At 67.1% G+C, this 43,950-nt stretch carries 48 protein-coding genes and 4 pseudogenes; 16 read left to right on the forward strand and 36 right to left on the reverse strand.

Annotated elements, in window-relative coordinates; translation table 11 throughout:
• The 8 genes and pseudogenes from SYNGFB01_RS14175 to SYNGFB01_RS06220 form a co-directional block, all read right to left on the reverse strand.
• Nucleotides 1-502, reverse strand: a 502-nt coding sequence (locus SYNGFB01_RS14175) for a glycosyltransferase (protein WP_235299964.1), incomplete at its 3' end; no start/stop codon positions are given.
• Nucleotides 418-1,029, reverse strand: coding sequence for a glycosyltransferase (locus SYNGFB01_RS15320; RefSeq protein WP_072061574.1), 612 nt, complete (start codon nucleotides 1,027-1,029; stop codon nucleotides 418-420). The genes SYNGFB01_RS15320 and SYNGFB01_RS14175, both read right to left, overlap by 85 nt.
• Nucleotides 1,026-1,811, reverse strand: coding sequence for a glycosyltransferase (locus tag SYNGFB01_RS06205; protein WP_053068365.1), 786 nt, complete (start codon nucleotides 1,809-1,811; stop codon nucleotides 1,026-1,028). The genes SYNGFB01_RS15320 and SYNGFB01_RS06205 overlap by 4 nt, the downstream gene beginning before the upstream one ends.
• A 354-nt stretch (nucleotides 1,812-2,165) precedes the next feature.
• Complete coding sequence (locus SYNGFB01_RS06210; RefSeq protein ID WP_082325904.1) at nucleotides 2,166-3,254, reverse strand: glycosyltransferase; 1,089 nt, start codon at nucleotides 3,252-3,254, stop codon at nucleotides 2,166-2,168.
• Nucleotides 3,254-3,568, reverse strand: a complete 315-nt coding sequence (locus SYNGFB01_RS16300) for a glycosyltransferase (protein ID WP_369795498.1) — start codon at nucleotides 3,566-3,568, stop codon at nucleotides 3,254-3,256. Before SYNGFB01_RS16300 ends, SYNGFB01_RS06210 begins: the two co-directional genes overlap by 1 nt.
• A gap of 278 nt (nucleotides 3,569-3,846) precedes the next feature.
• Nucleotides 3,847-4,113, reverse strand: a pseudogene (locus tag SYNGFB01_RS16305) (glycosyltransferase); the annotation flags it as partial.
• Nucleotides 4,114-4,249: 136 nt separating this feature from the next.
• A complete protein-coding gene (locus SYNGFB01_RS13150; protein ID WP_072061575.1) occupies nucleotides 4,250-5,329 on the reverse strand; it encodes a glycosyltransferase in 1,080 nt (359 codons plus the stop codon).
• A 12-nt stretch (nucleotides 5,330-5,341) separates the two neighbouring features.
• Nucleotides 5,342-6,160, reverse strand: coding sequence for a glycosyltransferase (locus tag SYNGFB01_RS06220; RefSeq protein ID WP_048017368.1), 819 nt, complete (start codon nucleotides 6,158-6,160; stop codon nucleotides 5,342-5,344).
• Nucleotides 6,161-6,302: 142 nt separating this feature from the next.
• Here SYNGFB01_RS06220 and SYNGFB01_RS06225 point away from each other — a divergent pair, with 142 nt between their 5' ends.
• Complete coding sequence (locus SYNGFB01_RS06225; RefSeq protein ID WP_048017369.1) at nucleotides 6,303-7,196, forward strand: N-acetylmuramoyl-L-alanine amidase; 894 nt, start codon at nucleotides 6,303-6,305, stop codon at nucleotides 7,194-7,196.
• Between the two features lie 1,191 nt (nucleotides 7,197-8,387).
• On the opposite strand, the gene SYNGFB01_RS06235 is transcribed toward SYNGFB01_RS06225, so the two are convergent.
• Nucleotides 8,388-9,560 carry a glycosyltransferase gene (locus tag SYNGFB01_RS06235; protein ID WP_235299959.1) on the reverse strand — a complete coding sequence of 391 codons (1,173 nt, stop codon included), beginning with the start codon at nucleotides 9,558-9,560 and terminating at the stop codon, nucleotides 8,388-8,390.
• Between the two features lie 45 nt (nucleotides 9,561-9,605).
• Here SYNGFB01_RS06235 and SYNGFB01_RS14870 point away from each other — a divergent pair, with 45 nt between their 5' ends.
• Nucleotides 9,606-9,902: a hypothetical protein gene (locus tag SYNGFB01_RS14870; RefSeq protein ID WP_200900070.1), complete on the forward strand. Its 297-nt coding sequence runs from the start codon at nucleotides 9,606-9,608 to the stop codon at nucleotides 9,900-9,902.
• Between the two features lie 47 nt (nucleotides 9,903-9,949).
• On the opposite strand, the gene SYNGFB01_RS13725 is transcribed toward SYNGFB01_RS14870, so the two are convergent.
• Nucleotides 9,950-11,116 (reverse strand): glycosyltransferase family 4 protein, encoded by a 1,167-nt coding sequence (locus SYNGFB01_RS13725; protein ID WP_152669558.1) that lies wholly within the window; start codon nucleotides 11,114-11,116, stop codon nucleotides 9,950-9,952.
• Nucleotides 11,117-12,388: 1,272 nt separating this feature from the next.
• Between SYNGFB01_RS13725 and SYNGFB01_RS14550 the strand changes: the two genes are divergently transcribed.
• The gene (locus tag SYNGFB01_RS14550; RefSeq protein ID WP_235299960.1) at nucleotides 12,389-12,547 is read left to right on the forward strand and encodes a hypothetical protein; all 159 of its coding nucleotides are present in this window, start codon (nucleotides 12,389-12,391) and stop codon (nucleotides 12,545-12,547) included.
• Between the two features lie 415 nt (nucleotides 12,548-12,962).
• On the opposite strand, the gene SYNGFB01_RS06250 is transcribed toward SYNGFB01_RS14550, so the two are convergent.
• From SYNGFB01_RS06250 to SYNGFB01_RS06265, 4 genes and pseudogenes are all read right to left on the reverse strand, one after another.
• Entirely contained in the window at nucleotides 12,963-13,286 is a 324-nt protein-coding gene (locus SYNGFB01_RS06250) for a glycosyltransferase 61 family protein (RefSeq protein ID WP_255347533.1), read from the reverse strand.
• 871 nt (nucleotides 13,287-14,157) lie between these two features.
• A complete protein-coding gene (locus SYNGFB01_RS16310) occupies nucleotides 14,158-14,529 on the reverse strand; it encodes an NDP-hexose 2,3-dehydratase family protein (RefSeq protein WP_369795499.1) in 372 nt (123 codons plus the stop codon).
• 28 nt (nucleotides 14,530-14,557) lie between these two features.
• Nucleotides 14,558-15,694: pseudogene (locus SYNGFB01_RS06260) on the reverse strand (IS5 family transposase).
• A gap of 56 nt (nucleotides 15,695-15,750) precedes the next feature.
• On the reverse strand, nucleotides 15,751-16,842 hold the full coding sequence (locus SYNGFB01_RS06265; protein ID WP_048017374.1) for an IS630 family transposase: 1,092 nt from the start codon (nucleotides 16,840-16,842) through the stop codon (nucleotides 15,751-15,753).
• Nucleotides 16,843-17,002: 160 nt separating this feature from the next.
• Here SYNGFB01_RS06265 and SYNGFB01_RS06270 point away from each other — a divergent pair, with 160 nt between their 5' ends.
• The 4 genes and pseudogenes from SYNGFB01_RS06270 to SYNGFB01_RS14560 all read left to right on the forward strand — a co-directional run bounded on the left by SYNGFB01_RS06270 (nucleotide 17,003) and on the right by SYNGFB01_RS14560 (nucleotide 19,599).
• Nucleotides 17,003-18,550 carry an IS1182 family transposase gene (locus SYNGFB01_RS06270; RefSeq protein WP_048017375.1) on the forward strand — a complete coding sequence of 516 codons (1,548 nt, stop codon included), beginning with the start codon at nucleotides 17,003-17,005 and terminating at the stop codon, nucleotides 18,548-18,550.
• 130 nt (nucleotides 18,551-18,680) lie between these two features.
• Nucleotides 18,681-18,896 (forward strand): annotated as a pseudogene (locus tag SYNGFB01_RS15330) (hypothetical protein); the annotation flags it as partial.
• A complete protein-coding gene (locus SYNGFB01_RS14555; RefSeq protein WP_161795859.1) occupies nucleotides 18,872-19,237 on the forward strand; it encodes a hypothetical protein in 366 nt (121 codons plus the stop codon). The pseudogene SYNGFB01_RS15330 and the gene SYNGFB01_RS14555, both read left to right, overlap by 25 nt.
• 221 nt (nucleotides 19,238-19,458) lie before the next feature.
• A complete protein-coding gene (locus SYNGFB01_RS14560) occupies nucleotides 19,459-19,599 on the forward strand; it encodes a hypothetical protein (protein ID WP_161795860.1) in 141 nt (46 codons plus the stop codon).
• On the opposite strand, the gene psb29 is transcribed toward SYNGFB01_RS14560, so the two are convergent.
• Entirely contained in the window at nucleotides 19,559-20,278 is a 720-nt protein-coding gene (gene psb29 / locus SYNGFB01_RS06275) for a photosystem II biogenesis protein Psp29 (RefSeq protein WP_048017376.1), read from the reverse strand. The genes SYNGFB01_RS14560 and psb29 overlap by 41 nt on opposite strands.
• A 76-nt stretch (nucleotides 20,279-20,354) precedes the next feature.
• Between psb29 and clpP the strand changes: the two genes are divergently transcribed.
• Complete coding sequence (gene clpP / locus SYNGFB01_RS06280; RefSeq protein ID WP_235299961.1) at nucleotides 20,355-20,951, forward strand: ATP-dependent Clp endopeptidase proteolytic subunit ClpP; 597 nt, start codon at nucleotides 20,355-20,357, stop codon at nucleotides 20,949-20,951.
• 82 nt (nucleotides 20,952-21,033) lie between these two features.
• Nucleotides 21,034-21,132 (forward strand): annotated as a pseudogene (locus tag SYNGFB01_RS15335) (DUF2256 domain-containing protein); the annotation flags it as partial.
• 66 nt (nucleotides 21,133-21,198) lie between these two features.
• Here SYNGFB01_RS15335 and ftsH read toward each other — a convergent pair.
• The 4 genes from ftsH to pyk all read right to left on the reverse strand — a co-directional run bounded on the left by ftsH (nucleotide 21,199) and on the right by pyk (nucleotide 26,662).
• Entirely contained in the window at nucleotides 21,199-23,139 is a 1,941-nt protein-coding gene (ftsH, locus tag SYNGFB01_RS06285) for an ATP-dependent zinc metalloprotease FtsH (RefSeq protein WP_048017377.1), read from the reverse strand.
• Nucleotides 23,140-23,173: 34 nt separating this feature from the next.
• Nucleotides 23,174-23,485 (reverse strand): DUF1830 domain-containing protein, encoded by a 312-nt coding sequence (locus SYNGFB01_RS06290; protein ID WP_082325907.1) that lies wholly within the window; start codon nucleotides 23,483-23,485, stop codon nucleotides 23,174-23,176.
• A gap of 144 nt (nucleotides 23,486-23,629) precedes the next feature.
• Nucleotides 23,630-24,859, reverse strand: coding sequence for an ABC transporter permease (locus tag SYNGFB01_RS06295; protein ID WP_048017378.1), 1,230 nt, complete (start codon nucleotides 24,857-24,859; stop codon nucleotides 23,630-23,632).
• Between the two features lie 18 nt (nucleotides 24,860-24,877).
• Nucleotides 24,878-26,662 carry a pyruvate kinase gene (pyk, locus tag SYNGFB01_RS06300; RefSeq protein ID WP_048017379.1) on the reverse strand — a complete coding sequence of 595 codons (1,785 nt, stop codon included), beginning with the start codon at nucleotides 26,660-26,662 and terminating at the stop codon, nucleotides 24,878-24,880.
• A 55-nt stretch (nucleotides 26,663-26,717) separates the two neighbouring features.
• On the opposite strand from pyk, the gene SYNGFB01_RS06305 reads away from it, so the two are divergent.
• A complete protein-coding gene (locus SYNGFB01_RS06305; RefSeq protein WP_048017380.1) occupies nucleotides 26,718-27,047 on the forward strand; it encodes a nucleoside triphosphate pyrophosphohydrolase family protein in 330 nt (109 codons plus the stop codon).
• On the opposite strand, the gene SYNGFB01_RS06310 is transcribed toward SYNGFB01_RS06305, so the two are convergent.
• The gene (locus SYNGFB01_RS06310) at nucleotides 27,022-27,822 is read right to left on the reverse strand and encodes an alpha/beta fold hydrolase (protein ID WP_048017381.1); all 801 of its coding nucleotides are present in this window, start codon (nucleotides 27,820-27,822) and stop codon (nucleotides 27,022-27,024) included. The genes SYNGFB01_RS06305 and SYNGFB01_RS06310 overlap by 26 nt on opposite strands.
• Nucleotides 27,819-28,979: an LLM class flavin-dependent oxidoreductase gene (locus tag SYNGFB01_RS06315; protein ID WP_048017382.1), complete on the reverse strand. Its 1,161-nt coding sequence runs from the start codon at nucleotides 28,977-28,979 to the stop codon at nucleotides 27,819-27,821. Before SYNGFB01_RS06315 ends, SYNGFB01_RS06310 begins: the two co-directional genes overlap by 4 nt.
• A 133-nt stretch (nucleotides 28,980-29,112) precedes the next feature.
• On the opposite strand from SYNGFB01_RS06315, the gene SYNGFB01_RS06320 reads away from it, so the two are divergent.
• On the forward strand, nucleotides 29,113-29,610 hold the full coding sequence (locus tag SYNGFB01_RS06320; RefSeq protein WP_048017383.1) for a hypothetical protein: 498 nt from the start codon (nucleotides 29,113-29,115) through the stop codon (nucleotides 29,608-29,610).
• A gap of 4 nt (nucleotides 29,611-29,614) precedes the next feature.
• Here SYNGFB01_RS06320 and SYNGFB01_RS06325 read toward each other — a convergent pair whose 3' ends face one another.
• From SYNGFB01_RS06325 to ilvA, 3 genes are read right to left on the reverse strand one after another with little or no spacing between them, the layout of a single operon-like run.
• Entirely contained in the window at nucleotides 29,615-29,902 is a 288-nt protein-coding gene (locus SYNGFB01_RS06325; protein ID WP_048017384.1) for a YggT family protein, read from the reverse strand.
• A 36-nt stretch (nucleotides 29,903-29,938) separates the two neighbouring features.
• Nucleotides 29,939-30,499, reverse strand: coding sequence for an SMC-Scp complex subunit ScpB (scpB, locus tag SYNGFB01_RS06330; protein WP_048017385.1), 561 nt, complete (start codon nucleotides 30,497-30,499; stop codon nucleotides 29,939-29,941).
• A 35-nt stretch (nucleotides 30,500-30,534) separates the two neighbouring features.
• Nucleotides 30,535-32,154 (reverse strand): threonine ammonia-lyase, biosynthetic, encoded by a 1,620-nt coding sequence (gene ilvA / locus SYNGFB01_RS06335; protein ID WP_048017386.1) that lies wholly within the window; start codon nucleotides 32,152-32,154, stop codon nucleotides 30,535-30,537.
• 72 nt (nucleotides 32,155-32,226) lie between these two features.
• Between ilvA and dxs the strand changes: the two genes are divergently transcribed.
• A complete protein-coding gene (gene dxs / locus SYNGFB01_RS06340; RefSeq protein WP_048017387.1) occupies nucleotides 32,227-34,146 on the forward strand; it encodes a 1-deoxy-D-xylulose-5-phosphate synthase in 1,920 nt (639 codons plus the stop codon).
• A 133-nt stretch (nucleotides 34,147-34,279) separates the two neighbouring features.
• On the opposite strand, the gene psaK is transcribed toward dxs, so the two are convergent.
• Genes psaK through SYNGFB01_RS06355 form a run of 3 tightly spaced genes read right to left on the reverse strand, consistent with a single transcriptional unit; the run spans nucleotide 34,280 to nucleotide 35,231 of the window.
• Nucleotides 34,280-34,537, reverse strand: a complete 258-nt coding sequence (gene psaK, locus SYNGFB01_RS06345; RefSeq protein ID WP_048017388.1) for a photosystem I reaction center subunit PsaK — start codon at nucleotides 34,535-34,537, stop codon at nucleotides 34,280-34,282.
• Entirely contained in the window at nucleotides 34,534-34,929 is a 396-nt protein-coding gene (locus SYNGFB01_RS06350) for a DUF3593 domain-containing protein (RefSeq protein WP_082325908.1), read from the reverse strand. Before SYNGFB01_RS06350 ends, psaK begins: the two co-directional genes overlap by 4 nt.
• Complete coding sequence (locus SYNGFB01_RS06355; RefSeq protein ID WP_048017389.1) at nucleotides 34,926-35,231, reverse strand: DUF2499 domain-containing protein; 306 nt, start codon at nucleotides 35,229-35,231, stop codon at nucleotides 34,926-34,928. The genes SYNGFB01_RS06350 and SYNGFB01_RS06355 overlap by 4 nt, the downstream gene beginning before the upstream one ends.
• Nucleotides 35,232-35,275: 44 nt before the next feature.
• Between SYNGFB01_RS06355 and csaB the strand changes: the two genes are divergently transcribed.
• From csaB to SYNGFB01_RS06370, 3 genes are all read left to right on the forward strand, one after another.
• Nucleotides 35,276-36,322 (forward strand): polysaccharide pyruvyl transferase CsaB, encoded by a 1,047-nt coding sequence (csaB, locus tag SYNGFB01_RS06360; protein WP_369795495.1) that lies wholly within the window; start codon nucleotides 35,276-35,278, stop codon nucleotides 36,320-36,322.
• A 4-nt stretch (nucleotides 36,323-36,326) separates the two neighbouring features.
• Nucleotides 36,327-37,352 carry a zinc-binding alcohol dehydrogenase family protein gene (locus SYNGFB01_RS06365; protein ID WP_048017391.1) on the forward strand — a complete coding sequence of 342 codons (1,026 nt, stop codon included), beginning with the start codon at nucleotides 36,327-36,329 and terminating at the stop codon, nucleotides 37,350-37,352.
• A 113-nt stretch (nucleotides 37,353-37,465) separates the two neighbouring features.
• A complete protein-coding gene (locus SYNGFB01_RS06370; RefSeq protein WP_048017392.1) occupies nucleotides 37,466-37,672 on the forward strand; it encodes a hypothetical protein in 207 nt (68 codons plus the stop codon).
• A gap of 6 nt (nucleotides 37,673-37,678) precedes the next feature.
• Here SYNGFB01_RS06370 and SYNGFB01_RS14190 read toward each other — a convergent pair whose 3' ends face one another.
• The 7 genes from SYNGFB01_RS14190 to htpG all read right to left on the reverse strand — a co-directional run bounded on the left by SYNGFB01_RS14190 (nucleotide 37,679) and on the right by htpG (nucleotide 41,496).
• Nucleotides 37,679-37,912: a redoxin domain-containing protein gene (locus SYNGFB01_RS14190; protein ID WP_369795496.1), complete on the reverse strand. Its 234-nt coding sequence runs from the start codon at nucleotides 37,910-37,912 to the stop codon at nucleotides 37,679-37,681.
• Between the two features lie 78 nt (nucleotides 37,913-37,990).
• Entirely contained in the window at nucleotides 37,991-38,221 is a 231-nt protein-coding gene (locus SYNGFB01_RS16315; RefSeq protein WP_369795497.1) for a redoxin domain-containing protein, read from the reverse strand.
• The gene (locus SYNGFB01_RS16320) at nucleotides 38,146-38,328 is read right to left on the reverse strand and encodes a redoxin domain-containing protein (protein WP_369795500.1); all 183 of its coding nucleotides are present in this window, start codon (nucleotides 38,326-38,328) and stop codon (nucleotides 38,146-38,148) included. Before SYNGFB01_RS16320 ends, SYNGFB01_RS16315 begins: the two co-directional genes overlap by 76 nt.
• 152 nt (nucleotides 38,329-38,480) lie before the next feature.
• On the reverse strand, nucleotides 38,481-38,717 hold the full coding sequence (rpmB, locus tag SYNGFB01_RS06385; protein WP_010308706.1) for a 50S ribosomal protein L28: 237 nt from the start codon (nucleotides 38,715-38,717) through the stop codon (nucleotides 38,481-38,483).
• An 86-nt stretch (nucleotides 38,718-38,803) separates the two neighbouring features.
• On the reverse strand, nucleotides 38,804-39,151 hold the full coding sequence (locus tag SYNGFB01_RS15340; protein WP_053068368.1) for a mechanosensitive ion channel domain-containing protein: 348 nt from the start codon (nucleotides 39,149-39,151) through the stop codon (nucleotides 38,804-38,806).
• Complete coding sequence (locus SYNGFB01_RS15345) at nucleotides 39,148-39,552, reverse strand: hypothetical protein (protein ID WP_235299962.1); 405 nt, start codon at nucleotides 39,550-39,552, stop codon at nucleotides 39,148-39,150. The genes SYNGFB01_RS15340 and SYNGFB01_RS15345 overlap by 4 nt, the downstream gene beginning before the upstream one ends.
• A 27-nt stretch (nucleotides 39,553-39,579) precedes the next feature.
• On the reverse strand, nucleotides 39,580-41,496 hold the full coding sequence (gene htpG, locus SYNGFB01_RS06400) for a molecular chaperone HtpG (RefSeq protein ID WP_369795501.1): 1,917 nt from the start codon (nucleotides 41,494-41,496) through the stop codon (nucleotides 39,580-39,582).
• Between the two features lie 126 nt (nucleotides 41,497-41,622).
• Here htpG and SYNGFB01_RS06405 point away from each other — a divergent pair, with 126 nt between their 5' ends.
• Nucleotides 41,623-42,375 carry a DUF3598 family protein gene (locus SYNGFB01_RS06405; protein ID WP_048017394.1) on the forward strand — a complete coding sequence of 251 codons (753 nt, stop codon included), beginning with the start codon at nucleotides 41,623-41,625 and terminating at the stop codon, nucleotides 42,373-42,375.
• Here the strand turns inward: SYNGFB01_RS06405 and SYNGFB01_RS06410 are convergent.
• Together SYNGFB01_RS06410 and SYNGFB01_RS06415 are read right to left on the reverse strand one after the other, a co-directional pair.
• The gene (locus tag SYNGFB01_RS06410; RefSeq protein WP_048017395.1) at nucleotides 42,372-42,596 is read right to left on the reverse strand and encodes a ferredoxin family protein; all 225 of its coding nucleotides are present in this window, start codon (nucleotides 42,594-42,596) and stop codon (nucleotides 42,372-42,374) included. The two genes, SYNGFB01_RS06405 and SYNGFB01_RS06410, sit on opposite strands and share 4 nt — an antisense overlap.
• Before the next feature lie 26 nt (nucleotides 42,597-42,622).
• Complete coding sequence (locus tag SYNGFB01_RS06415) at nucleotides 42,623-43,825, reverse strand: ATP phosphoribosyltransferase regulatory subunit (protein WP_235299963.1); 1,203 nt, start codon at nucleotides 43,823-43,825, stop codon at nucleotides 42,623-42,625.
• Between the last annotated feature and the right edge of the window lie 125 nt (nucleotides 43,826-43,950).

Below are 43,950 nucleotides of genomic sequence, written 5' to 3' on the forward strand. Positions count from 1 at the left end.
CCAGCACCTGCCGGTAGTGCTCCAGATAGGCGGCGCTCACCGCGGGGGCGGCGTAGTGCCGACTGAAGGCGGCGTGCACGGCGCGGCGATCGAGGCTGTCGAGCCGGGGCACCGCCGCCGCCATGCCGGCCACGTCGGCCACCACGAAGCCGCTCACGCCATCGCTCACCACCTCAGGCACGGCGCCGCGATCGAAGCCGATCACGGGGGTGCCGCAGGCCATCGCCTCGATCATCACCAGCCCGAAGGGTTCCTCCCACTCGATCGGGAAGAGCAGCGCCCGGGCGCTAGCCAGCAGCCGCTGCTTGCCGGCGTCATCGAGGGGGCCGAGGAAGCTGAGCAGGGGATGACCGCGCCAGGGATCGATGCGTTCGGCCTCATAGCGGCGCGAGTCGGCATCGAAGCTGCCGCCGGCGATCACCAGCGGCACTCCGGCCGCCAGGGCAGCGTCGATGGCGTGGTGCAGGCCCTTGCAGGGATCGAAGCGGCCCAGGAAGGCCAGCGGGCGCGGATCGGGCCGTGGCGCCTCGAAACAGGGGCTGTAGAGATCGGCGGGCAGGGCGTTGGGCACCACCGTGACCCTGGCGCGGGTGGGGGGGAAGGCGGCCGCCATCCAGGCGGAGGGCACGGTGTAGGACACGCGGCCGCCAAAGAGCCGATCCAGCCTGGCGATGGTGGCGGCGGCCAGGGGCAGGCGTAGGTCTGCACCAGCCGGGGGCCGGGCGAGGCCAGCCAGGGCAGCAGGGCCGTGCTGCGCCCGAAACTGTGCACCACATCCAGCCGGCCGGCGCGGGGCAGGAGGCTGAGCAGGCGGGCCAGCTGCCGCTTGCCCGGCCAGATCCCGGCGGGGCCGTAGGGCAGGGTGCGCACGCCGGGCAGGCCCGAGCCGGCGGCGCCGAACAGGGTCACGCGATGGCCGAGCCGCACCAGTTCGGCGGCATGGATTGCCACCACCCTCTCCACGCCGCCGTAGGTGAGAGGAGGGGTGGGCTGGCTGAGGGGTGCGATCAGGGCGATGTGCAGGCTCACCCCGCCCCCTCGTTGCGCAGCAGGGGCCCGAGCCTGGCCATGGCGGCGGCCCAGGTGAACTCAGCCTCGCGCTCGACGAGGTGCTGGCGCCAGCTCAGGTAGGCGGGGTAGGGATCGAGACGGTCGGCGATCCAGGCGGCCACCTCGGCAGGCTCGGGGTGGGGGTGGAAGAGCATGCCGCAGCCCGCATCCGGAACGGTGGAAGCGATGCCGCCCACCTGATGGGAGAGTACGGGAACCCCGAGGCGCAGGCACTCCAGGTTGGAGCGGGGGGCAGCCTCGGCCTCGGAGAACAGCAGGCCGAAGTGCCAGCTGCGCACCTCCCTCACGAACCGGCCGGTGTCGGTGAGCTTGTTGATGAAGCCCAGAGGTTCCAGGGCCGCGTGGGCGGGGAGATCCTGCGGGGCCGGCCCGATGGCGCGCACCACGGCGGGGATGCCGCGCTCAGCCAGGGCCTCGGCCAGCCGCAGCAGGAAGGGGCCGCCCTTGCGCCGCCACTCCTTGCCCACGAAGCCGAGCCGCAGCGGCTCGCCGGGGCTGGGCGGCGGGGGCAGGGGGTCTGGCGGCAGGGCGGCGAGGGCGGCCTCATCGAGGTTGCCGCCGCCCGGCACCACGTGCACCCTGGCCGGGTCGATGCCGTAGTCGTGAATCACCGATTCGGCCGCCCAGGCGCACATGCAGATCACCACACCGGCCGCCTCGTAGGCGCGGCGCTCCCGCTCCAGGGCCCGGCGCTGCAGGGCGGGCGCGATGCGGCGGCCCATGCCGTAGGCCTCGAACACCTGCCGGGTGGTGGCATCGATGTAGAAATCGATGTGCCAGTGGCGCGGCCAGGGGTGGCGCGGCAGCAGGGGGTACTGGCTGAGCAGGGCCAGGGGCTCGCTTCCCAGGTCTGCCTGGGCGATCAGACGGCGCGCGAAGCCGGTGCTGTACTGGTAGCCGCCTGGCCGGCCTGTGCCGAGCAGCTGGCGCAGGTTCCAGAGCCGGCGGCGCCAGCGCAGGGCCTCGGGCCGCAGGGCGAGACCCCCCCTGCAGCACGCCCGCCGCCAGGCCGGCCTGGAGGGTGAAGTAGGGGATGTTGCTCCAGGTGGCCAGGTCGGTGGCGTCGCCGTTGCACACCAGCAGGCGGGGAGTGGTCATCGGTTCAGCAGCGCGAACCAGCGCTCGGCGGCGGCGCGGCTGTCGTAGCGCGGCGCGGTGCGCTGAGCTGCCGCGGCCAGCTGCCGGCGGCGCCCCGGATCGTCGATCAACTCCTCCAGGACGCGGCACCAGGCCGCCACATCACCCGCTGGCAGCAGCAGCCCCGCCTCGCCGTGGCGAAGCACTTCGCGGCAGGCGGGCACGTCGCTGGCCACGATCGGCAGCCCGGCCGCCATGGCCTCGATCAGGGCGATGCCGAAGCCCTCGGCGGCGGTGGTGGAGAAGGCGAACAGATCGGCCCGGCCAAGCAGTTCGGGGATGTCGTGGCGGCGGCCCAGCAGCACGGCGGACGGATCGAGGCCGAGCCGGCGGCAGAGCTGCTCCAGCTGCGACCGCTGCGGCCCGTCGCCCACCAGCTGCAGGCTCCAGCCGGGCCGCTGCAGGCAGGCGAAGGCCCGCAGCAGGGTGGCGGGATCCTTGATCGGATCGAGCCGGGCCACCATCAGCAGGCGCCGGTCGTCGCTCGGCGGCCGGCGGAGTCGCTCGGCCCCGGCCCGTTCGGCGATGGCGGCGGTGTCGCAGCCGTTGGGGATCAGGGTGGCGGTGTCCAGCCGGCCGCGGGGGCCGAAGGAGGCCACCACTGCCTGGCTGCAGGGCACCGGCTGCACGCCCAGCAGCCGGAACAGCCGCAGCAGCCGCAGCCAGGTGCGCCGGCGGACGGGATCGGCCGGGGCGGTGTTGCCGAGATGCACGGCCAGGCGGCGCACGCCGGCCAGCCGGGCGCCGGCGGCCACCAGCAGCGAGGGGCGCTGGAAGGCGTAGAGCAGCAGCGCGTCGGGCCGCAGCCGGCGGCAGAGCCGGAAGCTGCGCCAGAGCAGACGCGGGCCGTCGGCGGGGTCGGTCTCTTGGAGCGTGAGCCGGCCCTCCTGCACCAGCTGATCGAAGGAGGGGCGCAGCTCCTGCTGGCGCCGGTCGGTGCTGAGCAGCACCTGCTCCACCGCTGCCGGGGGGTGGCGGATCAGGCTGAGTGCCAGCTGTTCGATACCTCCGGCCCGCAGTCCCGGCAGCACGTGCAGCACCCGCATCAGCCCCTGATCAGTCCGGCGTGGAGAGCCCGCAGCTGCTGGATCGCGTCGGCCCAGCGAAAGCTCCGGGCCCGGCGCAGGCCGCGGGTGCGCAGATCATCCGCCAGCCCGGCCTCTCGCTCCAGCCGGCCGAGCAGGTGGTGCAGCTGGGCGGCGGCCTCCTCCGGATCGTGCACGTCGAAGAAGAGGGCGGCGTCGTGGGCCACCTCCAGGAAGGCCGGGATGCGGGAGGCGAGCACGGGAACGCCCCGCGCCATGGCCTCCACCAGGGGCCGCCCGAAACCCTCGTGCAGGGAGGGGAAGAGCAGAGCCACGGCGCCGCCGAGCAGCCGGGCCAGGTCGGCATCCGACAGGTAGCGAGGTAGCGGATGCGGCGGCCGTCGATGCCGAAGCGCTCGAGGGGTTGATCGGGCGGCGGCCCGGCGATCAGGCAGGGCGGCAGGGCCTCGGCACCGGGCCTGGCATAGACGCGGGCGATCAGCGGCAGGTTCTTGCGCGGCTGGAAGGTGCCCACGTAGAGCACGTAGCGCGGCGGCAGATCGGCCGGCAGCGTGGAGGGCAGTCCGGGCGCCAGGGCCGGCTCGAGCTCGACCCCCTGGTGGATCACCGTGATGCGGGAGGGGGCCACGCCGCCGGCGATCAGCTCGTCGGCGGTGCAGCGGCTCACCGCCAGCAGGTGGGTGGCGGTGGCGATGCAGCGTTCGGCCGAACGCTGCATCGCGCGGTTGAAAACGGCCGCGTAGTCGGGTCCGAAGTGGCGCCAGGCCACGTCGTGGATGGAGACCAGCCAGGGCCGGCGGGTGCGCAGGGCCTGGGGATCGAGGCTGTGGATCAGCTCGCTCTCCTGAAGGCCGGGCACGATCCGCTCCAGCGGCAGCCCCTGGTTGAGGGCGCACTGCAGCTTGCCCGGCAGGGGGCTGCGCCGGAAGGCGCAGGCGGCGGGCAGGCCTTGAGGACGGCGCGAACGGTTGAAGGGGGTGACCAGGGCCAGCCGATCAGGAGCACAGTCCTGTTCGGCGGACCCGGCGGACCCGGCGGACTCGGCGGATCGCAGATCGGCGCTGTAGGCATCGATCAGCTCGCGCTGATAGCGGGCGATGCCGGTGCCGCCGAGGCAGTAGCTCGAGGCGAAGGCCACGTTCATGGCCGCCCGGGCGCCAGCAGGCGCGGGCGCGGCCGAGCTTGAGGGCCAGCTCGGCGTGGCGGGCTACCAGATCACGGCTGAGCCGGCGCCGCAGCAGGGCGGCGAGGCTGGCGGGCCCGAGGGCGGTGCGCAGGGTGAGCAGGCTCACATAGAGGAGGTAGAGCAGCGGGGGGGGATCGTCACTGCGGCCCAGCAGCCGGGCCATGGTGCAGGCCGAGAGCCCTTCGGCGAAGAGGCGCCGCATCAGCCAGCGGTAGGTGAGCCGCTCGGCGTCCACCAGGTGATCCACCGGAATGCTGGGCTCATAGGCGCAGGCGTAGCCCCGCTGGCGCAGCAGCTGCCAGAGGTACACCTCCTCGTTGGAGAGCAGGCTGGCGCCGCGGCGGCCGAGGGCGGGGCAGAAGCCGCCGATGGCGCGCAGCGCGTCGACGCGGAAGATCACGTTGGCCCCGGCGAAGAGCGATTCGCTGCTGGAGCGGCGCGGCTGGTCGCCCAGGTCGATGATCGTGAGGTAGGGGTAGGTCCAGGGCGGGATCCAGGCGGGGATCGGCCGGCTGAGGATGGGGATGATCGGGCCGCCCACCACGGCCACCGCTGGGTCTGCCTTTTCCAAGTAGGCGAGGGCGGCCTCCACCCAGCCGGGGGAGGCGATGGCGTCGTCGTCGAGGAAGGCGAGAAAGGGTGTGGCGGTGGCGGCGAGGGCGGCGTTGCGGGCGTGGGAGAGCCCCTGGCGGGTTTCGTGGATCACCCGGAGATTGGGCAGGGGCTGGCGTTGGCGCTCGAGCACCTGCGCCGTGCCGTCGCTGCAGTTGTTGTCCACCACCAGCAGCGCGAAGGCATCGGCCGCGGCGCTCTGAGCGGCCAGCGACTCCAGGCAGCGCTCGAGCAGGGCGGCGCGGTTGTAGGTGCAGATGGCAACGGAGAGCAGCATCAGGGGCAGGGCTCAGCGGCTGGAGGGCCGCAGTCCCACCAGCCGGTTGCGAAGGCGCCAGGCGTTGAGCAGCAGGCGTTCACGGCTGGAGAGCTGGCGGCGGTGGCGCTGGATCACGGCCAGCTTGCGCTGCTGGAGGGTGCCGTCCTCGATCGTGGTGAGGGTCTTGGAACCCGCCACCATGCGGAACTCGCCGATCACGGCATCGAGGTGCACGGGGCGGAGGTGGCGGGCGGCGCGGATCAGGAAATCGATGTCGTGGGAGTAGTGATCCTGCTCGTCGTACCAGCCGATGCACTCATGCAGGCTGCGAGGATAGAAATAGGAGAGGGGATTGATCGGCATCTCCCCCAGCAGCAGGCGATAGAGCGAGAANGGCTGGTGGCGTGTGGTGTGGATCATCTCCCCGGCGGCGTTGCGGATGGCGAGGTTGCCGATCAGGATGCGATCGGAGCGGTGGCGCAGCGACGCCAGCGCCGCCAGGGCGGCCTGCAGCCCCCGGGGATCGAACACATCGTCGGCATTGAGCAGGCACACGAAGCTGCCGCGGCTGAGCCGCACGCCCTTGTTGATCGCCTCGGGCTGGCCGGAATCAGGCTCGCTGAGCACGCGCAGATGGGGATGGCGGCGTGCCTGCTCGGCCAGCAGCTCGGCGCTGCCATCGCTGGAGGCTCCATCGATGATCAGGTGCTCGATCGTGAGGGCTGGATCCGAACCTAAAGCGGGCAGCGCCGAATCGATGCAGGCCTGCAGATGGGCCCGGCCGTTGAACACGGGCGTCACGATCGAGAGCAGCGGCGGGGCGGCGGACGGCTCAGCCTTGGCGTTCATGGGATCAGGTCCACCGGCCCGAGCGCGGCTCGCACCAGTCGTTTGATCGGCATCGGTGTGGTGCTGGGGCTGTTGCCCGTGAGTCTTTCACNGGGGGCCGGCTCGCCGAGGATNNGGGGGCATGCTGCCGTGCCCGTCGCCGATGCCGGCCACGATCTACCTGCACTGGGCCGCCACCCCCTACAGCTGGGTGCGCTCGGGGTTGTATCACACGATCATCAGCGGAGACGGCACGCTGCACCGCCTGCACGCCTACAGCGTGGACCTGCCGGCCCACACCTGGCGGCGCAACAGCAATGCCGTTGCCCTCTGCTGCGCCTGCATGGGCGGCCGCCCCGACCCCTGGAGCATCCCGCCCACCGAGCCCCAGCTCGACGCCCTGTGCCGCGAGGCGGCCGAGATCGCCCGCGGCTGGGGCTGGCACGAGGCCGACATCACGATCGAGCGGGTGATGACCCACGCCGAGGCGGCCTCCAACCGTGACGGCCGCTGGCTCCACGACAACTACGGGCCGGTGATCTGGGGCGGCAGCGGCGAGCGCTGGGATTTCCTGCAGCTCAGCAAGGGCGGCCCGCCCACCGGCGGCGACGAACTGCGGGAGCGCATCCGGCGGTTGATGGCCGGGCCGGGCGACCACCCTGAGTCAGCCCCCGCCCGGCTGGAGTTTCGCCGCGCCAGCGCCATGAGTGCCCGCGGCCGTGAGCTGACCGTGGAGATCGATGAGCACGGCAGCTCCTGGGCACTGGCCGCCGATCTGCTCGGCCTCTACGAGATTCCCTACGCCTGGGAGGCGAGCCGCCGCCGGATCCTGATCGGCAGCCTCGATGTGGTGCCCAGCTTCCGGGCCGACCAGGTGCAGCCCTCAGTNGGCTGGCCGCTGTTCGAGATCACCCTGCAGAGCGGTAACGCGCCAGTGATCCTGCGCGGCATCCTGCGGGAGAACCGCGGCTGGTGCCGGGTGCTGGAGTTCGCCGAGGAGTTCGGGATCAGTGTCAGCTACGAGCCGTTCACGCTGCTGGAGCGGCGCGGCGGCTGAGCGGGGCCTGGTCAGCTGTTGAGCCGCCTGTGATGCCACAGCCGCCGCAGCCGCGCCTTGAGGCGGGGCAGAGGTTTCAGCTTCTGGGTGCGGCGCAGACGGGCCCCGCCGAACCAGTGCTCGAACGTGTAGCGATCGGCCTCAGCATGCCGCAGGAGAAAGCGGGGATGGCGCAGGGGGAGGATCTCCCCGGTTCCCATCACATTCAGGGGTTCATCGGAGGCGGTGTTGGTGGCATCGGGTCCATAGCCCACGTTCACCACAAGATTCACGTTGGGCAGCACGGTGAGGCCGCTGTTCACGAAGCAGGTGAAGGCCCACTGGTAGTCCCACGACCAGTTCGGGGCGGCGTCTTGCTGCACGAGAAAATCCCAGATTCCTGACCAGTGCTCCCGCTCGATCGCTTCCTCGAAGATCGAGGCCAGCAGACCGGACTCCCGCAGTGCTGGCCAGCCGTTGAGATCTGGATCGTTGTGCAGCCAGCAACGCTTCCAGGTTGCCCATCCCCAGGAGTGGTGATAGCGGCTGAAGTAGTAGCTTCCATCGCCCCTCCACACCCCATCCTGGTAATTGGTTCCGCTGATTGTCCACACACGGTCATCATGGCGGAAGTGTTCCAGCAGCTGTCCGCAGAATGGGAAGAAATCGGGGTGGGGGATGCAGTCGTCCTCCAGGATGATCCCTGCTTCCACGTGCTGGAAGAACCAATCGATGGCCCGGCACACGCCTACACGGCAGCCCAGGTTGGTCTCGGAATACAGGTGCTCGATCCTGCAGGGCCAGTTGATCTCGTCTTCAACCACTGCTCTGGTGGCTGCCACCATGCCGGCCTCATCCGGACGCTCGGGATTGGGGCCATCGCAGGCGATGAACAGGCGCGTTGGTGCCAGCGGTCGGATGGCGTCGATCAGCTGGCGCAGGGTGTNGGGGCGGCGCCAGATGATCAGCAGGAGGGGGGTGTCGGTGGAGTTCACAACGGTGTGCAGGGGTTGGCCGCCTCCTTCAATGGTGCAGAACTCCGGGAGAAGGGTGATCTCGAGGCTGGGCCCCAGATCGCCAGGCTTGCTGGCCAGGTGGATTCCATGGCTATTTTCGCGGGAGCTCGGGGGCCCGGAGCAAGTTGGCGCAGCCTGTTCGATCGTCTGCCGCCGCCGCACGTGGGAAAAACCTGCATGGCGCGAGACCAGGCAGTCAGCAGATGGGGGCCTCCAGGGCCTGCTGGTACGTTTCCACGTAGGNCTTGGCAATGCGTTCAGGGTGCCACAGCCGAACCGCCCGCGCTCGGGCCGCTTGCGCCAGCCCGGCCCGGCGCTGTGGATCCTCGAGGATCCAGCTGATGGCTGCCGCGAGCGAGGCCGGCTCGAAGGGCTGAGCCAGCGCACCGGTGACGCGATCCTCCACGATGTCGGGCAGCCCCCCGGTGTTGAAGGCCGCCACGGGCACACCGCAGGCGTGCGCTTCAATCCCGGTGTTGGGCAGGTTGTCGAGGCGTGAGGGGATCACCATCACATCGGCTGCCGAATAGAGGAGCCGCAGCGTGAAGGCATCATGGAGGGCCCCCATGTAGCGGCAGGGGAAGGGCTGACTGGGGGGATCGGCNGGGCGGCGCTGCCCGAAGATCACCAGTTCAAGAGGCCGTTCAGCAAGGTGCGTGGTGAAGCTGTTCAGGTGATTGAGGGCGTCGAGCAGCAGATCAGCTCCCTTGCGGGGATCGGTGGCTCCGAAGGTGGCCCCGAAGAGGATCAGCGCTGAATCAATGGGAAGGTCGAGGGCCTGGCGGGCCAGGGTTTGATCGATCGGCCGCCAGAGCTTGGTGTCAATAGGGTTGGGGATCACCCTGATCGGCCAGTGGCCCATCAGGGCACTGCGGCGGGCGCAGTCGGCCATCCAGTGGCTCGGGCACACGATCTGCATCGGCCGGCACCAGTGGCGGTGTTTGCGCCGCCAGGTGAAGCCATTGAGATCCGGGCCTGATTCCCAGGGGGGGCGATTATCGGTGTGATACCCCTCGATGGAACGAGTGTCATTGAGGGGCGGCAGGGGCTGGTAATGCTCGGCGCCGCAGAAGGCCCACTGGTCGTGCAGCGTCCAGATGATCGGTTGCGGCAGGGCAGCGATCTCCTCGATCGACAGGGCTCCGTCGATCCAGTGGAGGTGCACCAGATCAGCCCCTGAGCTGGAGAGTTCATTGCCGAGGCCTGAGTCAGGCCAGCCGGGGTGGTGAAAGGCGGGGTTGGCGCTGCTGAAGCCGCGGAATCGCCGATTGGCCCGATAGGAACGAAGAGCGGCGCGCAACGGGTGAAGGCCGCCGGCAGGGCCCCCGTGCACGCTTGGGTCGTCGGAGAGCTTGCGGACCACCCTCATCGTGGATTCAACGCCACAGTTCAAGGGCAGCTGTCTGAGGGCCTGATGAATCCGGTAACTCGCCAGGGCGGCTCCGCCGCCGATGTCGGTGAGACTGACCTGTACCGCTTGCATGGAGCGATAGTAGATGTGAGTTGCCTTTCAGCGCAGAACCTGCCATCCACCATAAGTTCCAGTGGTTCACAGGGTCATGGGCCCAATGCCTATCCTGTTGCTGGGTCGAAATTTTTGGCAGTTGGGCCAGTGTTTCGAGCCTTTGTGATCGACCTCAGCAAGCGGCAGTTCATGTTTGCGATATCGGGTGTCGATCTGGCTGAAGATCATTTCAGGGTCACTGAGTGATCAGTGTTGATCTGTTCAGGGAGGCCTCATGTTGCTTCTGTGCCAGATTAATCGTTGAGATGATGTTGTGGGATCAGCGAAAGAATCTGTTCGGATGCTGCTTTCACTGGATCTGCGGGCAAGAAAGTGCGAACGCGCTGAGCAGCGCAGCGACCCATCACCTCAAGATGCTGGCGCTGGTTCCAGAGGCGCTCCAGGGCCTGGCTAACATGCATCACGGTGGGAGCTTCGGCAACGAAACCATCCACTCCATCGCGAATGAGCAGTGCGCAGTCGGCCACATCGGTTACGACAGCTGGTCTTCCCAGCCACATGGCTTCTGCTAGAGCGAGGGGAAGCCCCTCATAGCGGCTCGTAATCACCAGAGCATGGTTGGATTGCCACACCTGCTCAAGCGATGAATAGGATCCCAAAATGCTGATCCGAGCTCCGATACCGAGCATATCTGCAATGGCCTTCAACCCTTCAACGCCATGGCCCGAACCATACAAGCTCAGATGCCACAAGCGATCGCGCCACTGAGGCATCGCCAGAGCCTGGAGCAATAGATCCTGACCCTTGGCAATGGGCTCCATGCGACCGACGTAGGCAAGTCGTAGCTTGAATGCCACATCATTACTCAAGATAGGCCAGGTTATTGGTTTTAGGCCAAGTGCGCCATGGGGATTGCGCACGATTCGGGCCTCTGGGATACGACGACCAAGCTGAATCTCCAATAAGTCCCGATTGCGTTCACCCACGAAGCAGAAGGCACCACTGGCTGCATCAATGGCCGCATTCATCTCATCTCGCTGTCTGTCAGAAGGCCACCAGCTTTCTGAGTTGGCTTGGATGATATAGGCATAAGGGATTTGGAGCTTCGCTGCCAACTTTATCCCTGCGAGTCCACCAAAGCCGTCGGCTGAGAACACCAGCAGATCAGGATTCAGCCAAGCAACCCACTTCTCCAATGGGTGAACTACGCTGGGGACTCTCCTTAGTCTCAATAGGTAATCAGTAGCTCGCTGGATTCGACTTGGGGCTGCTGGATAGCAGCGCAGTGTGACACCATGATTTTCTAAATTGCGAATCGGTGTCGGCATTGGTTGCCAAGCCTGGATGCCAACAGCCACTTGATGGTGTTGGCGGCTCCAGATTTTTGCCAATTCACTCCAGAGAATTTCCGAGCCTCCCCAGGGGCCTGCTGAATTTAAGGGAAGGATGATGATCTTCACAGATAAGCTGATGTGTTAGCCGTACCCAATCATACTTCTTCGACAGAACTGGCTTGGTCAAGCAACCTTTTCAGTGGCATTACACCAAGCTGGAGCTAGATTAACCATTTCCTCTAGCCTTATTGAAGGCTGACTAACTCTTGAAAGTGAGCGTGTTGGCGACATAGGAAAACATCGATAGTGATTTACCCTTTAGTGCTCTGCACGAGGCCCGGATGAGTCCCAAAAGGTGATTTCTCCTTGCCTTGTTGGCAATGGTGTCTTGTTCAAACCACATGTCTTTGATGAGTGAGGCTGTCGAGTCGTAAATTGCTTCTCGGTAGTTGCAATATGTAACTTCCTCGTATGTGGACTCTGCAAAAAGAGTGCTTTTATGAGGAAAGTAGTTGTGTCTTACCCATTCATCTGACTCTTTATAGTAATTTCTGTAGTCTGCAATCTCTCTAGGGCTCGGGGTGAAGGGGGGTAGGTTTGCGTAGTGCTTAGCCAATTTCTCTAGTAGGATTTCTCTAGTGGAATTGACTCGACCATCTTTCAGCCAAGAGTGTTCTTTGTTTAGGCGGAGCAGGATCTCTTGGCACGGTCTGGATAGCTTTTCGTTGCAGCGCGTCGGCATTTGATAGTTGTCAGTCAATTCAATTCCAACGGCACTGCAGAAATCAGATACCACATCGGCATTTACTAATTCTTGTTTTGAGAACAGCCTTGGTATGACCTTGTTGCCATAATCCTTTGACCAGCGCTGCAGGAGTAACTGGTGATTGCATAGTTGTTGGAGTTCCGGGTGGCCTGGGCTTGGCAGGCTGTTTGATGAATGACCATTCCTGATCCAGGTGGACCAGCACGATATTGCTGCTTCAAGCGGCTCTCGTAGATAAATGACGATGTGCTGATCGGATGTCCTAGTATCAAGTATCTCCCTTAGTCGTTGGACATCACTGTTCGATGTAAGGCGCGAAGAAAGATGCTCTGAGCTAATAATTACGGTGTGGCATTTTGTCTTTTTGAGTTCATCGGCAAATCTGGCTAACGCTTTTCTCAGGATCCGCCGACGTTTTGCTGGATTCCTAAGGCCATAGACCGTAATCAGACCATCGGTATTCTTGCATTCAGTAATCAAAATAGGCAGAAGTGCATTTGCCATTCCGCCTAGCGACTTGGGAATCAGAAATCCTTCATTGTACAACATATCTCTGTTTGTAGCCAAGAAGGCCTGAATTGATGTTGTTCCTGNTTTTTTCTGTCCCAATATGCAAGATGAGCTTGGGCGGCATGTTCGTGATTTCGAGTCAGTTGCTTTTCAAGCGCCGCTTTGATCGGGTTCCTGTGAAGGCCGCCGCTGGTGGTTGGACTGCCAATTCTCAACTGTATCAGGTTTCTAGTGGCATAGGCCTATTGAAATTCGATCAGGGCATTTCTTTGGTTATGTGATTCGTCCCTACTATGTCAACAAAAGGTCTTCGGCAAGCATAGTAAAAGTGTCGTGTATGGTCTTCGGCCCCCGCTCTCGGGAATGTTGATGACTCTCCACTCCGACTACTTTCGCTCACAGTTGGCTGTATTGAGCAAGAGCAAGGCTACGCTATAGCAAGGCCTTCAAGGCTGATGTGATAAGGCGGATGAGCCCGCCGCGGCGGGAGAGCTTGGCCAAGATCGGAGCAGCAGGGCTGTGCGTTCACGTAGCTATTCTTGCCAACTGGAGGAACACCTGGCGGTTGCAGGGAGAGGTGCTGCCTGAGTCGGAGAAGGAGCCTGAGGCATGGAACGCTGTCAACAAATTCACGATGGTGATTAAGAGCGCGGTCCTCAATGCGAGTGAGCTCACTGCCTATTGCCGGGAGCGATTCTAGGCCGTGCATCGGAGGGCGTGACGAAGCGCATGCTCGAGACGTGCGAGGTCCACTTCGTACGGCGTCGCATGGTTCGATGGGTCGAATCCCAGAGTTGGTACGTAGAGGTAGTGCTGGTCGCGAAGCGCCGCGATCGAGGCCTGAGTGTTGTTGAGGAAGTTGATGACCACCGCCGCCGCGCCGGCCGGAGCGAAGAGGAGATTCTTCATTGCCGAACCATGTTCGCCTACCACGACGCGCGCTCTCGAGAACATCGCGATCTGCTCTCGCCAGGACATCGTCTCGGGTGCAACCGTTTCAAACCGAGACTTCGCGCCAATTCCTCAGCGCACATGTGGTTTGTGGCCTGTCGGACGATGCGACTCTTCGTGGTGGACGCGAATGCCGAACGCGTGACGTAAAGAAGGCGTTCAGGAGTACGGTCTAAGGCGTTCGGAATCACGCGATCGACGACTTCTGTGTATATGTCACTAGTCGCGGGATGGAACAGGTAATCTCGGTGCCCGAGCGTCGGCAAAATTGCCGATCGGCAGACAACGACCTCTCTCCGTGGATCGTAGGGCACGACCCGTTCGGATTCGAGTTCAAAACATTCAGACAAGATGTCACGCGCAAACGATTCGAGATCGGCAGGAATCACGACACGAAGATTCGACGCGCCCATCAGCGGTGTGCGACGCAGTAGCGCGAGGCGCGGCACCACATCGAGCCACCAGTGGCCGTAGCTGTTGTAGTCGCGGCTGATCGGAAGGTAGGCAGGCCCCTCAACTTCCACCCGTATGCATCGTTCTATGTCGGGGAGGCAGTCTGGATTCTCCTCCACCATCTGTCGCCAGTAGGAGGGTCGGATCGTCAGTGAGTCGCACAACGACCCGTCCCGCAAGCAGTATCCCTCGGAGCCAAACACCACGCGGTTCAGTCGAAAGAACCCGATGGCGTGGATCCGGCGTGGCGACGCGACGTCCGGAGGGGGGCTGAGTCACTCGGGGGAAGCGTGAGGCGGGTATCGGCCCGCAACGGAACGGACTCAGCGCCGGCGAGAAGAGGTATGAACGCGTCGTCGCCCTCAACTTCGCTCGATTCCGTCGACGGGAGCTCGTCGAGATTGAAGCGCGAGACGCTCTTCACAGAGCTGTCCCGCTTCCGGCCCCAGGGAGGCGTGAGCGACGATGGCAACCTTAGCCGCATCGATTAGAGGAACCGAACAAAGAGTGAGAGGAGAGACCGGAACTCGTTCGTGAAGACCCCCGGGATGCTCTTGAGAGCCGTGATCTCCGCCAGGGTAAGCCAGATAGACAATGGGTCTTCGTTAGTCATCGCGTCCTCTGGAGCGATGACGACTCGGTAGCGGTTGATGTCCCGGAAGAATCTGCCCCCTTCCTTAGGCATCATACAGTCGAACACGACCGTGGCTTGCTCTAGGAGGCTGCTGAAATAGCAGCCAATCCGAGTCTCGCCACTTCGACTTGTTCTGACCGGCCCGTCGGCTGCGCCAATCGGCAGCGTTGTCCTGCAAAGCGGGCGGGGTCTCCGGACCTCTGCACGGGGGTCCGGGCGCCTGATCTGCCCTTCTCGCCTTGCTTTGCCCGTTTCATGCCAGCGCCCCCCTCGGGCTGAGCAGGTTGGCCAGACGGATCAGGTTGTAGGCCACCACATGCAACCGGAACACCGCTCCGACCCGGGATCGACCTCGGGCCTTGAGCTGCCGCAGCCCCGCGGCCTGTTTGATCCAGCCAAACACCTGCTCGATCCGCTTCCTTGCGTTGATCGACTTGCCGTAGCCCTGATGCCGAACGGTTCGCCCGTCGATGGCGGAGCGGCGACGCGCCTGAATGTTCTGCGCCACATGCGGCGTGATGCCGGCAAAGCGGACGTCGGCGACAAAATCCCTGGTGTCGTAGCCCTTGTCGGCTCCCAGTGTCTTTTGGTGAGCGCCGGGGAGCGAACTCGCCATCCGCACCGCTGCCGAACGCTCGCCGTAGCCATCGGCTGGGGTCACCTCGCTGGCCACCACCAGGCCATGGCGGTTCTCCATGAGGCAATGGCCCAGGTAGCTGAGGAACGCCCCAGTGCCATTGGACTTGCGGAACAGCCGGGCTTCGCCGTCACTGCGGGAGCGGTGGGTCTGGTTGGAGAGCAGCAGACCGCGGAAATCTCCTTGGCCCGCTTCTTCCCCTTGGCGGAGCCTGAGCCAAACCCATTGCCGCCACTGGGCGGTGGCGGATCGTCATCGCCTCCGTCGATCCGCTCCAGCGAGCTGTGCGAGGCCCAGGCCCGCAGCAGGGTGCCATCCACCGAGAAGTGCTCGGAGCTCAGCAGCGGCTTGACCTCCGGCGAGGCCAGCAGCAGCTCCAGGAACATCGCCATCAGCTCCTCGTTGAGCAGCCGGTCGCGGTTCTTGGTGAATGTGGTGGGATGCCAGACGGGATCGTCCGGGTTGAGGCCGACAAACCAGCGAAACAGCAGGTTGTAGTCCAGTTGCTCGATCAGCATCCGCTCCGAGCGGATGCCGTAGATCGCCTGCAGCAACAGGGCCAGCAGCAGCTGCTCCGGCGGGATCGAGGGGCGCCCACCCTCGGGGTAGAGCCTGCAGAAGGTGGGGTTGAGGCGATCCAGGGCTTGATCGGCCAGCCGCCGCACCTGCCGCAGGGGATGGGCCTTGGGGATCCGGCTCTTCTGTGGAGACGTAGGAGAACAGAGGACCGGTGCGTTCCTGCTGGCCGCGCATCCGCTCAGTGCCGTTGGGCCATTCTCCCGCGGCTGGACCAGTTTTTCAGCAGCCTCCTAGTGTCCCGTCCCGGAGATTTGCGAACAAAGTCGCTGGAGCTTCTCCAGGATTGAATCCGCGTTTGCGGTCCAGTTGAACGGCGCTTTGGTCTTGTTGTAGGCGGCCACGAACTGCTCGATCTTGGCGATCAGCTCCTTGACGCTGGAGAAGCTGCCGCGCCGGATCGCCCGCTGGGTGATGATCCCGAACCAGCGCTCCACCTGGTTCAGCCAGGAGGCGTATGTGGGCGTGTAGTGCACGTGGAAGCGGGGCCTCTGCGCCAGCCACGCCCTGACCTTGGCGTGCTTGTGGGTGCAGGTGTTGTCCACCACCAGATGGACGTCCAGATCTTCCGGGACGGACTTCTCGATCTGCCTGAGGAACCCCAGGAACTCCTGGTGCCGGTGGCGGGGTTTGCACTGGGTGATCACTTCTCCTGTGGCCACGTCCAAAGCCGCGAACAGGGTGGTGGTGCCGTGGCGGATGTAGTCGTGAGTGACGCCTTCCACGTAGCCCAGACCCATGGGCAGGAGCGGCTGGGTGCGGTCCAGGGCCTGGATCTGCGTCTTCTCGTCGACGCAGAGCACCATCGCCTTGTCCGGCGGGTTCAGGTACAGGCCAACGATGTCGCGGACCTTCTCCACAAAGAACGGATCGGTGGAGAGCTTGAACGATTTCTGCCGGTGGGGCTGGACCGAGAAGNTCTGCAGCCAGCGGTGAACTGTTGTCTTTGAGATCCCAGTCGCCGCTGCCAAAGTCCGAGCGCTCCAGTGGGTGCTGCCATCGGTTGGCTTGGTCTGCAGGGCCCGGTTGATGACCTCGGCCACCTTGTCGTCCTCGTAGGTGCGGGGCCGGCCNGGACGCAGTTCGTCATGAAGGCCCTCGATGCCCAGATCGAGGTAGCGCTGCCGCCATTTGCCCACCGTTGAGCCGCGGACTCCAAATTGCTTGGCGACAGCGGTGTTGGTGTCACCAGCAGCGCAGGCCAGCACGATCTGCGCCCGCTGAACGATCGAATGCGGCAAGGTCCTTGATCCAGCCAGGCTCTGGAGCTGGCTGGTCTCATCAGCCGACAGCTCCAGAGGAGCCATGGGGCGACCAGTCGGCATGAAACGACTCCCCGAGGAGACACTTCATATTCTACCGGCTATTTGCGGGACNGCACACTAGGAGGGTGTCGCGCATAGATCGCCAGCGCGCCCTCCACAGATGCCCCTGAATCCTTCCAGAATCCAGTCACCCCAGTGGATCTGAGCGAGATAATGGGGCATGCAGAAGCCCAAGTCATTCCGACCCTGGCAGCCGGAGCAGACCACCCTGCTGCCGCCATCACCCAGCGACTGGCTGTCAGATGACCATCAGGTGTATTTCCTGCTGGATCTGGTGGATGAGCTGAATCTCTCACAGGTCCTGATCCCGGCTCAGAGCAAGGATCCCCGCGGGGAGAAAGGGTTTGATCCGCGAATGATGACGATGCTGCTGCTCTACGCGTACTGCGTTGGCATCGTCTCCTCCCGCAAGATCGAGCGGGCCTGCTACGAGGATCTGGCCTTCCGTGTGTTGACGGGCAACCAGCAGCCCGATCACAGCCGGATCAGCGAGTTCCGGCGGCGGAACCTCGATGCGCTGCGCGACCTGTTCGTTGAGATCCTGCGTCTCTGCCAGAAGGCCGGCATGGTGAGCCTGGGCCACGTGGCGCTGGATGGCACCAAGGTGCAGGCCAATGCCTCCAAGCACAAGGCCATGAGCCACGAGCGGATGCTCAAGGCGGAGAAGCAGCTGCAGCAGGAGATCAACGCCCTGATGCGGAAGGCCGAGATCCTGGATGCCCAGGAGGATCGGCGCTACGGCAAGGGGAAGCTGGGCAGTGAGCTGCCGGATGAGCTGAGGCACAAGCAGGGCCGCCTCGAGAAAATCCGTCAGGCCCGCAAGGAGATGGAGGCAGAAACCGCTGCGGCGGCTGCGCGGCAGCGCCAGGAGGAAGCAGAAGAGGCCAGGGCCAAAGCGGCGGCTGCGCATGAGGCCGATGCACCGGCTGCTGAGCAGGCCGAGCTGACCAGGAAAGCTGAGGCGGCAGCAGCCAAGGCCAAGGCGGCCCGTGAGGCGGCGTTCGAGGCCGCCGAGAGCGCTGGCCTGGAACCGCCGGATCTGGAGCCGTTGGCGGCTGACGCGATGCCCAGGCGCGGGCTGGCCAGGAAAGCTGATGGCGCACCAACCAAGAAGACCCAGCGCAATTTCACGGATCCCGACAGCCATCTCATGCAGTCAGGCGGGGCCTATCTGCAGGGCTACAACTGCCAGCTGGCTGTCGATCGCGACCACCAGGTGATCGTGGCGGTGGGCGTGAGCAACCAGCCGCCGGATGTCGAGCACCTGGAGCCCATGCTGCAGCGCATCGCCAGCAACGCCGGTGCCTTGCCGGATGTGATGACGCTGGATGCGGGCTACTGGAGCGAGGACAACGCAGGCCACTGCCAGACCCGCGGCATTGACGCCTACATCGCCACCGGCCGTCTGCCGCACGGCCAGCCCCCTCCGCCGATGCGGGGACCGTTGCCCAGGGGTGCCGATGTCAAAACCCGCATGGCCCGCAAGCTCAGAAGCAAGAAGGGATCAGCGATCTACGCCCAACGCAAGGCCATCGTGGAGCCGGTGAATGGCCAGATCAAGGAAGGCCGGGGCCTGCGGCGCTTCCTGTTGCGGGGCCTGGAGAAGGTTGACGGTGAATGGCACCTGATCGCTGCCACGCACAACCTGCTGAAGTTGATCAGGTACAGGCGGTCACAGCAGCAGGCGCTGGCAGTAGCGACGGGATGAGGGGCGACAGCGGCCAGGGCTGACTCAAAGCCGCCGCAATGAACCCGCTCAGCAGATGAACGGTGCCGCTGGGGTTTACCTCAGCCACGTTTCGTCGTGGACTGGGGCTCACTGCTCTATTGGCAACAAACTCCTAGCCGCAGGCGGGACCTTAACCCATGCAGACGGTGCCCCGCTGCTCTACAAAACCGGCGATTATCGCCAGGCCGGCTGCCTGATCGCCAGCCATGGCCGGAGCCACGGCGATCTCTGCAGGGCCGCCTCGGCGGCCATGGCATCCTCGGATCCCGGTTTTCCCTTCTTTGGGAACGATCCATCCACGTGGCCAATCCCTCCGACTGGATGAGTCTGATGGGGATGTTCACGCTGCCAGCAACAGCACCCGGGCGCAATCCATCGGCAGCCTCAAATTTTCATTGCCATTCAAAGTCTATCGTAGCAACGGCCGGCTCTTGCCCATTCCGAATCATGCTGATCACCGAGCACTTTGTTTTTATTCACTACCCGAAGACCGGCGGAACATTCGTGACACGCGCACTGGAGCGTCTTTATGGAGAAAGTCTGATCAATATCAACAAGCACGGCACCTGCCGCGACGTGCCAGCTGAGCATGCAGGCAAGCCCTTACTCAGCACCCACAGACATCCATTAAGCCGACTGCTATCGCACTATGAGTTTCGATGGTGACATCAGCATCCACGCGATGACTTTGGTATCTGGGATGCCGCCAAAATCCAAGCCCTCTATCCAAGCTGGCCAGATCTGAGCTTTGCGGAGTACATCACTCTCTGGAGCGACCACTGGATTCCAGCAATCCTCTCAGCCCCTGTTTTTTYCTCCAGCACAGGATTCCCTATCGCCATTGAGGCCTACAGCTTCCTGGAGCACTACTCCCGACANCCGAGGCCATGGCGGCCGCCGGCCTGCTGCCGCCCGACCTGCCCCGCCTGGTGGTGAAGGCCAGTCAGCTCGAGCTCGCCAGCCGTGGCGGCTCCCCCGGCAGCTCGCTCAGCCGGCTGAAGGGACGCCTTCTGCTGGCTCCTCGCTGAGCGGCGCCGCGTTCACTCCAGCCTGCTGACGCTCCCGCTTGCGCCGTTCGGCGGCCACGGTCTCCTCCATCAGCTCCACCGCCTGGGCCAGCTTCTCCAGGTTGCTGGCGTAGAGGCTGAGGTCCTTGTCGAGCCGGTCGCGCAGCAGCCCCATGGCGGTGCCCAGGTCATGGGCATAGCTGCGCAGCGTGGCCGGATCCATGCCGTCGGCTCCCTGAGCCTGCTCCAGCAGGCTGAGCAGCCCCACGCCCATCAGCCGGGAGTAGTGGAAATCGGGCCGCCGGATGCCCGCCAGGGCGGTGGCCAGGGGTTCGGGTGCGCCGGCCCCCTGCTGCTCCACCCACTGCTTCACCTCCTCCACGCTGTGACGGCCCATCGCCGCCACGGCCTCATCCCGCTGGCGGCGCAGCTCGGCGGCGTCGAAGCCGGTGGCGTTGCACAGCGCCTCGAACAGCGGTTCGCGCTGCCGCTCGGGGCGGTAGCCGCGCGAGAAGCTCTCGAAGACCTGGATCACGCCGCAGGCGAACAGCGGGTCACTGCGGAAGCCCTTCTGCCGGCTGAGCAGGTGCAGCTCCACCAGCAGCTCATCCACCATGCGGCGGTAGAGGGGCGCGATCACATGGGGGAAGGCGCGGTGAAAGGCGCGCTTGCTGTCAGCAACGGTGAGGGCAGCGCTCACGGTCGTCGGGCCCGGGATTCAGCGACCCTAGCCACCCGGGCTCAGTAGGATCGATCCAGCCCCGCATCCCCCGCCTGTGACCACGATCCCCATCGTCATCGAGGAGTCGGGCCGGGGGGAGCGCGCGTTCGACATCTATTCCCGCCTGCTGCGCGAGCGGATCGTCTTCCTCGGTGAGCCGGTGACCTCCGAGTCGGCCAATCGGATCGTGGCGCAGCTGCTCTTCCTCGAAGCCGAGGATCCCGAGAAGGACATCTTCCTCTACATCAATTCGCCCGGTGGGTCGGTGTACGACGGCCTCGGCATCTTCGACACCATGCAGCACATCAAGCCCGATGTGCACACGGTGTGCGTGGGCCTCGCCGCCTCCATGGGGGCCTTCCTGCTCTGCGCCGGCACCCAGGGCAAGCGCAGCAGCCTCACCCATTCGCGGATCATGATCCACCAGCCCCTCGGCGGTGCCCGCGGCCAGGCCAGCGACATCCGCATCCAGGCCGACGAGATCCTCTACCTCAAGAAGAAGCTCAACACCGAGCTCGCCGATCGCACCGGCCAGCCGCTCGAGCGGATCGAGGAGGACACCGACCGCGACTTCTTCATGTCGCCGGTGGAAGCGGTGGAGTACGGCCTGATCGACAAGGTGATCGACAAGCGGCCGGTGCGCCCGGTCTGAAGCGTCGCCGTTCCGGCTCGCCGGGTCAGAGTCTCGCCGTCGGGGTGATCCTGACGCACCCCCCGTCTGGGGCAGGCACTTCAGCTGCCGCCGCCGGTGGGCGGATGTCTGGGAGCAGGTGATCTACCGCTCCGATCGTTGCCGCAGCCAACGGCAGGGGCGGCAATCCCTCGATGCCTGAGACCAGGCAGCAGACAAGNAAAAACCGGGTGGCTGAGCACCCGGTGTTGGTGTCATGAGATCGGGATCAGGCCGTGGCAGCCGATTCCGCCGCGCTGAGCAGCGGTGAGAAGCGCTCCTTCTCGGGGATCACCGTGAATTCGCTCACGATCGCCCGAAACTCGTCGCCGTCGAGACTCTCCTTCTCGATCAGCACGTCGACCACCCGGTCCATGCAGGCCCGGTGCTCGGCCACCAGCTTCACGGTGTCTTCGTAGCAGCTCTGCACGATCCGGCGCACGGCCGCATCCACGCGGGCGGCGGTGGCATCGGAGCCGTCGCTGCGGGTCATCAGGTCGCGGCCCAGGAACACCTCCTGGTTGCCGGCCTCCAGGGAGAACTGGCCGATCTCGCTCATGCCGAAGCGCGTCACCATCTGGCGGGCGATCGAGGCCACCTGCTGGATGTCACCGCCGGCGCCGGTGGTCACCTCCTCGCGGCCGAACACCACAGCCTCGGCGGCGCGGCCGCCCAGGGCACCCATGATGCGGGCCCGCAGCTGGGCCTTGCTCACCAGCATCTGCTCCTCATCCGGCGAGAACCAGGTGAGGCCCTGGGCCTGGCCGCGGGGGATCAGGGTGACCTTCTGCACCGGGTCGTGCGCCTTCACCAGCGTGCCCACCAGGGCATGGCCCACCTCGTGGTAGGCGATCAGGCGCTTGCTGCGACCGTCGGTGAGGGGCTTGCCCTCCATGCCGGCGATCACCCGGTCCACCGCGTCGTCGATCTCGGCCAGGGTGGTGGCCTCCTTGCGGCGGCGGGCCGTGAGGATGGCGGCCTCGTTGAGCAGGTTGGCCAGGTCGGCACCGGAGAAACCGGGGGTTCGGCGGGCGATGGCCTCGAGACTCACATCCTCCGCCAGCTTCTTGTTGCGGCTGTGCACCTTGAGGATCGAGAGGCGCCCCTTGATGTCGGGCACATCCACCATCACCTGACGGTCGAAGCGGCCGGGTCGCAGCAGGGCCGAATCGAGCACATCGGCCCGGTTGGTGGCCGCGATGATGATGATGCCGCTGTTGCCCTCGAAGCCGTCCATCTCGGTGAGCAGCTGGTTGAGGGTCTGCTCCCGCTCGTCGTTGCCGCCGCCCACGCCGGCGCCGCGCTGACGGCCCACCGCGTCGATCTCGTCGATGAAGATCAGGCAGGGGCTGTTCTCCTTGGCCCGCTTGAACAGGTCACGCACCCGGCTGGCGCCAACGCCCACGAACATCTCCACGAACTCCGAGCCGGAGAGCGAGAAGAAGGGCACACCGGCCTCTCCGGCGATCGCCTTGGCCAGCAGCGTCTTGCCGGTGCCGGGAGGGCCCACCAGCAGCACGCCCTTGGGGATGCGGGCGCCCACGGAGGTGAAGCGCTCGGGGGTCTTGAGGAAGGTCACCACCTCCTCCAGGTCCTGCTTGGCCTCCTCCACGCCGGCCACGTCGTCGAATTTCACGCCGGTCTCGGCTTCCATCAGGAAGCGGGCCTTGGTCTTGCCGAACTGCATCGCCTGGCCGGGGCCGCCGGGCATGCCGCTGGAGCGTCGCGCCAGGAAGATCAGCGAGCCGATCAGCAGCAGGGGGAAGAGCAGGTTGCCCAGGATCCCCAGAGCCGGCGGGGCCTGGCGGGGCGGGTGCACGTCAAAGCTGATGCCCTGCTCCTTGAGCCTGTTCACCAGCTCCGGAGCCACGCCGGGCAGATCCACCCGCAGCCGCTGCACGCGGTTGTCGAGATCCGGATCCACAGCCTCGATCACGGCGCTGCGGCCGCCGTCGAAGATGTCGACCGCGGTGACCCGGCCGGCCTCCACGTAGTCGAGGAAGCGGCCGTAGCTCATGCGCGCCACGGCGGCGTTGCGGGGCGCCACGGTCGAGCCGCCGGGCCGGAACCTGGATGCATCACCGCCGGCGGAGATCAGCTGCCAGCCCAGGAAGGCCACGATGGCGAGGGGCAGGAGCCAGAGAGCGAGCACACGCCAGCGCTGATTCATGGCTGAGAGGAATTTTTACTAAGTGTAACGGGCCTCAGCCGGCTTCCTGCCAGAGCGCCGTCAGCTCATCCTCGGGTTCGAGGGTGGGTGGTTCGAGGCTGCCGCCCACGTTGATCGTGCTCGACGCGTCCTCCATCAGCAGCTCGTCGGTGGCGATCCGCTCCACCAGCTCCGGCCCGCCCAGCCCGTGGGTCCAGATCTCGAGCTCGCTCTCGGGAGGGCACTGGAAGCTGAGCAGCTCGAAGGGGAACACCACCCGCTCCAGATAGAACTGGTCCGGTCCGAGGCAGCGCGCGATCACCATGCGATCGCTGCTGTTGCGGTAACCACACGACACGAGAGTCACGGCCAGAGGCCCTATCAGCGAAACCACTTAGCCATCAGTCCGCGTCAGGCTTTGGTGACCGACGCGACGGTTTGCCCTCCTTAAGGAAGTTTTTGTTTTTGGCCGGCCCATCCGGNCCGCCGCAGGCCCAGATCGCCCGGGCACTCAGAGGCTGCGCAGGGCCACGATCGGATCGAGCCGTGCCGCCCGACGGGCCGGCACCACGCCGAAGAAGAGGCCGATCGAGCCCGACAGCCCCACGGTGAGCAGCACGGTGCCCGCTCCCACACCGGCCNGGAGGGGCGTGAACGCCGCCACGGCGCTCACCGCCGCGATCCCCAGGCCGCTGCCGATCGCTCCCCCCACGCTGGCCACCACCAGCGATTCCACCAGGAACTGCAGCAGCACGTCATCGCTGCGGGCCCCGAGCGCCTTGCGCAGACCGATCTCCTCGGTGCGCTCGCTCACCGATACCAGCATGATGTTCATGATTCCGATGCCCCCCACCAGCAGCGAGATCGCACCGATCGCGGCGAGCATCAGCGTGAGGCCACTGGTGATCGTGGTCACGATCGAGAGCGCATCCTTTTGGGAGCGCACCGCGAAGTCGTCCTCCCGCAGGATGCGGTGGCGCTGGCGCAGCAGGTTGGTGATCTGAAAGGCGGCGGCGCTGATGCTGGCCTCGTCGCGCGCTTCCACGCTGATGAAATTGAGGCTCACCCCATAGGTGGGATCCCGTCCCGAGAGCTTGCTCACCATGGTGGTGAGAGGGATGTAGGCGGTCTCGTCCTGGTTCTGGCCGAACACCGCGCCCTTGGGCTCGAGCACCCCGATCACCTCGAACGCCTGATTGCGGATGCGCAGCTGCTGGCCGAGGGCCGACCGGTCGGGGAACATCCGCTCGGCCAGGTCGGGGCCCAGCACCGCCACGTTGCGGGCGCTCTCCAGGTCGCTGGCGCTGAGGAACCGCCCCCGCGCCACCTCGAACTGCCGCACCGGCAGAAACTCCGGCGTCACGCCGGCCACCTGGGCACTGCTGCTGATGCCGCGGCTCTGGACCACCTCGTTGCGGCTGATCTGGGGCGCCACGCGTTTCACGCTGGGCACCTGCTCGGCGATGGCGTTGGCGTCCTCCAGCACGAGCGTGCGGGGAAAATCGATGCCCTGCCGCCTCGTGTCGTTGTTGCCCGGCACCACGAACAGCACGTTGGCGCCGAGATTGCTGAGCTGTCCGGCCGCCAGGCTCTGGGCGCCGCGGCCCACGCCCACCAGGGTGATCACCGAGGCGTTGCCGATCACGATGCCGAGCATCGTGAGCAGGCTGCGCAGCCGGTTGGCCCGCAGCGTGGAGAAGGCCATCCCCACGGTTTCCCGCGGCGGGAGTTTGGTGCCCATGGCAGCCGTTGCGGAGGCCTAAACGATGGCGCCGGCGTTGTCGGGATTGTGGCTGCGGGCGCCGCGATGCACCTCGCCGCGGTGCAGATCGAGCGTCACGATCTCACCCTGGCGCAGGCTGGCGATGGCATTGCTCACGCCCACGATCGCCGGAATGCCGTCGCGCTGGGCGACCACCGCCGTATGGCTCTCCACCCCGCCGATCTCGGTGATCACGCCCTTGGCCTTGCGGATCGCCTCCACATAGGCGGCGGAGGTTTCGTGCACCACCAGGATCTCGCCGCTCTGGATGCCGGCGGCGGCTTCCGGGCTGTCGACCACGCGCACCCGGCCGCTCACCGAGCCGCTGCCGATGCCCACGCCTCGGGAGAGCACGGCCGACACGATTCCCACCTTGATGAAGTCGGTGGAGCCGCTCACACCGGCCAGGGTGCCGGCGGTCTGCACCACCACATCGCCGTCGTGCAGGAAGCCCTGCTCCCGCGCCATGCCCATCGCCAGGCTGAAGGTGCTGGTGGAGGAGGTCTGCTCTTCCACCAGCAGCGGGTTCACGCCCCAGCAGAGCTGCAGCTGGCGGGCCACCCGCGCCTCGCTGGTGATCGCCAGGATCGGGGTGCTCGGCCTGAACTTGCTCACGTTGCGGGCCGTCGCTCCACCCTTGGTGAGCGGCAGGATCGCCGCCGCATTGAGGTTGCGGGCGATGTTGCTCACCGCCTGGCAGATGGCGTTGGCGATGGTGGAGGCCATGCGGGTGTCGATCACCCGCTGGGGGTAGTCCCGCTCGATGCGGCGGGCGATCGTGGCCATCGTGGCCACCGCTTCCACCGGATAGTCACCCACGGCGCTCTCGTTGGAGAGCATCACCGCGTCGGTGCCGTCGAGAATGGCGTTGGCCACGTCGCTCACCTCGGCGCGGGTAGGGCGGGGGCAGCTCACCATCGAATCGAGCATCTGGGTGGCCGTGATCACCGGGATGCCGAGGCTGTTGGCCTTGCGGATCAGCTCCTTCTGCAGCAGCGGCACTTCCTCGGCGGGCATCTCCACGCCTAGGTCGCCGCGGGCCACCATCACCCCGTCGCAGAGGGGCAGGATCTCATCGATCTGATCGATCGCCTCGAACTTCTCGATCTTCGCCACCACCGGGGTGCGGTAGCCGTGCGAGGCGATCAGATCGCGGATCTCGAGCAGGTCGGAGGGGTTGCGCACGAAGCTCAGGGCTACCCAGTCCACGCCCTGGGCCAGGCCGAAACTCAGATCGGCCCGGTCCTTGTCGGTGAGGGCGCGGATCGAGAGCTGCACGTCGGGGAAGTTGACGCCCTTGTTGTTCGACAGCACGCCGCCCACCGTCACGCTGCAGCAGAGACTCTGCTCGGTGGTGTCGACCTGCTCCACGCGCATCTCGACACGGCCGTCGTCGAGCAGGATGCGGCTGCCGGGCACCACCTCATCGGCGAGCCTGTCGTAGGTCACCGTGGCGATGCTCTGGTTGCACTCCACGTCACGCGAGGTGAGGGTGAAGCTGTCGCCGTCGGCGAGGGTGATCGGCCCGCCGGGGAAGCGGCCGAGGCGGATCTTCGGACCCTGCAGGTCCTGCAGGATGCCCACGTGAACCCCCATCTCCCTCGACACCTCACGGATGGTGGCGATCCGGGCGGCGTGCTCGCTGTGGTCGCCGTGGGAGAAGTTGAGCCGGAAGGTGGTGGCTCCGGCGTTGATCAGCTGACGCAGGCGCTCGGGGGATTCGGTGGCAGGCCCGATCGTGGCCACGATCTTGGTGCGACGCATGAGATCGGGCTTGGTCATGGGGCGCCGGGATATGGCCGAAACTACCATCAGCGCTCGTTCAGCAGGCCTGGAGATGGATCTGGCCACCTATCAACAGCGCTCCCGCGCCACCGCCCGCTACCCGGCCGTGGGCTCCAATCCCATCTATCCCACCCTGGGCCTCTGCGGCGAGGCCGGCGAGGTGGCCGACAAGGTGAAGAAGGTGATCCGCGATCGCAACGGTGCCTTCAGCCCGGAGGTGATCGAGGCCCTGAAACTGGAGCTCGGCGATGTGCTCTGGTACGTGGCCCAGCTGTCCAGCGAACTCGGTCTCGACCTCGATGCGGTGGCCAGCGCCAATCTCGAGAAGCTGGCCAGTCGCGCCGCCCGGAACGTGATCAGCGGTGAGGGGGATCACCGCTGAGCGCGGCGACGGCNTCCTCGAGGAAGGCATCGGGGCACTCCCACGGCAGCATGTGGCCGCAACGCTCCAGCACCCGCAGCGTGGCTGCCGGGATGAGCCGCGCGTAGGCCTCGCCATGGGCGACCGGGATGAGCCGATCCTCACGGCCCCAGAGCAGCCGGGTGGGGCAGCTGATGCGATGCAGGTGGCGTGGCAGCCTGGGGTCGTGGAGATAGGGATTCCAGCCCACCCGTGCGGTGGCTTCCCGGGCCCGCAGCCAGTGAATGATGTCCGGGTCATCCAGGCTGCTCGGCAGCGTCTGCCGCGCCGCCGGATGATCGGGATCGAAGAACATCAGCCGCCGCAGCGCCTCCAGATCGTCGATGAAGAGATCCCCCATCGGCGCTCCGTCCACGTGCAGGCCGGCGGCGGCCACGAGCAGCATCCGGCTGACCAGGGCGGGCCGCAGGATGGCCAGCTCGGCGGCGATCCAGGCACCGAGCGAGAAGCCCAGCACCGGCACCCCCACGAGCCTGAGCTGATCGCAGAGATCCACCACGTGCCAGGTGAGGTCGTGGATGTCATGGATGCTGTCGAGCCCTTCCGAGCCGGCGAAGCCGGGATGGGCCGGCAGATACACCTCGAAGTGGTCGGCCAGGCGATCCACAAACGGCGGCCATTCCGTTTCCCCGCCGGCGCTGTGCAGATAGAGCAGGGGCGGTCCGCTGCCGCCCACCATCAGCTGGATCGACCGGCCGGCCACGCTGATGAAGTCAAGCCTGGGGGCAGAGCTCATCCGACGGCAGCCAGTTCGACCGCGAAGCGGCGCCGCAGGGCCGGCAGAACCTCCTCGGCGAAGAGCTGCATGTTCCTGCGGGTGAGATCGGCAGGCAGGGTGCCGAGCTGAAACAGTCCCAGCAGGTTGCCGATGCCCAGACGCTCGATCTGTTCGGTGAGCTTCTCCCGCACGGTGGCGGGGCTGCCCACGATCGCGTAGCTGCCTTCCTCGATCTCCTCACGGGTGCGGCAGTTGGACATGAAGCGCGTCAGCGCCTTGTTGATGCGGGCCAGGGATCGGACGCTGGTGTAACCGGGCGGGAACACCAGCAGGCCCTTGAGCAGGTTCTGCACGAAGAACCAGAGGTGCGACTCGTATTCGGCCCAGGCCTGTGCATCGGTTTCGGCCACATAGATCGGACAGAGCCAGCCGAGCTGCTCGGGGTCGGCCGTGTAGCCGTTCTTCTGGCACGACGTGCGGAACGAATCGAAGTTCTTCTGCAGGAACTCGCGATGGAAATAGGGAATGCCCATATAGCCGTAGTGCCGCTGGGCCACGAAATCGATCGTCTCCTGGCTGCCGGCTCCCGGCACCCAGATGGTGGGATGCGGTTGCTGCAGGGGGCGCGGCCAGGGGTTCACATAGCGCAACTGCCAGTGCTCTCCGTAGTGCTCGAAGGGGCCTGGTTCGGTCCAGGCGCGCACGATCAGATCGAAGGCCTCGGCATACAGGCTCCTGGCCTGGGTGGGATTGATCGAGAAGCTGTAATACTCGGGCCCGCCGCCCACAACCATCCCGGCGATCAGTCGGCCACCGGAGATCACGTCGAGCATCGCGAATTCCTCGGCGACGCGCGTCGGTGGGTTGTAGAGAGGCAGGGCGTTGCCGATCACGGCGATCTTCACGCGTGAGGTCTGCCGCGCGAGAATCGCTCCCATCAGATTGGGGCTGGGCACCGTGCCATAGGCGCTCTGATGATGTTCGTTGACACAGACACCGTCGAATCCCAGGTCCTCGGCCAGCACCAGTTCGTCGAGAAACCGGTTGTAAAGCTCATGACCGTGCTGCGGCTCGTACAGAGCGTTCGGCAGGGTGGTCCAGGCGCTTTTGTAGCGCGTCGAGAAATCGGCCGGCAGCCGATCCCAGGGCATCAGGTGAAAGGCGAAGAACTGCATCGCGGCGTTGAAGATGCCCCTGGAGCCGCCCGATTCTGCAGCATCCGTCCAGCCAGCCGCGGGGGCACGCCGTGCTGCTCACCGAGCCGGAGGCCGCGTCCGTAACCTGAGCGGGCAGTGAGGGAGATCAGCGATGTCGGCTTCGCTGCTGCAGCCCTGCCTGGGCCGGATGCTGGCCGCACTGCTGCTGCCCCTGTTGCTGCTGGTCCCCGCTCCCGCCTGGGCGGCGGCGACGCTCCAGGTGAGCGAGGTCACGCTGGAGCCCTGTCCCGGCGACGATGTGGCGGCCCAGCCGGAGCTGCGCCGCCCCTCCGGTGCCAGCTGCTACGCCCTGCGAGGCACCGTGGCGAACCCCGGACGCAAGCCGGTGGTCGACACCGATGTGTTCGCTCTGATCCTCGATGCCAGCGGCGAACCGGTGCTGCAGAACCGCACCCGGGTGGGGTCGATCGGCGACGTACCGCCGGGCCGATCGAGCTTCGCCCTGCGCCTGGCCGTGCCGGCCGGCACACCGGGGCCGCTGCAGTTCCGCAACGTGAAGGCGAGCGGCTTCAGCGCGCCGGTGCGCAGCCGCGCCGGCGTCGACGACGAGCTGCTGCCGCTCGAGCAGGCGCTGGCGCCGGGAGGTTGAGGCTTCAGAAGCTGGAGGTCATCACCGCCACGCTGGCGGTGCCGAGCAGCTGCTGGCCCAGGCTGAGGGCGATGAAGGCCAGGATCGCCGAAAGGTCGATCCCGCCGATCGGCGGGATCAGCCCGCGAAAGGCATTGAGATAGGGGTCGGTGATCGAGCTCACCGTGCTCAGCACCGGATTGCCCCAGTCAAGGTTGGGGAACCAGCTCAGCAGCACCCGCACCAGCAGGATCAGCGAGTAGATCTCCAGGGTGCGGGACAGCACGCTCAGCAGCAGGGCAAGCACGTCCATGGGTGTGGGATCGATCCCGCGGTCTTGCCCCCGACTCTATGCAGCCCGCTGGCGGCCCGGCTGCAGATCCTCCGGTTTCACCGCGAAGGTGCGGTGGAACTTCTCGCTCAGGCTCAGCCAGTAGGAGCGCCCTTCGCTCTGGCGTTTGCGCTCGATGAAGTTCTGGGCCAGCAGCTCCTTGATGTGGTCGTAGGCGCCGGAGCCGCGCAGCTCCACCAGTTCCGACTGCAGGATGCGCTTCTTGAGGGCGATCGTGGCCAGGGTCCGCAGGGCGGCGGTCGACAGGTCCACCGGCAGCAGGTTCTGCACCAGATCGCCGAGGCTGTCGCGCAGCTGCAGGGCGTAGCGCTGACCCTCCTGGCGGATCTCCAGGGCGGTGTCGCGGTGCGCGTAGTCGGCCATCAGGGTGATCAGGCCCAGCTCGGTCTCCTCCCGGCTGGTGCCCGCCACCTCGGCCAGCTCTCCCAGGCTCAGGGGCCTTCCCTTGAGATAGAGGATCGCCTCCAGCCGCGCCGGCAGCGAGAGGCCGGCAGCTTCGCCTGCGAACCGTGCGGCGGCGGGGGCGGGTGTGGGGGCTGAGTCCGGGGCGCTGGTCATGGCCTGCCGCGCTCAGAGCCCGCAACGTACCGCAGTCAGGCCTCCACCGGCAGGGGGGTGGCCGGCCGGCGGGCCTCTGGCGCGGTGGGAGGCACCGCCCCGAGGAAGAGCTGGTAGGCCGGGTTGTCGCTCTCGTCCACGTAGCGGTAATCCAGCCCCCTGAGGAAGTCCTGCCAGTCGCCCAGCTCGGCTTCCGGCACCTGCACCCCCACCACGATGCGGCCCACATCGGCGCCGTGGTTGCGGTAGTGAAAGATGCTGATGTTCCAGTTGGGATGGAGGCTGGTGAGGAAGCGCATCAGCGCTCCCGGCCGCTCCGGGAACTCGAAGCGGTAGAGCAGCTCGCGCACGGCCGGCAGGCACGCAGCGGCGGGCAGGTGGCCGCCCACCATGTGGCGCAGGTGCAGCTTCGAGAGTTCGTCGCTGGAGAGATCCAGGCAGGCGAAGCCGCCGGCGCGCAGGTCGTGGATCAGATCCTGCTCGTCGCGGCTGCCGCTGGTCTGCACCCCCACGAAGATGTGGGCCCGGCCCGGGTCAGCCAGCCGGTAGCTGAATTCGGTGAGATTGCGGGTGCCCAGCAGGGTGCAGAACTCCCGCAGGCTGCCGGGCCGCTCCGGGATCTCCACAGCCAGCATCGCTTCGCGGTCCTCGCCGATCTCGGTGCGCTCGGCCACGAAGCGCAGCCGGTCGAAGTTCATGTTGGNCCCGCAGGCCACCGCCACCAGGGTCTGCCCCTGCAGGCCGCGGGCGGCCACGTCGGCCTTCAGCCCCGCCACCGCCAGGGCGCCGGCCGGCTCGAGGATCGAGCGGGTGTCCTCGAACACGTCCTTGATGGCGGCACAGATGGCGTCGGTGTCCACCGTCACCATGCGGTCCACCAGGCGCTGGGCCAGGGCGAAGGTGTGCCGGCCCACCTGACGCACGGCCACGCCATCGGCGAACAGGCCCACCTGCTCGAGCCGCACCCGCTCGCCGCAGGCGAGGGAGCGGGCCATGGCGTCGGCGTCGACTGGCTCCACCCCCACGATCTGCACCTGGGGCCACACGCTCTTCACGAACGCCGCCACGCCGGCGATCAGCCCGCCCCCGCCCACCGCCAGATAGATGGCATCGGGGGGTTCCGAGCACTGGCGCAGGATCTCCATGCCGATCGTTCCCTGGCCGGCGATCACCTCCGGGTCGTCGAAGGGATGGATGAAGGTCAGCCCCCATTCAGCGGCCATGCGCTCGGCCTCGGCGCAGGCGGCGTCGTAGGTGTCGCCGTGCAGCACCACCTCGGCACCGCGGGCCGCCACCGCCTTCACCTTCATCTCGGGCGTGGTGACCGGCATGGCGATCACGGCCCGGCAGCCGAGCTTCTGGGCGGCCAGGGCCACCCCCTGGGCGTGGTTGCCGGCGCTGGCGGCGATCACGCCCCGTTCCAGCTCCGCCGGCGTCAGGCCGGCCATCTTGTTGTAGGCGCCGCGCAGCTTGAAGCTGAACACCGGCTGCAGGTCCTCGCGCTTGAGCAGCACCCGGTTGTCCAGCCGCGCCGAGAGATTCGGCGCCGCATCGAGGGGCGACTCGATCGCCACGTCGTAGACCCGCGCCCGCAGGATGCGCTGCAGGTAGCCGCTGGTGGGCTCGTCGTGGCCGGGGGTGGGGACCTGACTCATTCCATCAGTGTCGCAATCGGCACCGGTGCCCGGGGCCGTCGGCCTAGATTGCCAGCCTCTAGAGGGGCCCTGATGCATCTCAGCGAGCTGAGTCACCCCAACGAGCTGCACGGCCTCAGCATCGCCGAACTGGAGGGGATCGCCCACCAGATCCGCGAGCGGCACCTGGAGGTGGTGAGCACCAGCGGTGGCCATCTCGGCCCCGGGCTCGGGGTGGTGGAACTCACCCTGGCGCTCTATCAGACCCTGGATCTCGACCGCGACAAGGTGGTCTGGGACGTGGGCCATCAGGCCTACCCCCACAAGCTGATCACCGGCCGCTACAACCAGTTCCACACCCTGCGCCAGCAGAACGGCGTGGCCGGCTACCTGAAGCGCTCCGAGAGCCGCTTCGACCACTTCGGCGCCGGCCATGCCAGCACCTCGATCTCGGCGGCCCTGGGGATGGCCCTGGCGCGCGACCAGCGCGGCGACGACTTCAAGTGCGTGGCGGTGATCGGCGACGGCGCCCTCACCGGCGGCATGGCCCTCGAGGCGATCAACCACGCCGGCCACCTGCCGAAGACCCGGCTTCTGGTGGTGCTCAACGACAACGACATGTCGATCAGCCCGCCGGTCGGCGCGCTCTCCACCCACCTCAACCGCATGCGGCACAGCAAGCCGCTGCAGTTTCTGCAGGACAACGCCGAGGAGGCGATCAAGCACCTGCCCTTCCTGCACGGTGAGCTGCCCACCGAGCTGAAGAACCTCAAGGAGAGCATGAAGCGCCTGGCGGTGCCGAAGCTCGGTGCCGTGTTCGAGGAGCTGGGCTTCACCTACATGGGCCCGGTCGACGGCCACGACATGGCCGCGATGATCCGCACCTTCCGCCAGGCCCATGAGCATGAGGGGCCCGTGCTGGTCCACGTGGCCACCACCAAGGGCAAGGGCTATCCCTACGCCGAGGCCGACCAGGTTGGGTATCACGCCCAGAGCGCCTTCGACCTCACCACCGGCAAGGCCTTCCCCTCCAGCAAGCCGAAACCACCCAGCTACAGCAAGGTGTTCGGTCAGACCCTGGTGAAGCTCTGCGAACTGGATCCCCGGGTGGTGGGGATCACCGCCGCGATGGCCACCGGCACCGGCCTCGACCTGCTCGAGAAGGCACGACCCCAGCAGTACTTCGATGTCGGCATCGCCGAACAGCACGCCGTCACCATGGCGGCCGGCATGGCCTGCGGGGGTCTGCGCCCCGTGTGCGCGATCTACAGCACCTTCCTGCAGCGTGCCTATGACCAGCTGATCCACGACGTGGGCATCCAGAAGCTGCCCGTGACCTTCGTGATGGACCGGGCCGGCATCGTCGGTGCCGATGGCCCCACGCACCAGGGCCAGTACGACATCAGCTATCTGCGCGCCGTGCCCAACTTCACGGTGATGGCCCCCAAGGATGAGGGCGAGCTGCAGCGCATGCTGGTGACCGCCATCCACCACGACGGACCCAGCGCCATCCGCATCCCCCGGGGCGAGGGTGAGGGAGTGCCGCTGATGGAGGAGGGCTGGGAGCCGCTCCAGATCGGTCGCGGTGAGCTGCTCACCGATGGCGACGATCTCCTGATCGTGGCCTATGGCGCGATGGTGCACCCGGCTCTGGCCACGGCCGGCCTGCTGCAGGAGAAGGGCATTCGCGCCGCCGTGATCAACGCCCGCTTCCTGCGACCCCTCGATGAGGCGCTGATCGCCCCGATGGCGCGTCGCATCGGTCGGGTGGTGACCATGGAGGAGGGCGCTCTGGCCGGCGGCTTCGGTGCCGCGGTGGTGGAAGCGCTCAACGACCTGGAGGTGCTGGTGCCCGTGTTCCGCATCGGCATCCCCGACGTGCTGGTGGATCACGCCAGCCCCGACCAGAGCAAGCGCGCCCTGGGGCTGACGCCCCCTCAGATGACCGATCGGATCCTCGAGCGCTTCGCCAGCATCTGGCCTGCGGTGCAGCGGCAGGCCCTGGCTGTGTGAGTGTGAGTCGGCCGACCCCCGTACAAGGGAGTCGACCTCCCTGGCACGACTGCGGAGCCTGCAGACAGCAAAGGCGGAGGATCTCTCCGCCCTGCCCTTCGATCACCGGCTTGATCGTTACGGTCTGGGGGCCTCAGAGCACGCCGCGGCTGGCCAGACCCTGGATCGCGCCGATGCCGAGGATGTGGCCGAGGCTGATGGTGCCCAGCATGGCGCCGTGGCTGAGACCTCCGAACATGGCTGCGTTGGGCAGCTGCAGACCCACGTTGGGCTGCTTGATCGTCGCCTTGCCGATGGCAATGGCGATCACGTTGCACACGATCATCACCAGGGCGACCTTCGGCGACCAGGTGATGGTGGCGGGTGCGAGGGCCAGGATNGGGGCGATCATGGGTCTTGAGCCGACGCCCCATCTTCCGGGCGGCCGGCAGCCTGATCGCCGCCGCTTAAGACTTGTTGATCTGCCGGCGCGGACCGGCCCTTCTCCAGAGCGGCGGCGAACCCCAGCACCACCAGCAGATTGGCGAGGGTGAGGAAGGCCTCGGCACCGCCATGCAGGGCATCCACATCGGCCAGCAGACGTCCGTAGCGCTGCTGGGCCACCACGGCCGCCACGATCGTGACCGCCACGAAGACCAGCGTGAGCTCGAAACCCCGTCGGGCCAGCACGGGAAAGGCGGGCACCCCCCGGGCCCACCAGAGGAAGGCCAGATAGGGCAGCAGCGACGCCACGAACAGGGGCGTGGCATCCATATCGCCCAGGCGGGAGAGCAGGTCGCTCATGCCTGGCCGGCCCGGTGCTGACGCCGCAGGTTCCAGGTGGCAAGGGCCAGTGCGGCGTTGCCCAGGGCGGTGATGCCGGCCTGGATCACCACCAGTCCCTTGAGTTCGGTGGCGTTGTCGTAGAGGTGCCAGGTGCAGGCGGCCATGGCGCTGATCAGGGCCGGCACCATCGCCAGGCTGAGCCAGCGCCAGCCGCCCTCCCCCCTCGCCTGGCCGTAGCGCTGGATCAGCAGCATCGCCGCCAGCCACTCCAGCACCGACGTGAGGTGGATCCACCAGGTGGGCAGCGACAGGGCGTGCATGGCCGCCGGACCAGCAGACGATCCGTAATGTACGGACCGCAACCGTGCAACCGGCGATGGCGGTGCTGCTCTGCGGCTATTACGGCGAGCACAACATCGGCGACGACGCCCTGCTGGAGGTGCTGCTCGGCCAGCTGCCTCACGGCTGCATGCCGCTGGTCACCGCGAACGACGCTGCCGCCCTGGCACAGCGGGGCATCGCCACGGTGCCGCGCCGCAGCCTGCCGCATGTGCTCAAGGCCCTGCGCGGCTGCTCGGCCCTGGTGCTCGGCGGCGGCAGCCTGCTGCAGGACACCACCAGCTTCCCCAGCCTGCTCTACTACGCCGCCCTGATCACGGCGGCCCGGCTGGAGGGCAAACCGGTGCTGCTCTGGGCCCAGGGCCTCGGCCCGCTTCGGCGGCGCCGCAGTCGTGCTCTGGTGCGGGCAGTGCTGCCGATGGTCAGCGCCGCCAGCTGGCGCGACCGGGGCTCCGCCCAGCTGGCCCAGCGCTGGGGCTGCCCCGGCAGTGTGGCTCCCGATCCGGTGTGGGCCTTCCCCAGTCGCCCCTGGCACGGGCGCGGCGGGCCGATCGTGGTCTGCTGGCGAGCCGTGCCGCAGCTGAGCGGCGAGCAGTGGCTTCCCTACCTGCAGGCGCTGGGGGAGCTGGCCGAGCGCCATGGTCGTGAGGTGATCTGGCTGCCGCTGCATCGCGATCAGGACAGGGGTCTGCTGGAGCGCCTCAGCCGCGAAGGCCTGATGCCGGCCGATCTTGCCGGCCGCAGCCGCGAGGTGCTGGCCGAACGCCCCGAGGAGGTGGTGGCGATGGCGGCCGATGCCGGCCTGGTGGTGGCGATGCGGCTGCACGGCCTGATCCTGGCGGCGATCGCCGGGGCTCCCTGCGCCGCCCTCAGCTACGACCCGAAGGTGGCGGCGGCCGCCGATCAGCTCGGCTGCGATTGCCATGGCCTGGCCGTGCCGCCACCGCCGCCCGCCGAGCTGGCCGCGCGCTGGGCGGCGGCACTGGACCGGCCGGCTCCGGCAGCCGTGCTGGAGCAGCTCCGCCAGCAGGCCGCGGAGCACCGCAGCGTGCTGGCGCGGCTGGAGGGCTGAGCCGATGCGCGCGGTGGGGTATCAGCTGCGGGCCGGCCTTGGGGAGGTTGGCTATCTGGTGGATCTGGAGCTGCCCGATCCCTCGCCCGCCCCCGTCGATCTGCTGGTGGCCCCCGAGGCGATCGCCGTGAACCCGGTGGACCTGAAGGTGCGGGGACGCGACCTGCCGCCAGCCGGCCAGTGGCGCCTGCTGGGCTGGGATGCGGTGGGGCGCGTGGTGGGCCTGGGACAGGCGGTGAGCGGTTTCGCCCCCGGCGATCGGGTCTGGTATGCCGGAGCCCTGCAGCGTCCCGGCTGCAATGCCGAGCTGCAGTTGGTGGATCACCGCCTGGCCGCTCGGGCGCCGCGGAGCCTCGAAGCGCTCGAGGCGGCCGCCCTGCCGCTCACCGCGATCACGGCCTGGGAGCTTCTGTTCGAGCGCTTTCGGCTGCCGGCCGGCACCGATGCCGGCGCCGGCGAGACCTTGCTGGTGCTCGGTGGCGCCGGCGGCGTGGGCTCGATGCTGGTGCAGCTGGCGCGCCGGCTCACCGGCTTCACGGTGGTGGCCACGGCCTCGCGCCCGGAGAGCCGCGCCTGGGCCGAAGAACTGGGGGCCCACCACGTGATCGACCACAGCCTGCCGCTGGGCCCGCAGCTGGAGGCGCTTGGCGTGGCGCCGGTGAGCCGTGCCGCCAGCCTCAGCCACAGCGGTGAGCACTTCGCCGGGCTGGTGGAGCTGCTGGCTCCCCAGGGGGCCCTGGCTCTGATCGACGATCCCCCGGCCGAGGCGATCAACGTGCTGGCGCTCAAGCGCAAGAGTCTGGCGCTCCACTGGGAGTTCATGTTCACCCGCTCGCTCTTCGGCACGGCCGATCTGGCGGAGCAGGGTCGGTTGCTGGCCCGGGTGGCGGAGCTGGTCGACCGGGGCGTGCTGCGCAGCACCGTCAGCAGCCGGCTGGGCACGCTCACCGCCGCCAATCTGGAGCGGGCCCATGCCCAGCTGGCGAGCGGCCACAGCACAGGCAAGCTGGTGCTGAGTGGCTTCGGCTGACGCCCCTGCCGGCCCGTGCCCTGGCAGCTCGGTGCGCTGGCGACGGGTAGATCGACCTATCGCCGCTGCCGCCGCGCTGCGGCAGCGTCGGTGCGCCGATCAGGGATGGGCTGATGTCACCAGCTCCCGTGGTGGTGGGCTCCCGAGGGGGCACGATCCACCAGCTCCAGGCCAGCCGGGGCGAACTGTTTCAGGTGTGCTTCAACGGCCGCTGCCTCTACTGCGACAGCCTGCACGTGGGTCTGGCCCACCTCAGCCGCATGGAGCGCCAGCCCCGGCCGCCGGCGGTTCAGCCGCTGGGCGGCAGCCGCGCCGCCTGAGCTGGATCAGGCGACCTGCCGCCGCCGCCGCAGTTCGCCGAGCACCTCGGCCGCATGGCCCGTGGGCCGCACGGCTGTCCAGCTCGCCCGCAGCACCCCCTGCGGGTCGATCAGGAAGGTGTGCCGCTGGGAGAAGGGCGCGATCCAGCTGCCGTAGCGCCGGCTGACGCTGCCGCCCGGATCGGAGAGCAGCGGGAAGGCARCACCACAGGACCCACTCCATTCATGAGCGAACTGCACCCCGTTAGGTTTCTGCCCATGGACGACCTTAATCGCAAGCTCTATTTCTACCTTCAGGAGCTGGGCTGGGATGCTTCCTCACTCGCATTCCTGCGCGATGCGCCACGGATCTGTCCCATGGAAACCAAGCCGCCGCATGACCCGCCATTGGGGAGAGCTTCTATGANAGAGCAGCGGGAAGGCAAGCCCCTCGCTGCTGCAGAAGGAGGCGTGGGAGTCGGGGTCGTCGGCGCTCACGCCAACCACTTCGGCGCCCGCGTCCTGGAAGCCTCGAGCTGCTGCTGAAAGCCGCGGGCCTCCAGGGTGCACCCGCCGGTGAAATCCCGGGGGTAGAAGTAAAGAACCAGCCAGCGTCCGGCGAAGTCATCGAGGCCCAGGCTGGTCTCCACAGGCTCGCCCCCCGGGCCGGGGCCCATACCGTCCAAGCTGAAGCGTGGCGCGGGCTGGTCCAACTCAGGCATGGTTCCGCCCAGGGCAACGGCGCGGGGAGCCCAGCCCAGCAGAACTGACCCTCCCGAAACCAGGACAGCTGCGCCGAGCAGCGTGCGACGGCGCACCGCCGCTGCGCTCAGATCTTGGCGAGGTTGATGCCCAGCTCCTTGGCATAGGCGCCCAGACCCTTCTTCTGGATGGTCTTGAGGGCGCGGGTGGAAACGCGCAGCTTGACGAAGCGGTTGCCTTCAGCCCACCAGAGGCGGCGCTCCTGCAGGTTCACCTGCTGGAGCTTCTTGGTGCGCACATGGGAGTGCGACACGGCCATGCCGTTGTTGGCGCGCTTGCCGGTGAGCTGGCAGACCCGGGACATGACCGAACTTCTCGAGAACAACTGATGGGCGACCGCCCAGACACCCACCTTATCAAGCGGCGGTTGCTCTCAGCCGCTGCCTGCGCTCAGGCACCGGCCTGCGAGGGCTGGATCAGCTGCAGGCCTCGGGAGGGGAGGGCGAAGTCGATTCCCTCACGGTCGAAGCGACGCACGATTTCGAGGTTGATGCGCTGCTGCACATCGAGCGCCATCGCGTACTCGCTGCTGGCTACGTAATAGACGAGCTCGAAATCCAGGCTGCAGGGTCTGAAGTCCACGAAGTGGCAGCGATCGAAGCGGGCCTCTCCGCAGCGGCTCACGATCTCCTCCAGCATCCTGGGGATGCATCCCAGGCGCTCGGCGTCGGTGTCGTAGCTGATGCCGAGGCGGTGGATCAGGCGACGCTCCTGCATGTCGCCGTAATTGGCGATCACCGCATTGGTGTCTTCACACCGATGTTCTGCAGATAGAAGATCGCTCCCAGACCCCACGTCAACGCCCGCACCAGTGGACTCAGGGAGCGCAGCATGCTGGCCACGGCCGCATCGGCTGTGCGGGCCGCCTGCCGGTGCAGCAGCTTGTCCAGATCCAGGGCCAGCCGGTCGCTCTCCACGGAGGTGGGCAGGATCCGCCAGGCCAGCACTGCGCTCAGCACCCAGCCGAAGGACGGGATGCTTCCCACAACCACCTGCAGAATCCAGTCATCCGTGCTGCTGCGTGTGCGGCGTACGAGAGGCCCCAGCAGGAGCGCGGCGATCCGCGCTACCAGGATGGAGAGCAGGCCCCCGCCCAGCAGGGTCAGAAGGGCGATCGGCAGGGATGGGGCTAGCGACACCACGGCAGGGGGGGATGTCGAATCGGCTCAGAGGCCGCGCTCCATCAGCCGGCCCATCAGCTCGGCGCTGCGCTGCTGGAAGCCGGCCAGCTCATTCGGCTCCAGGCCACCCACCGCCAGGCGGGCCATCTCGTAGAGATGGCGGCTGAGGTCGCTGGCGAGCTGCTGGCTGGGCGAACTGGTCCCACTGCCGGTGATCACCGAACCCGCCGAGAGCTTCAGCAGACCATCCACCAGGGGGTGGCGGCGGTTCACCAGCAGCACGTGGTGATCGGGCAGACCGGGGAGGCGCTGCTCCATCAGGGCACCCATGTCGTTGAGACGGCGCATCTGCTCCGGCAGCAGGATCAGAGCCGCCGGGGCGCTGTCGCCCTTGAGGGCCTGCACCTGGATCGTCACCTTGTCGTTGCCCAGCGCCCCTCTGAACAGCTCCCGCAGCTTCTCGCCGGCGTCCTTGCCGTCGGCGTCGGCCAGCTCGCTCTCCTTCTCCTGCAGCGAGTCGTCCAGTTCGCTGTCGACCCGCTGGAATTTCAGCTCGTTGTGGCGGTACTCCAGCCAGGGAATGAACTGGGTGTCGATGAAGGTGTCGGCGAGGAGAACCTCGGCACCCTGACCCTTCCACAGCGCCAGGNCGCCCGCCTGACCGGCCTCGTCGGTGCAGTAGAGGATCCGCTTGTCGTTGTCGCCGCTGAGGCGGCTGCGGTAGCCGGCCAGGGTGGTGAAGGCCCTGCCGTGATCGGCGGGAATCGGATCGAGGCTGTGGCCCTCGGCCGGCTGCTCCTGCGCTTGCGCCGTCGTGCCGAACAGCACCAGATCGGCCACCTGGTCGGCGAACTTCTCGTCCTCCATGGCGCCGATCTTGATGAACGGAGCGAGCGACTCCCAGATCTCGGCGTAGCGCTTCGGCTCGTCGCGGTGCAGCTGCTTGAGACGGTCGGCCACCTTCTTGGCCACGAAGCCGCCGATCGAGCGCACCCGCCGGTCGGTCTGCAGGGCCGAGCGGCTCACATTCAGGGGGATGTCGGGCGAATCGATCACGCCGCGCAGCGGCAGCAGGTAGCGCGGTACGACCTCCTTGATCGAGTCGCTCACGAAGACCTGATTGCAGTAGAGGCGGATCTCACCCTTCTCCCAGTCGGCGCGGCCGCTGAGCTTGGGGAAATAGAGGATGCCCTGCAGGTTGTAGGGATAGTCGGTGTTGAGGTGCACCCAGAGCAGCGGGTCGCCCTGGAAGGGATAGAGGTAGCGGTAGAGCTCGATGTAGTCGTTGTCGCTCAGCTCGCGCGGATTGGCGCGCNATGGCGCCTGCCGCTTGTTCACCGTTTCGCCCTCGAGCTGCACCTCCACCGGCAGGAAGTCGCAGTAGGTGGTGATCAGGGTGCGGATGCGGGCCGGCTCGATGTACTCGAGCTCCTCCTCCATCAGATGCAGGATCACATCGGTGCCTGACTCGCTGCGCTCGCTGCCCTCCAGCCTGAAGCTGGGGGAGCCGTCGCAGCTCCAGCGCACCGCTTCACTGCCCTCACGGGCAGAGAGCGTGATCAGCTCCACCTGCTTCGCCACCATGAAGCTTGAATAGAAGCCGAGGCCGAAGTGACCGATGATCGCGTCGGTTTCGCTCTTGTACTTCTCCAGGAAATCCTCGGCGCTCGAGAAGGCCACCTGGTTGATGTAGCGCTTCACCTCATCGGCGGTCATGCCGATGCCGTTGTCGGAGATGGTGAGCGTCTTCGCCTCCCGGTCGATGCGGATCTGGATCCGGCCTTCCGGGCCCTCGCTGCAGTCGCCGGCCATGGCCGCCATGCGCCGCTTGCTGATCGCGTCCACGCCGTTGCTCACCAGTTCCCGCAGGAACACCTCATGGCCGCTGTACACGGCCTTCTTGATGATCGGGAAGATGTTCTCGGTGTGGATCTGGATCTGACCCTGTTCCGCCTGCAGCACCACCACGTTCGAGGCAAGGTGGCCCNAGACTCCCCCGATCCCGCCCCGCTCGCCAAGGGGGTGGCGTGGGCAGGAAACCGACCTGATGCCGCTGCATAGGATTCCGCTCTCTCCGGCAGCGGCCCGATGCCCAGCCAGTGGCAGAACTTCCTGCAGAACCTGGGCGAGTGNCAGGGCTCCTTCACCGGAATCAGCCCCGCCGGCGAGATCCTCGGCAGCACGGCTTCGATCCTCACCCTGGAGACCGCTGAGCACGACGCCGCCGGTGCCGCGTCGATGGTGCGCTTCCGGCTGCGCCGTTTCGAGGCAGGCGACATCACCGCGTGCCCGAGCAGCGATTTCAGCCAGGAGTACCGCAGCCTCGGCCGCCAGGTGGTGTTCTTCGAAACGGGCAGCTTCTGCAAGGGCAGCCTGCAGCTGGCTCCCGGCACCGCGTTCGGCGCGGAATTCGGTTTTCGCCACGCTGACCGGCGCCACCGGCTGGTGCTGCTCACCAATGAGAGCGGCGCCCAGCAGCAGCTGGTGCTGATCCGCGAGTTCCGCTCCGGTACGGAGGGCCCGGAGTGCCCGCCGCTCACGGCCGGGCAGCTGGCTGGCCTCTGGCAGGGCAGCAGCGCCACGATCAGCGCCGACTGGCCCGAACCCGAGCTCGCCGAGGCCCGGTTCGGCTTCGACGCAGCAGACCTGGAAGGGCTGAAGTTCCTTCCCGACGGCGGCTACTGCCGCTGGCCTGCTCAGGTGAGCCACCGCCAGGCCTTCAGCGTGGAAGCTGGCTGGCTCAGCTCAGCGGATCGGCTCGAGCGGCTGATCCGCCGCTACGACGGCAGCGGCGCCTGGCAGTCGGCCACGCACGAGGTGCTCAGCCGGGTGGGCGACTAGCCCGGCTGCTGCAGTTCCGGTCTCTCCTCCGGCAGGATCGCACCCTCCACGGGGCACACCTGCAGGCAGATGCCGCAGTCGATGCAGGTGTCGAAGTCGATCCAGTAGAAGGTCGTGCCCTTGCTGTTTGCCCCCTGGCCGGGGTGGATGCAGGCCACCGGGCAGGCGTCCACGCAATCCGCCACGCCCTCGCACACGTTGGTGACGATCGTGTGGGCCATGCACGGGGCTGCGTCGCGGCCGGATCCTAGGCAGCGGTACTCAGGCTGCGAGCCAGAGAGCGCGGCTGCAGCCGCGTTCGGCGGCGATGCGCTCGGCCTCCTCCGTGCTCGCCAGCGGGCTGCCATGCAGCTCCGCCGCCTGCCGGCCCGGTGCAGGGCCTCCAGCTCATCGAGGGCGCGGCGCAGCAGGTCCGGCTCGGCCATGGCCACGAGCGTGGGCCGGGTGGCGCCGGCGCCGTGCTGCGCGGGAGCCAGCAGCTCCCGCAGGGCTGCCACGTCGAAGCCGAAGCCCATGCCCGCCGCCTGCTGGCTCTGCGGCTGAGGCTGGCCCCAGAAGCGACCCACCAGGCGTCGTAGCGACCGCCGCTGGCCACCTCCAGCGGCGCCGTGGCCCCCTGGCACACCAGTTTGAGCACCAGTCCGTCGTACAGGGCGAAGTGCGGCTGGAAGGTGGGATCCAGCTGCACCACCACCCCGAGCCGCTCCGCCGCCCCAGCGATCAGGGCGAGGGTGTCGGCCAGCTGCGTCAGCGGCGGCAGCGGTCCCAGCCACTGCTCCAGCTGGTAGAGCACCCGCAGCGGTTCGCCGCGCAGGCGCATCAGCGCTGAGAGACGCTGGCGCTCGGTCTCGGGCAGGGGCAGCTGGGAGAGGGCCAGGGGGTCGAAGCTGGTGAGGGCGGCCCGGGCTGCCGGCTGCTGGGCCTCGGGCAGCTGGCCCAGCAGGCCGGCCAGCAGAGCGTGGTGACCGAGCAGCAGCCGCGGACGGTGGGCCGGTCCGAGACCCACCGCCGCGCTGGCCGCCAGCAGCAGCCGGAGCAGTTCGGCATCGGCGGCCGCGGAAGCCTCACCCAGCAGCTCCACGCCGCTCTGCAGCTCCTCCACGATGCGCTGCTGGCCGCCGTCAGCGATCTGGGTGCGGTAGGTGGGGCCTTCGGCCCACAGCCGCAGCGGCCGCGGCCGGGAGGCTAGGCGGGTGCAGGCGGCCCGGGCGATCGATGCAGTGAGCTCCGGCCGCAGACCGAGGGGTTCATCGGCAGCCAGGCGCACCAGCTCACGACCGTCGATGCCGCCACCGGCCTCCAGGGTGGAAAGGTGCTCGAAGTGGGGCGGGGCCACCTCCTGGTAGCCCCACAGCCGGTAGACGCCGGCCAGCTGGGTGCAGATCCAGCGGTTGTGCTCCACCTCGCGGGGGTTGAGGTCGCGGGCGCCGGCGGCGGGTTGCAGGGCCATGGGCGCTGGCGGATGAACGAGGCGGCATGATCCTATGGAGCAGTGCCGGGCACCCCGCCCCATCCAGCTCCGGAGCGCCGTAGCTGGCGCCGCTGAGAGGGCGGCAGGCCGCCAGGCCCGCCAGC

Origin of the sequence: Synechococcus sp. GFB01, assembly GCF_001039265.1 — a bacterium.
In the GTDB taxonomy this organism is placed as follows: Bacteria; Cyanobacteriota; Cyanobacteriia; order PCC-6307; family Cyanobiaceae; genus NIES-981.

Bases quoted from the DNA above. Each gene is read 5' to 3' on its own strand.
- dxs (WP_048017387.1), top strand. From the start codon at position 32,227: ATGCATCTCAGCGAGCTGAGTCACCCCAACGAGCTGCACGGCCTCAGC.
- SYNGFB01_RS06350 (WP_082325908.1), bottom strand. From the start codon at position 34,929: ATGAGCGACCTGCTCTCCCGCCTGGGCGATATGGATGCCACGCCCCTG.
- SYNGFB01_RS06320 (WP_048017383.1), top strand. From the start codon at position 29,113: ATGTCGGCTTCGCTGCTGCAGCCCTGCCTGGGCCGGATGCTGGCCGCA.
- rpmB (WP_010308706.1), bottom strand. From the start codon at position 38,717: ATGTCCCGGGTCTGCCAGCTCACCGGCAAGCGCGCCAACAACGGCATG.
- SYNGFB01_RS06270 (WP_048017375.1), top strand. From the start codon at position 17,003: ATGCAGAAGCCCAAGTCATTCCGACCCTGGCAGCCGGAGCAGACCACC.
- SYNGFB01_RS06355 (WP_048017389.1), bottom strand. From the start codon at position 35,231: ATGCACGCCCTGTCGCTGCCCACCTGGTGGATCCACCTCACGTCGGTG.
- SYNGFB01_RS14550 (WP_235299960.1), top strand. From the start codon at position 12,389: ATGTTCGTGATTTCGAGTCAGTTGCTTTTCAAGCGCCGCTTTGATCGG.
- scpB (WP_048017385.1), bottom strand. From the start codon at position 30,499: ATGACCAGCGCCCCGGACTCAGCCCCCACACCCGCCCCCGCCGCCGCA.
- SYNGFB01_RS14560 (WP_161795860.1), top strand. From the start codon at position 19,459: ATGGCGGCCGCCGGCCTGCTGCCGCCCGACCTGCCCCGCCTGGTGGTG.
- SYNGFB01_RS13150 (WP_072061575.1), bottom strand. From the start codon at position 5,329: ATGCTGCTCTCCGTTGCCATCTGCACCTACAACCGCGCCGCCCTGCTC.
- SYNGFB01_RS14870 (WP_200900070.1), top strand. From the start codon at position 9,606: ATGAATCCGGTAACTCGCCAGGGCGGCTCCGCCGCCGATGTCGGTGAG.
- SYNGFB01_RS06305 (WP_048017380.1), top strand. From the start codon at position 26,718: ATGGATCTGGCCACCTATCAACAGCGCTCCCGCGCCACCGCCCGCTAC.
- ftsH (WP_048017377.1), bottom strand. From the start codon at position 23,139: ATGAATCAGCGCTGGCGTGTGCTCGCTCTCTGGCTCCTGCCCCTCGCC.
- SYNGFB01_RS06370 (WP_048017392.1), top strand. From the start codon at position 37,466: ATGTCACCAGCTCCCGTGGTGGTGGGCTCCCGAGGGGGCACGATCCAC.
- SYNGFB01_RS06415 (WP_235299963.1), bottom strand. From the start codon at position 43,825: ATGGCCCTGCAACCCGCCGCCGGCGCCCGCGACCTCAACCCCCGCGAG.
- SYNGFB01_RS06315 (WP_048017382.1), bottom strand. From the start codon at position 28,979: ATGCAGTTCTTCGCCTTTCACCTGATGCCCTGGGATCGGCTGCCGGCC.
- SYNGFB01_RS16320 (WP_369795500.1), bottom strand. From the start codon at position 38,328: ATGGGCCCCGGCCCGGGGGGCGAGCCTGTGGAGACCAGCCTGGGCCTC.
- SYNGFB01_RS06210 (WP_082325904.1), bottom strand. From the start codon at position 3,254: ATGCGGGTGCTGCACGTGCTGCCGGGACTGCGGGCCGGAGGTATCGAA.
- pyk (WP_048017379.1), bottom strand. From the start codon at position 26,662: ATGACCAAGCCCGATCTCATGCGTCGCACCAAGATCGTGGCCACGATC.
- SYNGFB01_RS06325 (WP_048017384.1), bottom strand. From the start codon at position 29,902: ATGGACGTGCTTGCCCTGCTGCTGAGCGTGCTGTCCCGCACCCTGGAG.
- SYNGFB01_RS06365 (WP_048017391.1), top strand. From the start codon at position 36,327: ATGCGCGCGGTGGGGTATCAGCTGCGGGCCGGCCTTGGGGAGGTTGGC.
- SYNGFB01_RS06410 (WP_048017395.1), bottom strand. From the start codon at position 42,596: ATGGCCCACACGATCGTCACCAACGTGTGCGAGGGCGTGGCGGATTGC.